The sequence below is a fragment of the Hydrogenophaga sp. genome, assembly GCF_050182545.1.
GTDB lineage: Bacteria > Pseudomonadota > Gammaproteobacteria > Burkholderiales > Burkholderiaceae_C > Hydrogenophaga.
The window spans coordinates 1-55153 of sequence record NZ_JBFXCD010000020.1 but is presented as its reverse complement, the minus strand read 5'-3'; the positions used below and the strand labels follow the sequence as shown (position 1 = coordinate 55153).

The window sequence follows — 55153 nt, the reverse complement described above, 5'->3', positions numbered from 1 at the left end:
CAGCGTGGCTTCCTGGCCGTTGAAAGCAGTGAAGCCGGCGGTGCGCACCACGGGCGTGGCGGGCGTGCTCACGTCGATGACGCTGATGCTGCCTTCGGGGTCGCTCTGGTAGTCGTCGCTGGGCTCGCCTTCGTTGGCCACCAGCACGGTGCGGCCGTCGGGTGTGAAGGTGACCATGTCGGGCAGGGCGCCCACCGTCGCCGAGCCGATCAGGCCCAGGTCGCTCGCGCGGTAGAGCGCCATGCGGCCGGGGTCGGTCTTCACGGGGGCCTGGATCGCCACGGCCACGGTGCCGTCGTGCACCGCCACGCTGTTGATCTCGGCGCCGGCGAGCACGGCGGTGGCGTCGAGCACGCCGATCTTCACCGGGTTGGTGGGGTCGCTCAGGTCCAGCACGTCGACCGCGCCCAGCTGGGCGTTGACCACGAACAGGCGCTTGCTCGCGGCATCAAAGGCCGGAATCTCGGCCGCGCTGACGCCGAACTGGCCGGTGCTGTAGCCGCCGATCTTCTCCAGCGTGAGGCCCGCGGGCGTGGCTTCCACCACCGGGCCGAGCGCGGGCGCGTTGTCGCCGCCGCCGCAGGCGGCGAGCACGGCGCCCATGAGCAGGGACACGGTGAGCAGGCGGGGAGAGGAAGCGGAGGGCAGCGGGAAGCGCATCGGGTGGTCTCTACGTTGTGGTTGAAACCCACGGTTGTAGGAACCGGTCGTGACGCGCGTGTGACCTCTGTGCGTCGATCCCATGACAGGCGGGCGCGTGGCCCGCCCGCGCTCACTGCCCGAAGCGCGGGCCGTCCTGCAGGAAGGCGATTTCCTCGGGCGTGCTGGTGCGCCCGAGCGCGGCATTGCGGTGCGGGAAGCGGCCGAAGCGCGCCACGATGTCGCGGTGCTGTTCGGCGAACTGCAGGTTGCCGCGCAGCTTGTCGTGGAGCTCGGGTGGGCTGGTGTCGAGCAGGCGCTGGAAGCAGCGCACGCACTCGTGCTGCATGGCCAGGTCTTCGGCGTGTTCCAGTGGCATGTAGAGAAACGCCCGCCCCACGGGCGCGAGTTCGAGGTCCTGCCCGCTGTCGATGGCCTGGCGCACGAGTCGCTGCGCGCGTGCGTCGCCCGCGAAGGCGCGGGCCTGGCCCCGGTGCACGTTGCGGGTGAACTGGTCGAGCAGCAGCACCAGCGCCAGGCGGTGGGTGATGGGGTGCTCCCAGTCCTGCAGGCCGCCGTCAATCGCCTGTTCCACGAGCGCACCGAAGCGCTCGCGCACCAGCGCGTCCTGCGCCGCGCCGCCACCGAACCACAGGCTGCGCCGGTCGTCCGAACACCAGCCGAGCTGCAAACCGTCACCGAGCCAGAAGTGGAGGACGTCCTGCGCGGTGGAATCGGTGGGGTGTTTCATGCGGAATTCAATGTAAAGATGGGGCGGTCGTTACGTCTGGCAACGACTTTGACCGTGCGTGTGGAACAAGGGGCGGCGAGGCTCCGTTTAATAGGGACACAGGGTACACAAGAACCCTGCCAAGGAGCCCCCACATGAACACGCAGACCCTCAAAACCCCCTGGCGCCGCAGCTCGGGACTGGCCCGAGGCCTTGCCATTGCCACCCTGGCCGCTGGCGCCTGGGCACTGTCCACGATGGGTTCGCTGGCCCACGCTGGCGGCGGCGTGCACTGGTCCATTGGCGTACATGCGCCCGGCGTGGTCGTGGGCGCGTCGAACGCGCCGCCGGTCTACCACGTGAGCCCGCCGGTGTACTACGCGCCGCGCCCGATCTACTACGCGCCCCGGCCCATCTACTACGCGCCACCGCCGGTGTACTACGCACCTCGCCCGGTGTACCGCTCGCACTGGGGCCACGGCGCGCGCTGGGACGACCGCCGCCACGGCCACAAGCGCGGCCACGGGCATGGCCATCGCGGCGGCCATCGCTGAGCGATCTCACATCGCCCGGAAGCGCTCGGCGTAAAGCCGGCTCACCGCCAGCGCCTCGGGCCGCCCGCGCAGGCGCAGGCTCAGGCGCCCGGCCTCGTTGCGGGTCACGCTGTGGATGGCGTCGGCGCGCACCACGGTGCCGCGGTGGATCTGCCAGAACTGCGACGGGTCCAGCTGTGGCAACAATTCTTTCAGCGGGGTGCGGATCAGCACCTCGCTCTCCGCGGTCAGCACGCGCACGTACTTGTCGGCCGCCTCGAACACCAGCACCTCGGCCACGGGCACCATGCGGATGCCCTGGCCCACGCTGGCGGGGATGACCTGCAGGCGAGGTGGGGGTGCCGTGCCGGTGGGCGCGTCGCCCGCGCTCAGCAGGGCACGCAGGCGGGCCAGCGTGGACTCGTCGAAAACACCGGCCGCCGGCTGGCGCTGTGCCAGCACCTGCTGCACGCGCTGCACGGTGCGGGCGAGCCGCCCGGCCTGCACGGGCTTGAGCACGTAGTCCACCGCCTGGGCCTCGAACGCGGCCACGGCGTAGGCGTCGTAGGCGGTGACGAACACCAGCGCCGGGAAGGGCGGGCCGTCGGGCCACTCCTCGGCCAGTTCGGCGGCCGCTTCCAGGCCGGTCTGGCCGGGCATGCGGATGTCGAGGAACAGCACGTCGGGCCGCAGCGCCAGTGCCTGCGCCACAGCGGCCTGGCCGTCGCCCACGGTGGCCACGATGCGCAGGGCGGGCCAGGCCCGCGCAAGCTCGGCATGCAGCGCCTGTGCCAGCAGGGATTCGTCTTCGGCGATCAGGGCGGTGGCGTTCATGGTGCGGCGGCGGGCGTTTGCAGGGGCAGGGTGAGCAGGGCGCGCGTGCCGCCACCCGGGCCGGCCTGCCAGTCGAGTTCGGCGCGGCCAGGGTAGGCATTGGCCAGGCGCTCGCGCACCTGTGTCAGGCCGAAACCGGGCGTGGGCGAGGGCGCGCAGCCGACGCCGGTGTCGCTGACCTCCAGTTCCAGATCCTGCACGCCGGCGCCTCGCCGCGCCATGACGCGGACTTCACCGCCCTCGCGGCTGGGCTCCAGGCCGTGGCGAATGCAGTTCTCCACCAGCGGCTGCAGCAGCAGTGGCGGCACGGGCTGGCTGGCCAGGGCTTCGGGCAGGTCCAGCCGGTAGCGCAGGCGCGGTCCCATGCGCACGGCCATCAGTTCGAGGTAGTCGCGCAGCCGGTCGAATTCGGCCTGCAGGGTGTGGCGCCCGGCGGTGGCTTCGGTGCGCGAGGCGGTGAGCGTGGCGCGCAGGAAGTCGTTGAGGCGGTCGAGCATGGCGGTGGCGCGCTCGGGGTCGGTGCCGATGAGCGCGCGCAGGTTGGCCAGCGTGTTGAACAGCATGTGCGGCTCCAGCTGCGATTCGAGCAGCCTCAGGCGCGCTTCGCTGGCCTGGCGCAGGGCTTCTTCCCGGGCCAGTCGGGCGCCGGCGAGCATGGCGCGGCTGGTGAAGAAGTAGGCCCCGAAGCCGCCGGCGGCCAGCGACATCAGCAGCAGGCCGAGCGTGGCGCGCGGGAAGTTGCTCAGACCGTTCAGGAGGTCGCGACCCAGCAGCAGGTTGGCCACCGCCATGCCACCCGGGTAGGACGCCAGCACCGCCACCACCACCAGCACCGCCATGGGTGCCGCGCCGGGCCAGCCACTGGGGTGCAGCACGTGGCGCCCGCCGTCGATCAGGGCCCAGATGCTCAGGCCGATGCACTGCGAGTACATCAGGTTGTCCGCAAAATGGTCGCCCATCACGGCGGTGATGGCCAGCGCGATCACGGTGTTGAACACCACGGCGCCGAAAGCGCGGCGCGCGATGACGAAGGGGTTGAGCGGTGGCATGGCCGCAGTATCCCGCATGGCCGGCGCCGCGTTCACAGGCCGCTGCGCTCGCGCTCCAGGCGTTCGCGTTCCTGCGCGACCAGGCGCTGCTGCAGACCGCCGCCACCCAGCGCGACCCACACGGCCAGGCCGTGGATCAGCAGGCCCAGGCCCCAGCCCAGCGCCGGATAAATGGCCCAGTGGCGCCCGTTGGAAAAAGAGATCGTGGCCAGCACGGCGTTGACGGCGAGGAAGACCAGGGCGTGCGCGTACCAGCCCATGCGGGCGCCTGCGCGGCGGCGGGCGAGGCGGTCGAGTTCTGTGGCGGACATCGTGGCATTCGTCGGGTGCATGGGGTTCTCCGGATGAAATGTGGTTGAAGGGGCAATGAGGGAGGTGCTCAGACCAGGGCGAGCCATTCGTGCCAGAGCAGGTTGCCGAGGTAGCGGTTGGGCAGCAGGGTGAAGGCGCCGGCGACCAGGCAGGCGCTCACGTACAGCCACACCATCAGGCGGCGATGGGCATTCAGGTTGCCGCGCAGCAGGTAGCGGAAGGAGAAGAACAGGCTGCCAAACACGATCGGCACCAGCAGGTGAATGGGCGTGTAGCCCGCGATGTTGGGCAGCCGGAAGTCGCGGATGAAGATGGCCGAGATGGCCGTGACCAGCATCAGGGTGACCCAGGCATAGCCGGCCGCGCGGTGCAGGCGCGGGCGCTGGCGCAGTGGGTGGCCAGCGGCATGGCCGCGCCGCGCCCACAGGGCGATGGGGCCGATGGCGATGGCCGCGATGGCGGCCGTCATGTGCACGGCGATGAGGGGTGTGAGTTGCATGGTGGGCTCCGTCCTGGGGAATGAAGCGCACTGTGCCGGGCGCTGTGTCGCGGTGCCACGCGTGTGCGACGGAACGGCCGCGCCATGCCGCGAATCGCCGCCTGGGCGGCGCGAAATGCAGCCGGTTGCGGCCTGCGCCGTCCCGCTGGGCCGGGGGTCAGGTCAGCAGCCGGGTGTTCAGCGAGAAGCTGAAGGTGGCGCCCTGACCGGGTGCGGCCTTGGCCTGGAGTTCGCCGCCGTGGCGCTGCACGATGCGCAGCGAGGTGGCCAGACCGATGCCGATGCCGCTGAACTCGTGCGGCATGTGCAGTCGCTGGAAAGGCTGGAACAGCTTGGCCGCGCGCGCCATGTCGAAGCCCGCGCCGTTGTCGCTGACGACGAAACGCCGCTGGCCCTGCACGTCCTCCGCATGGACGCGGATGAAGGCGTCTTCCTTCTGCGCGGTGTACTTCCAGGCGTTGTGCAGCAGGTTCTGCATCAGGGCCTCCACCAGCGTCGGGTCGGCCATGACGTGCAGCCCGGGTTCGATCTGGCGACGCACCTTGCGCTGCGGGTCCGTGCCCGCGAACTCGTCGAGCAGGCGCGTGGCGATGGCGCTGATGTTGACCGGCTTGCGCTGCAGCTCGCCGCGCGAGAACTGCGAGAGCGTGAGCAGGGCGTCGATGAGTTCGCCCATCTTCTTGCTCGCGGCCATGATGCGCTGCAGGTGCGGCAGGCTCTCGCCAGCCAGGATGGGGTGGTCTTCCTGCAGGGCCTGGGCAAAGCCATTGATGATGCGCAGCGGTGAACGCAGGTCGTGCGCCACGGCATACGAATAGCTTTCGAGCTCGTCGTAGGCGGCCTTCAGCGCCTCCGTGCGCGACTGGATGCGCTGTTCGAGCGAGGCATTGAGCTGCTGGATCTGCATCTCGTTGTGCTTGCGCTCGGTGATGTCGCGCGTCACGCCCAGGGCGCGCACCGCGCGCCCGCTCGCATCGCGTTCGAATTCCGCGCGCACGCTGAACCAGCGTGCCTCGCCGCCGAACAGCAGGCGGTACTCCAACTGGTACACCGCCTTGCCTTGCAGCGCGAGCGTCCACAGGTTCATCGCCCGGTCCTTGTCGTCCGGGTGCGTGAGCGCCAGCAGCTCTTCGCCCGTGAATTCGGCCGATGGCAGGCCGAGGACCCGGTGCGAGCTCGCAAGGGTGACGAAGCGATGGGTCGCGACATCAGCCTGCCAGCTCGCCAGCCCTGCGAGCTCGTGCGCCTGGCTCAGCAGGCGTTCGCTGGTGCGCAAGGCCTGCTCGGTGAGCTTGAGGGCGGTGATGTCCTGCACCACGGCGATCACGTAGTCCGCCTCGCCCGATTCCTTGCGCACCAGCGAGATGGTGAGGAAGGCCCAGACCACATGGCCGCGTTTGTGGATGTAGCGCTTCTCGAAACTGTAGTGGTCGATTTCGTCGTTGAGCGCGCGGTGGAACTGGCTGAGATCGAGGTCCAGGTCGTCCGGGTGGGTGAAGTCCCGGAAATGCATGCCCAGCACTTCGTCCTTGGTGTAGCCGATGATGTCGCAGTAGGTCTGGTTGATGCGGATCCAGCCGCCATTGATGTGGCTGTGGGCCATGCCGGTGGCGCTGTGCTCGAAGGTGTCTTCGAGCTGCTGCTTGCCCCGCCGTATCTGCTCGGTGGCCCGGTGCAGGTCCCAGTTCCGGCGTTGCATCAGCGCGATCGCACCCACCACCACGAGTTGCGTCATCAGGTGCCACAGGTTGAGCCAGAACGCCTCGGCGGGGTTCTCGAACACCAGGCTGAAATAAGGTTTGACCAGGAAGAAGTTGATCACCACCATGCCGACCACGGTGCTGAACATGCCGGCCAGAAAGCCGCCATACAGCGCCGAGAGGGCCGCGGCCAGGGACAGGGTGATGAAGCGCCCGCCCGACTCGGCCGGCGCCAGCGCCACCCGCATCCAGGCGGCCAGCAGCGTCAGCGCCAGAGCCACCAGCAAGCGCGTCCACAGCGGATGCTGCTCGGGTTGCCATGCCGTGACGCGCTGCCACACCCGCTGCAGCGGGGGCACAGTCATGGTGGAAGGCGTCAGGGGATCGGGCACAGTGGGCATGTTGGACGGCAGCGCTGGTTATACCGGAGCCGGCGTGCAGTTTGCGTCGGTATCTCCCCGCGTGCCACTCACAGCGCGTGACCCAACGCACGCAATGCGGATTCGATTGCGGCGGCCGTTTCCAGCGGCCGTTCCATGGGAAAGAGGTGGCTACCCTCGACCATGACCTTGCGCCCGGGGTGGCGCGCGTCCACCAGGCGGTTCGTCATGGCCATGCCGACCTGCTTCATCTCGGCCGAGCGCGTGCCACCGATGAAGCCCACCGGGCATTGCAGCGGGTGGCGGCGCAGCAGGCGGTCCAGGTTGTGGGGCAGGGTGTTGTAGATGGCGGTCTCGACCTCGCGCTCGAAGACGAGCGCGCGGTGCACATGGCCTTGCGCGTCGGGCTCGTCGCGCGTGCCATGGTCGACGTAGTCGCGCAGCACCTGAGGGTCCCACTCTGCGAAGGCCTTCTTGCCGCTGAAGTGGGCGTGGACCGCGTTCGCGTCGGGCCACCGGTGGCGGCGCACGCGGCTCACCTTGCCGGGTGAGATCGAGCCCACCAGCTGCGTGCGCTTGACCAGCTCGAGCGTGCGGGCACGCCAGCCGCCGAGCACCGGGGAGTCGATCAGCAGCACGCCCTTGACCGCGTGACCGCCCAGCACCGGATGGCGCGCCGCGCACATCAGGCTTAGGAAGCCGCCCAACGAATGGCCCACCAGCCAGGCACCGTCGCCATGGGCTTCGATCTCAGGTCCGGCGAAGTCGGCCAGCTGCCGCACCAGGTGCGGCCAGTTGCTGGTGACGGGATAGCGCGGGTCGTGGCCGAACCGCTCCACCGCACGCACCGTGTGGCCGCGCGAGCGCAGGGACTTGAAGAGAATGGCGTAGGTGCTGGCGGGGAAGCTGTTGGCGTGGGAGAAGATGATCAGCGACATGCGGGGGCGGTTCTCAGATCAGCTTTTCGCTCGCATTCGTGATCTTGCGCAGCGGCCGCGCGCGCGGGCTGTCGCACAGCAGCGGGACCTCGGTGTGTCCGCCGTTCCAGGTCGGGTCCTCGATGCTGTCGAACACCTCGCGCAGCTTCTGGCCCCAGGTGTTGTGCAGCATGCGGAAGTAGGGGTTGTTGTCGTCGATGCAGGTGATCTTGTCGGACTGCAGGCGGTTGACCTCGTAGACCGCCAGATCCAGCGGCAGGCCCACCGACAGGTTGGACTTGAGCGTCGAGTCCATCGACACCAGCACGCACTTGGCGGCCTCGTCCAGTGGTGTGGTGGGGGTGATGACGCGGTCGAGCACCGGCTTGCCGTACTTGGATTCACCGACCTGGAAGAACGGCGTCTCCGACGTGGCCTCGATGAAGTTGCCGGCCGAATAGACCTGGAACAGGCGCATGCCCTCGCCCTGGATCTGGCCGCCGAAGATCATCGACACGTTGAACTCCACGCCAGCGCGCTGCAGCGAGTCGCCGTCGCGTTCATAGACGTGGCGCACCGCCGCGCCCAGCACGCGCGCGGCGTCGAACATGCTGCGCGCGTTCCAGATGGTGATGGGCTCGCCGCCTTCGTGGTCGACCACCTGCTCAACCTGCAGGATCTCGCGCACCGACTGCGACACGCTCAGGTTGCCGGCCGAGAGCAGGCACATGAAGCGCTCGCCCGGCTTTTCGTAGACGATCATCTTGCGGAAGGTGCTGATCTGGTCCAGGCCCGCGTTGGTGCGCGAGTCCGAGAGGAAGACCATGCCGGCGTTGAGCTTGACGGCGACGCAGTAAGTCATGGAGGTGGGGCGTTGAGCGTTTGGGGTTGAGCGTGGGGCGGATGTCGCCTCAGGTCGCTATTGGGCCATCTTTTTGAGCCGGTAGAGCTGGTCGAGTGCATCGCGTGGCGCCAGCGCGTCGGGGTCGAGGGCGGCGAGGGCGGCCACGACGGGGTGGGTTTCGGGCGCCTCGGCCACGGGCGGCGGCGCAAACAGGTCGACCTGGGTCTGCTGTTCGGCGCTGTGGGCCTCCAGGGCCGAGAGGGTGTGGCGTGCGTGCTGCACCACGCCGGCGGGCACACCGGCCAGGCGCGCGACCTGGATGCCGTAGCTGCGGCTGGCCGGCCCAGGCTCGATCTGGTGCAGGAAGACGATGCCGCCGCCACCCTTGCCACCGGCCTCCACCGCGCTCACGTGCACGTTGACCGCCGCGTGGTGGCCGGCCGGAAACTCGGTGAGCTCGAAATAGTGGGTGGCAAACAGCGTGAAGGCGCGCGACTTGTCGTGCAGGTGGGTGGCGATGCCACCGGCCAGGGCCAGGCCGTCAAAGGTGGAGGTGCCGCGGCCGATCTCGTCCATCAGCACCAGGCTCTCGGGCGTGGCTGCGTGCAGGATCTGCGCCGCCTCGGTCATCTCGACCATGAAGGTGGACTGCGCGTTGGCCAGGTCGTCGGCCGCGCCGATGCGGGTGTGGATGGCGTCGATCGGCCCCAGGCGGCAGGCATCGGCCGGCACGTGGCTGCCCATGCTGGCCAGCAGCACGATCACCGCGACCTGGCGCATGTAGGTGCTCTTGCCGCCCATGTTCGGGCCGGTGATGACCTGCATGCGCTGCTTCGGGCCGAGCACCGTGTCGTTGGCGATGAAACTGCCGCCGCTGGTTTCATTCAGCCGCGCTTCCACCACCGGGTGACGCCCGCCGCGGATCTCGATGCAGGGCTCGGTGACGAACTGCGGTGCGCACCAGTTCAGCGTGAGCGAACGCTCGGTCAGGGCGCACAGCGCGTCCAGCGCGGCCATGGCGCGCGCGAGTTGCGTGAGCGCCGGCACGAAAGCCTGCAACCGGTCGAGCAGCTGTTCATACAGCCATTTCTCGCGTGCCAGCGCACGGTCCTGGGCGGAGAGCGCCTTGTCCTCGAAGGCCTTGAGCTCGGGCGTGATGAAGCGCTCGGCATTCTTCAGCGTCTGGCGCCGGCGGTAGTCGTCGGGCACCTTGGCCGCCTGGCCTTGCGTCACTTCGATGTAGAAGCCGTGCACCTTGTTGAACTGCACGCGCAGGTTGGCGATGCCGGTGCGCGCGCGCTCGCGCTGTTCGAGCTCGATCAGGAAGGCGTCGCTGTGGGTCTGGATGCCGCGCAGTTCGTCGAGTTCGGCGTCGAAACCGTCGGCGATCACGCCGCCGTCGCGCACCAGCGCGGCCGGCTCGGGCAGCAGGGCGGCACGCAGCAGCCCGGCGCAGCCCTCCGGTGGTGTGAGCCGGTTGGCGATGCCCTGCAGCAGGCTGCCGTCGGCGGGTTGGCCGAGTTGCTGTGCCAGTTGCTGTGCGCGTTCCAAAGTCTGCCCCAGGCCGACCAGTTCGCGCGGCTTGACCTGGCGCAGTGCCATGCGCGCGGTGATGCGCTCGACGTCGCTCGCGCCCTTGAGCGAGCCGCGCAGCGATTGCCACAGGCCGCCGCGCAGCGTGTCAATGGCGGCCAGGCGCGCGCGCGCCTCGCCGCGGTCGCGCCGGGGTTCGAGCAGCCAGCTGCGCAGCGCGCGGCTGCCCATGCCGGTGCAGCACACGTCCAGCAGCGAGAGCAGCGTGGGGCTGGACTCGCCGCGCAGCGTCTGCACCAGCTCGAGGTTGCGCCGCGTGTTGAGCGGCAGGTCGATGCGTTCGCCGCTGCGCGCCACCTGCAGGCTGGCCACATGGGTGAGCGCACGGCCCTGCGTGTGTTCGGCGTAATTCAGCAGCGCCGCGGCCGCGGCATGCGCTTCGGGCATGTCCTGCGCGTCCCAGGCGGCGAGGCTGGCGGCCTGCAGCTGTTCCAGCAGCTTGCGCTGTCCCAGTGCGGCATCAAACGCCCACGCCGGGCGCAACACCGCGACCAGCCGTGCGCCGTTGTTCCCGCTGCCGCTGGCCAGCGCCTGCACGGATTTTTCGAACGCGGGCGTGGCCTCGGCGCTGTAGAGGACTTCACCCGGTGCCACGCGCGCCACCCAGTCCGCCAGCTCGTCGCTGGCGCATTGCGCGAGGAACACGATGCCCTGCGTCACCGACATCCAGGCCAGTCCGCAACCGGTGCGAGCGCCCGGGTGCACCGCCATGAGCACCGCCTCGGTCTTGTCGGAGAGCAGTTCGCTGTCGGTCAGCGTGCCGGGGGTGACGACGCGCACCACCTTGCGCTCCACCGGCCCCTTGGCCGTGGCCACGTCGCCCACCTGCTCGCAGATGGCGACCGATTCGCCCAGCTTGATCAGGCGGGCGAGGTAGGTGTCCACCGAGTGAAAGGGCACGCCGGCCATCACCACCGGCTGGCCGGCCGACTGCCCGCGCTGCGTCAGCGTGATGTCGAGCAGGCGCGCGGCCTTCTCGGCGTCGCCGAAGAACAGCTCGTAGAAATCGCCCATGCGGTAGAACAGCAGCGTGTCGGGGTACCCGGCCTTGAGGCCGAGGTACTGCTGCATCATCGGCGTGTGCGCAGAGAGATCGGCCGCAGCCGCAGACAGGGGAGAGCTTGCTGTGTTCATCGGTGGCGTGCCGGGCCGGCGCCGGCCCCTGATGTCCGGGGTCTGGCATCACCGCCGGCCCGTGCTGGCCAACCCGGCCAATGGCGGGGCCCTATCTTAGGGGATCGCCTCGTCCGTCCTTCATTTCAGACCCGGGGCAGCATGAGCAGGGCCTGCGCCGAAAACGCCAGCAGCAGCGCCAGCGTGCAGGCACACAGCACGCGGCTCGCGGTCAGCAGGCTCCGGTGCTGACGGCGTTCGAGCCTGATGAGGAGCACGACGGTCGCGCCGTGGGTCCACACCAGGAGGCTGGCGACCGTGAGGTGCAGCAGCGGCCATGCGGCGTCCGGCCCCTGCGCGGCGCGCAGTGCCGTGCCCGACACCAGGGTCGCCAGGGCCGCGGGGGTGGCAATGCCGATGAACAGTTGCCACGCGTGCCTGCGGGTGTGCGCCGCGGGCCCGGTTTGCGCGATGGCGCGGCCCACAACGCCCGGCAGGCGCAGGGCCGCGATGCACCAGGTGAGCGCCGCTGCGACATGGATCACCGCCAGCCAGCGCATGGTGTTCACTTCGCCGGGGTGTTGCCCCGGTCGACCTCGGCCTTGAGAGACCGGGCGATCTCCAGGTGTTCGCGCAGTGTGCGCAGGTGTCGGGAGGCGAAGGCCTTCACGTCCGGATGGCGTGCGTCGCGCGCGGCATTCTCGAACAGCTGGATGTAGGACGTGTGCGCTTCGACACCCATCTGGTTCATGTAGCGCCGGTCGAAGGTGTCGTCGCCGAGGCCGCCGATCATCATCTCCTTGCCCTTCTGCAGGGCCGATGGTTCCTGGGGTGGATCGAAACCGTGGTCGGTGGCAAGGGCGCGCAGGTCGGTGTCAATCAGCGTGTGCTCGTCGATCATGCGTTGAGCGAAGGTGCGCACGCGCGGATGGCGTGCCTTGGTCAGCGCCAGACGGCCGGCCGACATTTCGGCGCGGGCGTTGTGCGCGGCCTGCTCCAGAAAGTCCTGGTCCGGGGTTTCAAGTGGCTGTGGCTGGGCCTGCGCCAAGGCGCCGAACAGCAGGGTGGCCGCCAGCAGGAGCCGTTGGAAGAGGGGGCGAGCGTTCATGGGGGGAACTCCTGGAAGGGGGATGGGTCGTGTTGCCATGGGTCCGCAAAACGGGCAAGCGCGGTGCCTGCCCGCGCCGGGTCCGCGGGATCGCCCAGGGCGGGAACGCCATTTGCCCTTTTGGAGTCACACCATGAGCCGCACCATCCGCCTGTCGGCGCCCACGCCGTCGAAGTCCGGCACCCCCCACAGTGACCTGCTGGCGTCGGTGGCGGGCGAGGAAGATCCGGGCGCGGCGCTCGACGCCCCGGTGCCGCCGCCGCGTCCGCCCGCCGGCACGGCCAAGGCCCGCAGCGCACCCGATGCGCCGGTGCCGCCGCCGAGCCCGGCGCCGGCCCGCAAGCGCTGACGGGGAGGCATTCAACCGGCCTGGTTCTGCTCCACCAGTTCGGCGGCTTCCTCAAAGCCCAGGCCGTCGAGCAGTTCCTCGATGCGCTGCGTGGTCTGCGGGCCCAGCCGCTGGCTCAGCGCGCTCTGGTGTGTTGAGAAGAAGGCCAGCGCGTCCAGGTCCTGGTTCAGCAGCATCTGCCGGAATTCGGCGATGCGGCCATCGTCCAGCGCGAGGTCCGCCGGTGCATCGGGCGCGGGTGCCGCCGGGGCGGGCGGCTGCCGCAGCTTCTGCGTGGCGTCGTCGAGGTCGCGCAGGGCCGGCGCCAGGGCCTGCCAGGCTTCGCGCAGCGCGGGATCTTCGCTGCCGTGGCGCAGCAACTGCTCCAGCGCGCCAGCGGCGGCGTGCAGCGCGCGCGCTTCCACCGTGCCGGCGATGCCCTTGAGCTTGTGCATGCGCGAGGCCAGCGCCTGTCGCTCGCCGGGTTCGCTGGCGCCGGGCCAGGGCTGCGCCGTCAATGAGCCGAATTCCTCGAACATGCGGCGCAGCGTGCGCGCCAGCAGGGCCTCGTCGCCGCCCAGGCGGTCCAGCGCGGCCTCGCGGTCGAACACGGGCAGCGCGGCAGACCCGGCGTCGGACGCGGTCGGGAACGGCGAGGACGCCGTGCCGGAGGCCGCCGAAGGACGCAGCGCCTCGCTCAGCGAACGGGCGTCCAGGGGTTTGGTCAGGTAGCCGTTCATGCCGGCGGCGCGGGCAGCGGCCCGCTCTTCGGGTGAGGTGCCGGCGCTGGCGGCGAACACCGGCAGCGTGGCCAGCCCGGGCATGCTGCGCAGGCACCGCGTGGCCTCCAGCCCGTTCATGTCGGGCATCTGCACGTCCATCAGCACCGCGTCGAAGCGGGCCCCGGGTTGGCGCAGCTGTTGCAGCGCTTCGCCAGCCGAGGCGGCGGCGGTCACGCTGGCACCCAGGCGCGCCAGCAGGTGCTGTGCGACGTCGCGCTGGATGTCGCTGTCGTCCACCAGCAGGACCGAAAGACCGGCCAGTGCCGGCGCGTCCGCGTCCACGCCGGGCGCACTCACGGGCTGGCTCTGCAGAAGGGCCAGCAGCTCACGCAGATCGTCGAGCGCGAAGGCCTGCAGGCGCTGCACCGGTTCGCGCACGCTGGCCACATCGCGCGCCACGGCCAGGGCCTGCTCGGCCTGCAGGCAGTGGGCCACCAGAGGCTGGATGCCGAGTGTGGCGGCGAGGCCCTTGAGGGTGTGGGCAATGCGCGCGCTGGTCTTGAAGTCGCGCGCGCCCAGGGCGAGTTCCAGCTCGGTGGACTGGCGCGGGTGCTCGTCAATGAAGCGCGCCAGGAACCGGGTGTACGCGCCGACGCTGCCTCCCAAACGCTGTACAGCGGCGTCGAGGTCGACGCCCAGGCGGGCCGCGTGGGCGCGCACAGCGTCCGGGAAATGTGTGGCGGCGCGCGGGGTGGGGGCGGTGCCTGCGCGCTCGGTCGCGCCGCCGCGCGCGTGTCGTTGCAGGGTCTGCACCAGCGGGATCAGGTCGAACGGCTTGCCGACGTGGTCGTTCATGCCGGCCTGCAGGCAGGCTTCGCGGTCGCTGGCCATGGCGTTGGCGGTCATGGCGATGACCGGCAGCGCCTTGAGGCCAAGTTCGTCGCGGATCGCGCGCGTGGCCGTGAACCCGTCCATCACCGGCATCTGCAGATCCATCAGCACGACGTCGAAGGCCTGTGCGCCGGCTGCGAGCACGTCCAGCGCCACGCGGCCGTTGCCCGCCACCTGCACGATGGCGCCTTCGTCGCTGAGCAGCTCACAGGCCACCTGCTGGTTGTTTTCGTTGTCCTCGACGAGCAGGATGCGCAGGCCCTGCAGCGCGCCGCCCGACAGGGAGCGTTCCGCGGCTTCGGTCCTGGCACCCGCCTTGTCGCTGGTGGCGACCTCGACCGCGTCCACCAGCATCGAGGCGGTGACGGGCTTGATCAGGTAGCCGTCGAGCACGCCGTGTTCCAGCACGTCCTTCTTTTCGGTGAGCTCGCGCCCGTGCGCGGTGACCATGATGAGCAGCACGTTGGGGTCGCTCAGCGCCAGGCTGCGGATGCGGCGCGCCGCTTCCCAGCCGTCCAGCCCGGGCATGTGCCAGTCCATCAGCACCACGTCGAAGCGCTGGCCCGCGCGGGCCGCCTGCTGCAGACACTCGATGGCGGCCTCGCCGCCGGTGGCGGTCTGCACCGCCCAGCCGTTGCTGCGGGCCAGGCTGGAGAGCGTGTCGCGCGCGAGCTCGTTGTCGTCCACGATGAGCACGTTCAGCGGCTGCGCGTCCTGCGCGGGGGCGGGGAGCATCGCGGTGCTGGCTGCCGGGACCGCCCGCAGCGGGATGGTGAAACTGAATCGCGTGCCCTCGCCCAGCGCGCTGTGCAGGGCCAGCTCGCCCCCCATCAGGGCCACCATGCGCTGGCAGATCACCAGGCCCAGCCCGGTGCCGCCGAAACGGCGCGTGGTCGACGACTCCGCCTGGGTGAAGCCCTGGAAGATGCGGTCCTGGTTTTCGGGTGCGATGCCGATGCCGGTGTCGCGCACCACCACCTCCAGGTTGACCGTGTCCTGTCCGGTGGCGTGCGCGCGCAGCGAGATCACCACCTCGCCGCGGTCGGTGAACTTGATCGCGTTGCCACCCAGGTTGACCAGGATCTGGCGCAGGCGCAAGGCGTCGCCAATCAGGGTCCGGGGCACGTCGGGCGCGATGTCGAACAGCACGTCGATGTCTTTGAGCCCCACGCTGGCCGACAGCACCACGGCCAGCTCGCGCAGCAGCTGGTCGACCTCGAAGGGGTGGGGGTCGAGCGTGAGCTTGCCCGCCTCGACCTTGGAGAAGTCGAGGATGTCGTTGAGCAGGCCCAGCAGGGAACGCGCCGCGCCCTCGGTCTTGCCGGTGTAGTCGAGCTGGCGCGGCGTGAGCGGGGTCTTCTTCAGCAGCGTCAGCATGCCGAGGATGGCGTTCATGGGCGTGCGGATCTCGTGGCTCATGTTCGCCAGGAACTGGCTCTTGGCCTGCGACGCGGCCTGTGCGGCCTCGGCCGCATGAACGAACTTGGTGATGTCGAAGCGGAAGCTGACCGCGTGCCCGTCGGACAGGGGGCGTTCCACCACCCGCAGCGTGCGTCCGTCGTTCAGGCGCCGCTCCCAGTCGTTGACGGTGCGGTGGTCGCGCACGCGTTCGGCGATCCAGGCTTCGTGCCGTCCCACGGCCTGCGGCATCTCGTGCCGCTGCAGGGTGGAGCGCATGATGTCCTCGTAGGACTTGCCCACCACGAACAGGTCGGCCATCTGCGGGTCCAGGGCGCGGTAGAGGTCGTTGCAGTAGATCAGCCGGTCCTCTTCGTTGTAGATCGCCAGGCCCGCGCCGGTGACTTCGAGCGCGCTGGCCATCAGATCGGTGGACCGCCGCGCGCGCGCCTCGGCCTCGCGCCGCGCGGAAATGTCGGTGTAGGTGCTGACGAAGCCGCCGTCGGCCAGTGGTCCGCGCCGCACTTCGACCACGCCACCCGAAGGCAGGGCGCGTTCGAAGCGCTCCAGGTGGCGGGTGGACATGGCGTCCATCACCACAAACTGCGTCTGCTCCTGGGGGTCGCCCGGGCCGTAGTCGCCGCGTTCGGCGCTGTAGTACACGATGTCCTCGAACCGGGTCTTGCCGGTCTGGCGCAGGTGTTCGGGCAATTCGAAACGCTGCCCGAACTCGGTGTTGGCCATGACCAGCACGCCGTCGCCATCCACCACGCTGAGCGCGCAGGGCAGGCTCTCGATGACCCCGGAGAGCAGGTCGTTCGTGCGCTGCAGGGCGCCGGAGAGTTCCTTGCTGGCGGTGATGTCCTGCAGTGCCCCGGTCAGGCTGACGGGCACACCGTCGCGCGTGTCCAGCTCACCGGCCGTGCGCACCCAGATGCGCCGCCCGGTGGCGGTAATGAGTTGCAGTTCCAGATCGAACGGCTGGTCTTCCTCAATGGCTCTGATCACCGCGGCCTGCACCACCGGCCGCGCTTCGGGCACGTAGCAGGCGATGGCGCCCGCCAGGCTGGGCGTCTGGCCCGGTTCCATGTCGTGGATGCGGCAGGTCTGGTCGGTCCAGCGCAGGTTCCGCGTGGCCAGGTCGAGCTCCCAGCCGCCGATACCGCCAATGCGCCCGGCGCGGTCCAGGAAGGCGCGGCTCGACCGCAGGGCTTCTTCGCTGCGGCGGCGCTCGCTCACGTCCAGGATCACACCCACGATGCGCGCGGGGCGCCCGTCGCTGCCGTTCATGACCCGTGCCGTGGCCTGCAGGTGCCGGATCTCGCCACCCGGCAGGCGAATCTGAAACTCGATGGAGCAGCGTCCGTCGCCCGCCACGGCCTCGGCGATCGCGGTCTTGATGCGTTCTCGTTCGTCGGCCGGCACGCGCGCGTACCAGATGTCGTAGGGCTTGCCCTCGCCCGGGCGCGCGCCGTAGATCCGGTAGGTCCACTCGTCCCAGACCGCGATGCGGGTCGCCAGGTCGAGCTCCCACACGCCCAGGCTGGCCGCGTCGCTGGCGAGCTGGAAGCGCTCGCTGTAGTTCGCGAGCATCTGTTGCGCCTGCTTGCGCTCGGTGATGTCGTTCTCGATGGCCATGAAACCCAGGGTGTCGCCGCCATCGGTCACCAGGGGCTGGATTTCGATCTCGACCCAGTACTCGCGACCGTCCTTGGCGCGATGGCGCATTTCACCCTTGAAGTGGGCGCCCTCGCGCAGCGACTGTTTCAGGCGTTCGATGTCAGCCGGATCGGACGTGGTGGATTTGAGGACGCTGTCCGGCGTGCGGCCCAGCACCTCTTCGGTGGTGTAGCCGCTCAGGCGCTCGAAGCCGGCGTTGACCCAGGTGATGAGCAGTTTGCGGTCGGTGATGACCACCGCGTTCGAGGTGCGCCGCGCCACCGCGGCCAGCCGCTCCAGGTCGATCGTCATGGAGCGCGCCAACGCCTCGGCGCGCTGCCGCGCCATCACGGACTGGGAGGTCAGGCGCGCCAGCAGGGCGGTCAGCAGCAGGCCGATCAGCAACACCAGCACCGCGGGTTGCCAGGGCACGGCGCGTTCCAGCGCCGGTGTGCTGCTGGTCTGCACGGTGAAGGCCTGTCCATGCACCTGGATGTGCAGTCGCTCGGAGAATTTGCTGACCGGTGCAACGCGCGGTTCGCGCGTCATGGTCACGCCTTCGCCGTGCCCGACCACGTGGTAGCCGGCGACCCAGTTCTCGGCCGTGGGCGTGCCGTGGCCGGTGTGGAGCTCGAAGGTGACGAGGTCGTCGGTCACGCTCAGGATGTCGGCGAACAGCTCCCGCGCCACCAGGGGGGCGTAGAGCACACCGCGCAAGGTCGCTTGGCGCTCGGCTTCGGTGGGTGGGATGGTGGCGCCGGCGTACACCGGCAAGAACATCAGGAAACCCGGTGCGCGAAGGCCGTTGCGGGTGATCGGCAGCGGCGGGCTCAGGGTGGTTTCACCGGTCGAAATGGCGCGCTCGATCACCTCGCGCGATGCGGCGGCGCTGCCCAGGTCGATGCCCATGGAGTCCGGGTTGAGCGCGCGCGGTTCGATGTAGCGCACCACGTACAGCGTGTCGAGGTCCTTGTCCTGGAACTGGCGCAAGCTGAACTCGGGCGCGCCGTCGGCGCGAACGGCCTTCAGAAAGTTCGGCAGATCGGCGCGCGCGACCCGCTCGACAAAGCCAAAGCCGCGGCTGCCCGGAAACTCGTTGGGCAAGTCGCGTGAATTGACGTACGCCTCGAATTCCGGGCGCAGCACCTGCTGGCTGGCGGCGTAGGTGCCGCGCGCGCCCTTGAGGCCGTAGGCGGGCATGGCCAGCCGCTGTGCGATGCTGTCGGCGACGTGGGTGCTCTTGCGCCCGAACTCGATGCGGGCCTGTTCCCGCGCGCGGTCTGCGAGCGAGTACGCGGCCACGGCACTGACCGCCACGCCCAGGCACAGGATCACCACCGTGAGGCTCAGGCGCCCCTGGCCCGGTCCGGGAAGCAGTTTGCGGATGTTCATCGCCGTCAGTGTCCGCCCGGCGCCGGTGGCGCATCGCGCGGATAAGAAAGCCCGCAGGGGGTCAATTCCCGCGTTCGCCCCAGCCGGCCCGCCGGTCCAAGGCGTGGGAATACCGGGAAATCACCGGTTTTTTCGGGGGCTATCGCGCTCGGAATGGCGCGATGATCCTGCCCATGAACGCTGCCACCCCCACGCCTTCTCTTTCGCGTCGCAAGATCCTGATCGTCGACGACGACCCCAGCCTGGTCCACGTGCTGGCGCGCACTTTGCTGGACGCGGCCCAACTGCATTTCGCGGTTCGCGGTGTGGACGCGCTGAGGAAGCTCGACACCCACACGCCCGACGTGATGCTGGTCGACGTCGACATGCCTGACATGAACGGCTACGAGCTCATCGAGCAGATGCAGAGGAACCCGAAGAACCGCCACACGCAGGTGATCATGGTCACCTCCCACACCGAGGATCTGTATCGCAAGCGGGCCATGGCGCTCGGCGCGGTGGACTTCTTCGTCAAGCCGATCAACCGGCAGCAGATCCGCGAGCGGGTCGACCAGATCCTCAACCCGCCGGAGATGGAAACCATCGAGCTGAGCCTGTCGCCGCACGGCGACTTCAGCTTCAAGTCCGATCAGCCGGTCATCGCGGCACCGGTATCGGCGCCCGCCCCAAGGGCGTCAGCGGATCCCGCGGCCCAGCGGACGGACGCCATCACCTCGGAGCTGTTCGAGCGCATGACCGCCATCCTGGAGCAGACCGAATCCATCCGCGCGGCCGCCACCGGCGGCATGGACATGGGCCGCATCGCCCGCATCGAGGAAGAGTGCGCCGAGGTCATCCAGCTGCTGGTCACCCTGAGCGACCCGAACGCGTGAACGCACCCGGGCGGTGGCGTGCGCCCGGGTTTACTTCATCCTGTAGCGGTACACGCCGTCGGCCCCGGTTTCCCGCACGGCCTCGCCCCGGGTCAGCAGGTGGTTGAGGTGGGCCACGCCTTCGCCGGTGGCCATGCCCAGCAGCTCGCCGCTGTTGTCGATTGAACGCGCGAACAGCGCCCCAAAGACGTCGATGGTGCGCCTGGGCGATTCGGCCAGGCTGCGGCGCAGCCGCTGCAGGCCGCGCTCGTGGCCCTGCGCCAGGCGGTTCAGGCGCGCGTGCAGGCCGCGGAACGGCTCACCGTGGGCCGGCAGCACCAGCAGCTCGTCGCTCAGCGTGGCGCGCAGATGTTCGATGCTGGCGATCCAGTCGCCCAGCGGGTCGGCGTCGGGTTCGGTCGGAAACACGCTCACGTTCGACGAAATGCGCGGCAGCACCTGGTCGCCCGAGACCAGCACGCCCAGCGTCTCGCTGACGAAGCAGGCGTGTTCGGGCGAGTGCCCGCGCCCGACCACCACCCGCCAGTCGTGCGCGCCGATGCGCAGCGCCTCGCCGTCGCTCAGGCGCCGGAAACTGTCGGGCAGCGCGTGCATGTACTTGCCGTAGCCGCCGAACCGCGTGCGGTAGATGTCCAGCGCCTCCTCGTTCCAGCCCATCCGGCGGTAGAACTCGATCGCCTCGTCGGGCGCTTCGCGGCCGGTGTCGCCCACCAGGGTGCGACAGGTCAGGTATTCGAGGCGCGTCATCCACAGCCGGCACTGGAACTTGCGCGTGAGCCAGCCGGCCATGCCGACGTGGTCCGGGTGCATGTGGGTGCAGAAGATGCGCGTGATGCGCGCACCCTGGGGCGTGGCGGCGAGCGGACCGTCGGCGGCGATCAGCTGGCGCCAGGCGGCCAGCGCCTCGGGGGTCTTGGTGCCGGTGTCGATGATGGCCCAGCCCGGGCCTTTCTCGTCCTCGTCGGCCACGGCCCAGAGGTTGATGTGGTTGAGCGCGAAGGGCAGGGGCATGCGCAGCCAGAGCACGCCGGGCGCGACTTCGCGCACCTCACCGGGCGCGGGCGGCTCTCCGCAGGGGTACTGCAGCGCATAGGGCGCGTCGGAAGCGGTGGCCGGATCGTCCGGTCGGCCGTCGGAGGTGGGTGCGTCGGGCATGCGGGGATTATTTCAGACCGCACCGGCACGGGGACACGCCCCGCAACAAGCCCCGGTCGGGCCCGCCGCGACCTCGCCGGCGTCAGCGCCGCCGGGTCTTGCGCGGCGCAGGCGGCGTGCGCGCCTCCTGCGAGGGGTGCAGCCCGCCGGCGCCCGGCACATAGCGGGCGCGCTGCTCTGCATCCAGGCCGGGCGGCGCGCGCATGTCGGTATCCACCTGCCCGCTGCGCAGGTCGCGGTGGGCCTGGCGCATGCCCGGGTCCGGTATTGGCGAGGTGCTGCCGGTGGACTCATCCCGCTCATGCGGCAGTTCCAGATGTTCTTCCGCCTCGGTGGTCGGGGTCGAACCGGGGGCACGCGGCGTGCGGTCCACCGGGTTGGACGGGTCGCGGGGCCGGGTTGGTCGGATCATGGGCGTCTCCTTGGCGCGTCGGTCTTGGCAACGAACGGCAAGGCATGTGCCTGCTGGCCACGCCGCTGCAGGGGCGGGCACCTGGATTGCCGGCCCTCGGGCGCGCGCATTGTGGCGCGCGACCAAGGAGAGCACCATGACACCTCTGCACCCCTCCCGGTTGGCGCTGGGCCTGGTGGCGGCAACCGCCTCGCTGGTGTTGCTGTCTGCTTGCGAGCAGCGCCCCAGCGACATGCCCGCGCCCAGCACGGGCGATCTGGAGCGAGAGCGCCAGAACACCAACCCCGCTGTGCCGCCGAGCGCGCCGGCCATGAGCACACCACCCGCCGACGCACAACCCCCGGCATCGCCGCCAGCGGTCGGTTCGCCTGGTGCGCCGGGCGGCACCAGCCAGTGAACCCGCGGCGCGCGCGTGTTGCGGATCAGCCGCTCTTGCGCGCTTTACGCGCCTTGGGCGGCGCGGGCACCCGCGCGCCTTTGTCGCGTGCTTCCGACAAGCCGATGGCCACCGCTTGCTCGCGGTTTCGCACGGGGTGGCCTGAACCGCTCTCGAGCTCGCCTTCCTTGAATTCGCGCATGACCTTCTTCATGGTCTTGTCAACGATGGAACGGGTACGTGATGGGGACTTTGCCATGGGGGGCTCCTGGTGATGAAGGCAAACGCCGACGGGCTTCATGCGGCGAACGGCGTGCCCGACGGGACGCGACGTTCGAAGGCCTCTGGGGGAGGCCCGGAAGGTGTTGCTGCAGTTTTTTCCGAAACCCCGGTTCCGCCGCTCCACTTCGGCGGCGAGGCGCCGCGCTTTCCCTCACAGGCTGTCTGGTGCGCGCTGCCGCAGGCGATCACGCCGCAGCGGGTGGGCGCTTCGCGGTCCAGTCCGCCGCCCGATGGCGACTGGCTGTACGAAATCCGTCTCGACGGCCATCGCATGCTGGCGCGCATCGACGCCGGGGAAGTCCGGCTGATCACGGGCGACGGCGAGGACTGGACGGCCCGGCTACAGCCCCTGCGCCGCACGTTGGCGGCCATGAGGTTGTTGCCCGGCTGGTACGACGGCGAGATCGTGGTGCTGGACGAACGCGGCTTGCCGGATGCGGACGCATTGCGGCAGGCGCTGCAGCGGCATGCGGGCGATGTCGTGCTGTACCTGTTCGATCTGCCCTACCTGGACAACTACGATCTTCGCGCCGCGCCGCTCGCGGCCCGGCGCGCCCTGCTGGCGCACCTGCTGGCAGGGGCCGCGTCCGACCGGGTGCGCCTGAGCGAAGCGTTCCCGGCACCGGCGCAGAGCCTGCTGGCCGCGGTGTGCAGGCTCGGGCTCGAAGGGCTCGTGGCCAAGCGCAAGAACGCTCCCTACCGGGCAGGGCGCCAGGCCGACTGGGTCAGGATTGCCTGTGGCCCGCGCTGAGCGGGCACACCCCTTGCCCTTGCACGGGAACGTTCCACCAACCGACACGCTGTCGGCAAACGGACCCCGACACAGCCGCCCCGAGCGGGGCAAAGGAGTTCCTGATGATCCCTGGCCGTTCTTCGCTGGCCGAATCCACCGCTTGTATGTCCCCCTTGCCCGGCGTGTGGGCCGCGCTCCGCGCGCACATGCCTGACGTTCCCCAGCCTCCACCGCCGATGCCACGGCCCGTGCCGGGAGGCCCGCCCGCGGCGCCACCCGAGACACCGACGAAACTGCCGCCCGACATTGAGGAGCCTGACGTGCCCGACGAGCAGACGCCGCCGGCGGGGGACCCGCCCCGCGACCCCAAGCCCATCGTCACATTGCACTGACCGCGACTGGCAACAACCTGGTGCGAGGACAAGAGACATCGCAAAAGATGGCATCATCTCCGCAGCTGCGCAATGCCCGGTCGGGGAAACCGCCGAGGCCGGCACGCCGCCGTTGCGCGCGCGAGCACGGCCGGGGGATGCCGGTGCCAGCGCGGCTCGGAAAGAGCCAACGATGACCCATGCCCTGATCGTGGATGACGATGTGGACTCTGCGGCAATGCTCAGCGAGCTGATTGCCATGCAGGGTCTCACCGTGGCGTGCGCGCATTCCCTGCGCGACGCGCGCAAGCAACTGGCGCTGCAGGCCCCGGACCTGGTGCTGCTGGACCTGCGCCTGCCCGACGGCAGTGGCATGGACCTGTTCTCCGACCCCGATCTGCTGGCCAATTCGGAGGTGGTGCTGATCACCGGGCATGCGAGCCTGGAAACCTCCATCCTCGCGCTGCGTCTGGGCGCGGTGGACTACCTCATCAAGCCCATCAACATGAAGCACCTGCAGGGCGTGCTCTCACGGGTGATCAAACCCGCGGTGTTCAAGGCCGAGGTGGCTGACCTCACCGCCAACCTGGCCAGCACCGGCCACTTTGGCCAGCTGTGGGGCCGCTCTCCGGCGATGCAGCGCGTGTACGACCAGATCGCGCGCGTGGCCGGCTCGGGCGTCACGGTCTTCATCACCGGCGAGAGCGGCACCGGCAAGGAGGTGGTGGCGCAGACCATCCACGAGCTCAGTCGTCGGCGCAAGATGCCTTTTCTGGGTGTCAACTGTGGTGCCATCTCGCCCAACCTGATCGAGAGCGAGATCTTCGGCCACGAGAAGGGCAGCTTCACCGGCGCGGATCGCCAGCACCAGGGTTTTTTCGAGCGGGCCGCCGGGGGCACGCTGTTTCTCGACGAGATCACCGAGATGCCACCGGACCTGCAGGTCAAACTGCTGCGGGTGCTGGAGACCGGGCGTTTCCTGCGCGTGGGCGCGACGCAAAGCCAGGAAACCGACGTGCGCATCATCGCCGCGACCAACCGTTCGCCGATGCAGGCGGTGGCCGAGGGCCATCTGCGCGTGGACCTGATGTACCGGCTCAACGTGTTCCCGATCGATCTGCCGCCGCTGCGCGACCGGCTCTCGGACGTGCCCCTGCTCGCGGACCGCTTCCTCAAGCTCATCGGCGAGCAGGAGGGGCGCGAGAAAAGCTTCTCGCCCGAGGCCCTGGCGCAACTGAGTGCCTACCGCTGGCCCGGCAATGTGCGCGAACTGCGCAACGCCGTGCACCGTGCCTACGTCATGGCATCGGGCAACACCATTGACACACAGTGGCTGCCGCAGGAAGACCGGTCGCCCGATGTGCCCGCCATGGCGCCCGATAGCGCGCCGGTGCAGGCTGCTGTGGCACCCGCGCGAGACAGCGAGACGCCGGCGGGCCGCGTGAACGGCGAGGCATCCGAAGGGTCGGTGGTGCTGCCGCTGGGCATCTCGCTGGCCGAGGCCGAGCAGGCGCTGATCGAGGCCACCCTGCAACACTATGGCCACCAGAAGGAGCGCACCGCGGCGGCGCTCGGGATCAGCCTGAAGACGCTGTACAACCGCCTCAAGCGCTACGCCGCCGAGGAAGGGTCCGGACCGGGTTGATCGGGGGGCGGCATGCCATTTGCCGCAGGGGCGCAGGCGGATCCCCGGGGCTGCCGCTTGCTGCGCCGGGGTTCATTGCGCTTGACCTTTCCCAGGAGTTCGCCATGGTCCACGCCCGCAGTCCATTGCCCCAAGCACTGTCCGGCGGCGAGAAGAAGGCAGCCGTGCTCGAAGGCGCTGCACCCGACGGATGTGCTCGCCCGTGTGAGGAAGCGTCGGCCGCGCACCCGGGCCCTTGCGCCTTGCTGTGCCCACACGGTGGTGTCCGCAGCGCCGGAGGGCCGCGTACAAGTGATGCCGCCACGCCGCCGTCGGCGCCCCCCGAAGATGAAAGCGCGGATCCCGTCGGCGATGGCCACAGCGATGCGGAATGGGCCGCTCGCCATCCGCAAGCAGGGCGTTGAAGCCCGCGTCGGCATTCGAAAAAAAAGAAGGCCCGCAAGCAGCGGGCCCAAGGGGGATGCGAGCAGCCGCTCAGGTGGCGGTGGCCTTGTGCTGGTCGCGCAGCGTGCGGATCTGGTCGTGGTTGCGCTTCACGCCCTGCAGCTGGGCTTCCACGATGCTGCGGATTTCGATCGGCAGGTCTTCCTTGAGCGCTTCGCGGTAGGCCTTGAGCGCCGTATCCTCGCCGCGCTCGGTTTCCTCGAGCATGGCCAGGTCGCTGTAGCCGGCCAGTGTGCCCTTGACGGCGACCCAGCCCCGGTGCACCGAGCCGCTCGCCGTGCCGCTGTCCTCGGGTTTGCCGCCCCGCTGCACCACGAGCGTCTGCAGCTCCGCAGCCGCACGCCGGCAGTCCTGCGCGCGGGCGTCGAAGAGTTGCTTGATCTGCGGATCCACGGCGTGGTCCGCGCTGGCCTTGAAGCCGTACTCACCGTCCTTGCAGGTCTCGATGAGTTTGTTGAGCGTGTTGATGGTGTGAGTGTCTTTCATGGCGTTCCTTCGAAGGGGTGAACAGAGAGCCGGTGTGGCGGGCCCGGGCCCGTTGCTTCCGACAGGCCATAGGGGCATGTGGCGTGCCCACCCGGTGCTGCGGTCGAAGGGCCGGTGTGGGCACACCCGGCCAGGCGCTTCGGCAACTATTGCTGCAATAGGTATGCCCCGCGGCGTGTTCGCGGCGCCGTGAACCGGCCCGCGTTCGACAGGCCTGGCATCCCGCTTGCCCCGGGGAGTTCGCTGCATTCCGTTTCCGGCGCAGTGTTTCTCCAACCCGAACCAGACAGGAAGCTCACATGAACCGCTCATTCCATTACCTCAGGACGTGGCCGCTGGCCGCCGTGGCCATGGCCGTTGCCTGCTCGGTGTCCGCCCAGACGGAGACACCGCGCAGCGACACCTCTTCCACTTCCGTGGCCCAGTCGAACACCACGGCCACAACCACCACGGCCCCCCAACGGCGCACCCATGCCCCGGGCGAGGATTCCTTTTCGGTCATTCCCTACACCTCGCACGGCTACGTCGGCATCAACGCCGGCCGGCACGACTACGACCTCGACTGCGGACTCGGCGCTTTTTCATGCGCCGACAAGAACACGTCGTACCACCTCTACACCGGGGGCATGTTCAACCGCTATGTGGGAGCCGAGCTCGGCTACGTGAACCTGGGCCGCATGGACCGTGGCGGCGGCAAGTCCGAAGCGCATGGCATCAACCTCAGCCTGGTCGGGCGCCTGCCGCTGGGTGTGGTGCACCTGTTCGGCAAGGTGGGCACGACCTACGGCCGCTCGGAAGTCACGGCAAGCCCCCTCTCGGGCATCCCGACCGGCAAGGCCAGTGGCTGGGAAGGCTCGTACGGTGCGGGCATCGGATTTGACCTCAGTCCGCGTTCGTCCATCGTCGTGGAATGGAACCGCTACGACATCCGCTTCGTCGGCGTGGGCAAGCGCGAGGTCGACACCACCAGCATCGGCTACATGCACCGCTTCTGACGCGGGCAGGCATCCACGCCCTCCCGCCCAGGCTTGCGGCAGGCTTCTCATTCACGCACCTGGGCGCGGGCCATGTCCGTTCTGCAAACCGTCTGGACCACCGTTCAGGCCGAATTCGGCGACGTCGCGGAGGTCGAGCGCATCACGCGCGCCACCTGGCGCATGGGCGAGGCCCTGCTGCTCGGGGCCGTGATCGGCTGGGACCGCGAGCGGCGCGACGCCGAAGCGGGGCTGCGCACGCACATGCTGGTGGCGCTGGGCGCCGCGCTCTTCGTGCTGGTACCGATGGAGTACGGCATGAACGATGAACAGCTCAGCCGCGTGGTGCAGGGGCTGGTCTCGGGCATCGGTTTTCTCGGTGCGGGTGCCGTGCTCAAGGACCAGGAGGAGGGCCGCATCCACGGATTGACCACCGCGGCCAGCATCTGGGCGACGGCGGCGGTCGGTCTGGCCGCGGGCATGGGCCTGACGGGCACGGCCGTGCTGGCCACCGTGTTCATCCTGGTGGTGCTGGCATGGCTGCGCCGCTGGGGGCATTCAATGCGCCGGCGCTGGCGTGATGCTGGCGACCGGTCCTCGCGTCCGACCGAGTCCGCGGTTGCTTCATCGAGAGTGAACGATGTCCATCGCGGGCAATGATCTGAAATTGCTGGCACAACGGCTGAGCGAGCGCCGCGAGAACATCCTCCGCGCCTGGCGCGAGGCCGTGAGCGCGGACGCGGCCCTCACCGACCGGGTGGACGTGGCGCTGCTGCTGCGCGAGCTGTGGGAGACGGTGGACGGGCAGGCGCGGCACAAGGGCCTGGCGTTTTCGCTGAACGGACCGCAGCCCTTCGTGGTGCAGATCGATGCGGTGAAGCTGCGTCGCATCGCGCAGAACCTGGTGTTCAACGCCGTCCGCTACACCCGTGCGGGCGGTCTGGAGCTGGCGTGGGCCCCGTGTGGGGCGCAGGACGCGGGGCGCTGGGAGCTGGCGGTGAAGGACACCGGACCCGGCATCGGGCACCCCCGGTCATCGGAACTGCGGGATGCGCTCGAAGTCGCCAGCAAGTACGAACGGCGGGTGGCCAGAGACACTCTCAGGGACGAGGTCACGCACATCCAGGATCCCCATGCGGGCCTGCCCGCGCCGGGTGCCACCGACGGCGATCGCTCCCACGGCGAGGGCATCGGCCTGTCGATCGTGAAGCGCCTGTGCGAGCTGCTTGATGCGACGGTGCAGGTGGACTCGACCCCATCGGGAACCACCTTCTGCATCGTGTTTCCGCGCGCCTACGGTGGTTGAGCGCGCACCGGGCGCGCCCACTGGATTCAGCGGGGCGCGCCGCTGGTCATCACATCCTTCACGTACTTCATGGGGCTTCTCCTGCTGCTGCGGGTTGAGGGCGTCACCCGCCGGCATGAAGGCTGGGCGCCGCGTCTGGGCGGATGCCGTGCCCGCGCCCATGGGCACGGTGTTTGCTGACGCTGCGCCGGCGGAACGTTCCGCCTGGATTCCAGCCAAGGAGAAGTTTCATGGTCGATCTTGCAATCTGGCTTGTCGGGGGTGGCGTGATCGGCTGGCTGGCCAGCGCGATCATGCATCCCGATGACGAACAGGACGTCGCGCTGAATGTCGCGCTCGGCATCGCGGGCGCCTCGCTGGGCGGCTGGCTCGTCTCACCGCTGCTGGGCATGGGCGCGATCCATCCGGAGATCTTCAACACGGGGGCCCTGCTGGTGTCTCTGGTGGGTGCGATCCTGCTGCTGGCCATCGTCAATGTGTTTCGGCAAGGCTCCGCGCCTTGAATGGTTGGTCGCGCGCGTGCGGCTCGGCTTCGATGTGACGTCGCTGCGGTAAGCCCGTCTCCGGTCGCGTTGAGCCGAGGGTTTTCGGCAATATTTGCAGCAAGAAAGGCATGTCGCAGCGACAAGCTGTGGCGTCGTGTGTCACCGGTGTGCGGATGTTGCGTGGCGCTTGGCGCGGGCACACGGCTGCGTTGAGCGTGCGCGGTTTTTGTTTGAATTTGTGTCGCCAGCGCCCGGCCGGCACGTCCGTTGCGTGAAACGGCAGGAGGTGGCCGCGTGGGGCGGCCCCGTCACCCAACAAAGACCAGGAGGAATCCACATGATCGTGATGGACGTTCGTGCCGAACCGCGCCAGAGCCAGACGCTCTCCCCCCGCTTGCAGCATGCCGTGCGCCTGTTGCAGATGTCGTCACTGGATTTCGGCGCCGTGGTGCGCGACGTGCTGGGGCGCAACCCTTTCCTGGAGGTCGACGAAAGCGCGGACGAGGAAGGCGTGCTCGTGCAGAACACCCCCGAGGCGATCGCGGAGGCGGGGGATGCCCCGGTGGCCTCCGCGGAGACGGCCCGGATCGCCGAAGACGGTGCGCTCGAGCGCGCGGGCGAGAACGATCGCGACCTGTGGCTCGCGGACAGCTTTCAGCCAGGCCGCTCGGCGAACGATGTCGATGTGTCCGCGCTCGACTACGTGGCCGATCAGACTTCGCTCACCATGCACCTGCACAGCCAGCTCAACACGATGACGCTGTCGGAGCGCGATCTCGCGCTGGCGCGCGCGGTGGTCGAATCGCTGGACGACGACGGTTACCTGCGCACGCCCCTGCACGAGTTGCTGGACGTGGGCCTGGTCGAGCCCGTGGCTTCGCTGGACGAAATGCAGATCGCGTTGAAGCTGGTGCAGTCCCTCGATCCCGCCGGCGTGGGCGCGCGCGATGTGGCCGAATGCCTGCTGCTGCAGCTCTCGCAGATCGAGTGCCCGCGTGTGCGCGAACTCGCGCGCCAGGTGGTGGACGATCACCTCGATCAGCTCGCCGCGCGCGACGTGCCGGCGCTGGCGCGCGCGCTCGGGCAGTCACCCGCCGATGTCGAGGCGGTGTGCGACCGCATCCGCCGCCTGGACCCACGCCCGGGCTGGCGCCTGGGCGCCTCGCGCGTGAGCTATATCGTGCCCGACGTGATCGTCTCGAAGGAGCGGGCGGTCTGGAACGTGCGCCTCAATGCCGCCATCGTGCCCCGGGTGCGGGTCAATGAAACCTATGCCCGCTTGTTCCAGCGCCACCGCTGCGCCGAAAACGCCGGGATGAGCGTCCACCTGCAGGAGGCGCGCTGGACGCAGCGCAACGTGGACCAGCGGTTCTCGACCATCCTGGATGTGGCGCAAGCGATCGTGCGGCGCCAGCGGCACTTCTTCGAATACGGCGCGATGGCCATGAAGCCCCTGGGCCTGCGCGAAATCGCCGACGAGGTCGGCGTTCACGAATCGACCGTCTCGCGCGTGACCAACAACAAGTACATGGCCACTCCGAGTGGCGTGTTCGAACTCAAGCACTTCTTCTCGCGCGCCATGCTCAGTGCCAATGGCAAGGCGTGCTCGGGCACCGCGATCCGCGGGTTGATCCAGGACATCCTCGTGGCGGAGTCGCCTGATCAACCCCTGTCGGACGCCGAGATCACGCGCCAGCTTGCGCAGCAGGGCCTCACGGTGGCGCGGCGCACCGTCACAAAGTACCGCCAGATGCTGCGCATCGAGTCGGTGGAGCGCCGCCGCAGGCACGACGGGATGGCAGCAAGGTCTTCGGCCTGAAATCAGAGGAGGTCGCCGGGCCGTGAGATCTGGAACGAGGCCTGGACATCGTCCAGCACCCGCACCAGGTCCTCGGGGCTCGCGGGTTTGAGCAGGTGCTGGTCGAAGCCGGCGTCGTGCGCGGCCTCCCGGTCGGCCGCCTGGCCCCAGCCCGTGATGGCGACCAGGTAGATGTCCTGTGTGCGCGGATCGGCCCGCAGCTGGCGGGCCACCTGGTAACCGTCAAGCCTGGGCATCCCAATGTCGAGCAGGGCGATGTCGGTCAGCTGTTCCCGCGCATGCCGCACGGCCGCATCGCCGTCGTGCACCACGGCGACCCGATGTCCGCTGGTGGAGAGGATCTCCGCGATGCTGTCGGTCAGGTCGACGTTGTCGTCGGCGATCAGGATGCGCAGCGGACGCGCCGCCACGGGAGCGCGCATGGCGGCCGCATCGGTGCGGGGTTCTTCACCCCGCAAGCGCGGCAGGCGCACGGTGAAGCAGGACCCGCGGTTGCGGCCCTCGCTGCGCAACGACAGCGTGCCGTGGTGCAGCTGGATGATCTGGCGCGACAAGGTCAGGCCCACGCCCAGGCCAGCGCTGCCCCGCTGCAATGTCTTGTCGGCCTGTTCGAACAGTTCGAAGATGCGCCCCTGCATGTCGGGCTCCACGCCGATCCCGGTGTCGGCGATGGTCACCGCGACCGATTCGCCTTCGGCCAGCAGCGTGACGTCCACGCGACCGCCTCGCGGCGTGTAGCGACAGGCGTTGCTCAGCAGGTTGGTGAACACCTGCGCGAGGCGGATCGCGTCGCCATGCACGCACAGGGTCTCCTGTGGCAGGTGCAGCGCGAGCCGGAGGTCCTGCTGGGTCGCGAGCGCCTGCGCGCCTTCGAAGGCGGTGCCCAGCAGGTCGCCGAGGTCCACCGTCTCGCGGTCGAGCGACAGCTTACCGGTGGCCATGCGCGAGGTGTCCAGCAGGTCGTTGATGAGCCGGACCATGTGCCGCAGCTGGCGCTCGAGCACCACCAGGGCCTTGTCGCGCGCCTGCGCGCTGGCACCCGGCATCTGCAGCAGGGCGACCGCGCTGGTCATGGGTGAGAGCGGATTGCGCAGTTCGTGGGCGAGCGTGGCGAGGAATTCGTCCTTATGGCGATCGGCCTGGCGCAGCTCGTGTTCCACGCCCTGGCGCGTGACCATCTCGCGTTCGAGCTCGCTGGTGCGCGTCTCGCATTCGGACAGCATGCGGTTGAACGCGTTCACCAGCACGTCCAGGTCCTTGTAGTCCGTGGCGGGAGCCCGCAACGCCCAGTTGTGGCTGTCGATCACGTGGCCTGCCACCTCGGTCATCTTCTCCAGTGGCGCGGTGATGCGGCGTTGCAGGTGCACAAAGAGGTAGTACGCCGCCGCGAGGCTCACCGCGCAGACCGCCAGGACGATCAAGGCGAAGTCCGTGAAACGGTGCCACACGTCGTGCTCGGCCTTCAGGTAGAGCGTGCCGAGCCGTTTGTCGTCGTGCTCGATGGCATGGGTCATCTCCAGCGTCGATCCGCTGAAACGCGGCCCCCAGACGGGATCGTCGAGCCCAATGCGCGCAGGCAATTGGTCGGGTGTGCTGGTGTGGAAGGCCAGCAATGCGCCCTGGGCGTCATAGATGCCGGCGGCGCGTATGCGCGGCTGCTTGCGCAGCAAGTACAGGCTTTCCCACGCGACCTTGGTGTCATCGAATTCCACGGCGGCAGCGGTGGATCGGGCGATCAGGTCCGCCTGGGCCCGCATGTCGGTGACACCGGCGTTGCGGTACGTAGCGAGTTCGTAGGCGAGCAGGGCTCCCGCGCTGAGCACGACCGCCAGGAAGGTCGTGAGCATCGCCGCGCGCGTCAGTTGCTGGCGCAGCGAGGTGGATTTCACTTGTCGCCTCCCACGACGCTTTCCGCCACTTCGAGCAGCCGGGCGCTGAGCTTGACGCCCACCTCCGTCGCGGCAGGCACGGAGGCGGCGAAGCGCGTGCGCTGCTCGCTCTGCACCAGGCCGAGCACCGCGCCCCGGGCGATGCCGTCGGGCGCGTTGGTGGCCAGGACCACCCCTTTTTGCCGGGACGCGAGGGCCCAGTCCTTGAGGTCCTTCCAGGCATCCCGGCCGACGTAGATCAGATGCACGTTCGCCAGCTGGCTGGGTTTGTCCAGGCGGCGCACATCCAGCGGGCGACCCTGCACCCGCTGGCCGACCACGGCCCGCGCCAGCGAGGTCAGGGTCTGGTCCGTTCCCGCGACGCCCACCACGATCGCGGACGAGGGGGAGGCGAAGGCGTGCGCGGGCCATTCGATGTAGCCGACGAAGCGCTGCACATGGGCCGCGGCTTCTTCGTCGGCCAGCGGGGCCGTGGACCAGACCGGCGGGGGAATGGTCGCGGCCATGAGCAGCAGGCCGGTGATCAGCAGGCTGCGCCTGACATCCCTGCCCGGGGCGCGGCTGGCCTGGGGGATCGTGAGTTCTGCAACCGACATGGCAGACATCCTTTCGGGTGAAAACGTTCGGTGTGGAGATGGGGCGCCTGAATGGTCGCGCGGGGCGGCGAGGCCCTCCGTTGCGTTGACCTGGCGGGGTGATGACTTTAGCAAACGGGCAAAGTGTCCGATGTTGAACTGTCCGGCACAATTTGTGTCATCGCCGCCCCTCCCCCCAACCCGCAAGCACGCATGGCCGAACCAGTTCCCGGACCCGAGTCTTCCGTCGACGGTGAAGGGACAACCGCGATGGGAAACGCCGAGGTGAACCTGTCTTTCGATGTCCTGTTCCGGGTCTCGCCGCTGGCGGCCAGTGTCACGCGTCTGCGCGATGGCCGGCTGCTGGCCGTGAACGACGCCTGGCTGGTGCTCACCGGCCAGCGGCGCGAGGACGTGATCGGGCGCACGACGGTCGAACTCGGCCACTGGCCCAGCGCCGACGAGCGCCTGCGCTATGTGGCCCAGGTGCCAGCGACCGATGCGGTGCACTACCTGCGCCTGCGCGACGGGGTGACGCACCGTGTCCGCATGCACACCACGGTGCTGGATGTGGACGGCGAGCCGGCGGCACTGGTCTACCTGACCGAGGCGACCCGGGAGTTCGCGGCCGAGGAGGCCCGCGAGCAGAGCGAGAAGGCTCTGCGCGAAGCCAACCTGCGCCTGCAGCAACAGGTGGAACTGCACGCCGCGCTGGAGAAAATGGCCGGTGTCGGGCACTGGACCAACGCGAGGAATGATCAGGACGTCGTCTGGTCGGCCGGCCTGTACGAAATCGCCGGCCTGGAGCCGAGCGACCTGATTCGCCGCTCGGATGGGCGCGCGGGCATTCACCCCGAGGACAAGCCGGCCTGGCTCGCGGCCCGCGCGGCCATGGACGGGCGAGAGCTCGAGTTCCGCTGGTCGCGACCCGACGGCGCGCAGCGCCGCTTTCGCACCCGCATCGGCCAGACCACCGTGGCGGGCAATCCGCAGACGGATTTCGGGGTGGTGCAGGACATCACCCTCGAACGCGAGGCCAGCGAGCGGCTGGCCGAACAGCTGCGGCTGCTGCAGAACATCGCGGCGCATGTGCCGGGCCTGATGTATCAGGCGCGTCTCAGACCCGATGGCAGCAGCCATTTCGCGTACGTGAGTGATGCGGTGCGCCGCATGCTGGAACTCGAACCGGAAGCCCTGTACGAAAGCTTTCGCCCGTACTTCATGCGCATCCACTCGGAAGACCGCGCGGGGGTGTTGCACGGACTGGCCGAGTCGGCTCGCACGCTCGGCGTCTTCCGCCACACCTACCGAGTGTGCCTGCCGGTGCAGGGTACGCGCTGGTTCAACGTCGAGGCGGTGCCGCAGCGAGAAGACGACGGGTCGGTCGTCTGGCACGGCTTCACGACCGATGTCACCGACGCGCTCATGGCGGCACAGAAGCTGGAGCACCAACATCGCATGCTGGAAGCCGTGCGGCTGGCGCAGGCCGTGTTCATTGAAGCCGACGAGAAACGCAAGGCTTTTGAAGGCCTGCTCGACGCGTTCCTGTCCGTGACGCGCAGCGCCTACGGCTTCGTGGGCGAGGTGCACTACGACGAGCAGGATCGTCCCTACCTGAAGACCCACGCCATCACCGACATTTCCTGGGACGACAGCTCGCGCCGCATGCACGAGCAGCAGTTCGCGGGGGGCATGGAGTTCCGCAACCTGAAGACGCTGTTCGGCGCGGCCATGACCACGGGCGAAGCGGTGATTGCGAACGACCCGCGTCGCGACCCCCGGGGAGGAGGCATGCCCTCGGGTCATCCGGGGCTGGAGGCCTTTCTCGGGGTGCCGCTCGCCGTGGGTGATCGCCTGGTGGCCATGGTGGGGCTGGCCAACCAGCCCGGCGGCTACAACGAGGACGACATCGAGTTCCTGCAGCCTTTGCTGGGCGCGGTGCGCCAGCTGGTGATGGCCTGGCGTGGTCACGCCGATGCGCAGCGCACCCGCGCGGAACTGGAAACCACCAGTGCCCAGCTCGCCGAGAAAAGCAACGCCTTGCAGATTGCGCTCGACAGCATCAGCCAGGGGTTGAGCCGCGTGGACGCCCAGGGGCGGGTCACCGTCTACAACCACCGCATGCTGGAGTTGCTTGACCTGCCCGAGAGCCTGTTCCAGGCGCGTCCGCACATGGACGATGTCATCCGGTACCAGCGCGAGCGCGGAGATTTCGGCCCGGACCTGGCATGGGTGGAGCCGGATCTGCGGGAATTCGTGGGTTATTCACCGGACCAGAAGACACCCGAACACTACTGGCGCCGCACCCGCGACGGGCGCGCACTGGAGATCCGCTCGCGCCGCCTGCCCGATGGGGGCATGGTGCGCACCTACGCCGACGTCACCTCCTACATCGAGGCCCAAGAGGCACTGCGAGGTGAGCGCCAGCGACTGGCCTGGGTGCTCGAGGCCACGCGCCCGGGCATCTGGGAGACCAACCTCATCGAGCACACGCTCACGGTGAATGAGCGCTGGGCGGAGATGCTGGGCTACACGCTGGCCGAGCTGCAACCGGTGCGCTACGAGACCTGGGAGGCCCTGGTGCACCCGGACGACCTCGAGCGCGCCGACGAGATCCGCGACCGGCATCTCGCCGGTGCCTTGCCGTTCTACGAGTGCGACATCCGCATGCGCCACAAGGCCGGCCACTGGATCTGGGTCAACACGCGCGGCCGAGTGCACGAGCGCGACGCCGAAGACCGGGCGGTTTTCATGTCGGGCACACACCTGGACATCACCGAACGCGTGGCCGCGCAGGAACAGGTGCGCGCGCTCAACGCCAGCCTGGAGCAGCGGGTGGCGGCGAGAACCGACCAGCTCGAACGCTCCATGCGCGACATGGAGGCGATTTCCTATTCCATCGCGCACGACCTGCGTGCGCCGCTGCGGTCGGTCAACGGCTTTGCCGCGATCGTGCTCGACGAGGAGGCCGACCGGCTGAGTCCGTCGGGGCGCGAGATGTTCGAGCGCATTGCGCGTTCCTCGCGCAACATGGGACAGATGATCACCGACATGCTGGAGCTGCTGCGGGTGGTGCGCGTCGACCTCGACGCCGTGCCCGTGGATGTCGGCGCGCTGGCGCAGTCGGTCGCGGAAGCCCTGGCGCCGCAGGTGGCGCACGCGCGCATCCGCATCGAGCCTTTGCCACCCGCGCTGGGCGACGCCACCCTGTTGCGCCAGGTGCTCGCCAACCTGATGGACAACGCGCTCAAGTACTCGCGCCACCTCGACCATCCCGAGCTGGTGGTGGGCTACGCGCCCGGCAAGCGCGCCTACTTCGTGCGCGACAACGGCATGGGGTTCGACATGGCGCACGCCGACAAGCTGTTCGGCCTGTTCCAGCGCCTGCACGCGGGCACCGACGTGCCCGGCATGGGCGTGGGGTTGGCGATCGTGGGACGCATCATCGAGCGCCACGGAGGCCGCGTCTGGGCCGAGTCGGCGCCGGGCGAGGGCGCCACCTTCTGGCTGCGCCTGCCACTGGCCTGACGCCGCGGCCCGCTCCCGCGCTCAGCGAGGCGCGTCTTCGCCCGCCGTGGCACCGTCCTGCGCGAGCGGTGTCCGGGCCGCCGCGGTGGAAGCCGTGCGCGCCTGGCGCACGGCGGCCTTGTCGCCCGCGCTGGCGAACTTGCTGTACTTGCTTGTCAGGCCCACGAGCTGGCCGTAGATCTTGGGGTTGGCGGCCAGGCACTCCTTCTGCTCGAGGAAGTCCGACTCGCCGGTGAAATTGCCCACCAGGCCGCCGGCTTCGGTGACGAGCAGGGCCCCCGCGGCCACGTCCCAGGGCGAAAGACCCATCTCGAAGAAGCCGTCGGTGAAGCCCGCAGCGACGTAGGCCAGGTCCAGCGCGGCCGAGCCCGGGCGGCGCACACCGGCCACGCGCGGCATCACGTCGCCAAACATCTGCAGGTAGGTCTGGAAGGCGTCGCCCGGACGGAAAGGGAAGCCGGTGGAGAGCAGGCAGTCGCGCAGCGTGGTGCGCTTGGCCACGCGAATGCGGCGGTCGTTGAGGTAGGCGCCGCGTCCGCGCGTGGCGCAGAACAGGTCGTTGCGCGAGGGGTCGTAGACCACGGCCTGTTCGAGCCGGTTGCCCACCATGAGCGCGATGCTCACGCAGTAGACCGGGAAGCCATGGATGAAGTTGGTGGTGCCGTCCAGTGGGTCGATGATCCAGACATGGTCTGCGCCGCCGTGCTTGCCCGGGCGCTTGCCCGATTCCTCGGCCCAGATGGCGTGGTCCGGATAGGCCGTGAGCAGGGTGTCGATGATGGCGGCCTCGGCGGCCTGGTCGACCTCGGTCACGAAGTCGTTGGTCTGTTTGACCGAGACCCGGACCGACTCCACGTCCAGCGCGGCGCGGTTGATGAGGGTGCCAGCGGTGCGTGCGGCCTTGATGGCCACGTTGAGCATGGGGTGGAGTGTGGACGACATGAATTGTGAACCTTTGCGCGCTCCGGGAAGGAGGGCGCGACAGTGGATGAGCTGCTGCGAAGCCCGGCGATGCGGGCAGCGACAATAGCCGGGATTTTACCGTCCCCGCCCCTTTTGCATGCGCACCCGCTTTGTCCTCATTCAAACCAGCCACGCCGGCAACGTCGGCGGTGTGGCCCGCGCCATGAAGGTCATGGGCTTTGACGACCTGGTGCTGGTGCAGCCTCGCTGGGCCAACGTGCTGCGCCGCGAGGAAACCATCCAGCGCGCCAGCGGTGCCAACGACGTGCTGGCCAAGGCGCGCATCGTCGACACGCTGGACGAGGCGCTCGACGGCATGAGCCACCTGTGCGCCACCGCCATGACGCCGCGCGATTTCGGTCCTCCCACGCGGTCTCCGCGCGAACACTTTGCCGGGCTGCTGGCGCAGGACACACCACCCGACGGCGTGGCTTTCCTGTTCGGATCCGAGCGCTTCGGCATGCGCAACGAGGACGTCTACCGCTGCCACGTCGCCCTGAGCATCCCGACCGCGCCCGGCTTCGGCTCGCTCAACCTGGCCGCGGCGGTGCAACTGATTGCCTACGATTGGCGCCTCGCCCTGGGTGGTTTTGAAGCGCCTGCAGTACCGGCGCAGCGACAGCAGGCCGACGCAAAAGCCCTGGCCGGCATGCTCGACCACCTGGAACAGGCGCTGGTGGCGGTGGACTTTCTCGACCCGGCAGCGCCCAAGAAGCTGATGCCGCGGCTCAATCAGCTTTTCAACCGCGCCGCCCCCAGCGACGAAGAAGTCCACATTCTTCGAGGTGTCGCCAAGTCCATGCTGCAGCTGGCGCACAAGGCGAAGCGATAGACTGCCGTCCATGTTCGACCGCATCCGCTCCGACATCCAGTGCGTGCTGGACCGCGACCCCGCCGCGCGCAGCACCTGGGAGGTCATCACCTGCTACCCGGGCCTGCACGCTGTCTGGCTGCACCGCCCGGCGCACTGGTGCTGGAACCACGGCTTCAAGTGGCTGGGTCGCTTCATCTCGCACGTGGCGCGTTGGTTCACCGGCATCGAGATCCACCCGGGCGCGAAGCTGGGCGAGCGCGTGTTCTTCGACCACGCCATGGGCGTGGTGGTGGGCGAGACGGCCGAGATCGGCGACGGCTGCACCATCTACCAGGGCGTGACGCTGGGCGGCACCTCGCTCTACAAGGGCACCAAGCGCCACCCCACGCTGGGCAAGGATGTGGTGGTGAGCGCGGGTGCCAAGGTGCTCGGCGGCTTCCTGGTGGGCGATGGCGCCAAGATCGGCAGCAACGCGGTGGTGATCAAGCCCGTGCCCGCAGGCGCCACGGCGGTGGGCATTCCGGCGCGCATCATTCCGAGCAAGACCGGCGAGAGCGCCGACGTGACCGAACAGGGCCAGAAATTCCAGGCCTACGGGATCACGCAGGAGGACGACCCGCTGTCCCAGGCCATGCGAAGCCTGATCGACAGCACCGCCGGCCAGGAGCACCAGATCGCGCTGCTGTGGCAGGCGATCGAGAAGCTGGCCGAAGCGCGCGATGGCGACTGCGTGCCGCAGGACGCGGCGCGCAAGGAATGCTTTGAGGCCGAGAAGCTCAACCAGCTGGTGGGGAAGTAGCCGGTCAGTGGTGATGCCCGTGCGCGCCATGCGCGTGGCCGTGGGCGATTTCCTCCGCGCTGGCCGGCTGCACGTCGATGACCTTCAGCGAGAACGTCAGCGTCTGGCCCGCCAGTGGGTGGTTGCCATCCAGGTGCACCGTGTCGCCCTTGATCTTGGTCACAGTGAAGACCTGGTGTCGCCCCTGGTCGTCGTGGCCTTCGAGCTGACCACCCACCTTCACGCCGGGCGGGAAGTCCTTCTTGGCAATGGTGGTCACCAGGCTTTCGTCGCGTTCGCCAAAGGCGTCGGCGGGTGGCAGCACCAGGGTGGCCGCGTGGCCTTTTTCCTGGCCTTCCAGGGCTTTCTCGATGCCCGGCAGGGTGTTGCCGTGGCCGCCGTGCAGGTAGGCGCGCGGCTCCTTGCCGTCTTCGAGCACCTTGCCCCTGGCATCGGTGGCGCGGAAGGTGAGGGTGACGATGGTGTCCTTGGCGATCTTCATGAGCGAGTGTTTCGTTGGGTGGGGTCAGCGCGCAGGGCGCACGGCGGATTTGGGCCGGAAGGCCTTGCAGACAGCGTCGTTCGTTTCGAGGTAGGGGCCACCGATGAGGTCGACGCAGTAGGGCACGGCGGCAAAGATGCCGTTGACCCGCTGCGTGCCGTCAGCGTTCTTGAGGCCTTCGAGCGTCTCGGCAATGGCCTTGGGCTGGCCCGGCAGGTTGATGATGAGGCTCTTGTCCCTGACCACAGCGACCTGGCGCGAGAGGATGGCCGTGGGCACGAAGACCAGGCCGATCTGGCGCATCTGTTCACCGAAACCGGGCATCTCCTTGTGCGCCACGGCCAGCGTGGCCTCGGGTGTCACATCGCGCGGCGCCGGACCCGTGCCGCCGGTCGTGAGCACCAGTGAGCAGCCGGCGTCCACCAGTTCGATCAGGGTGGCGCTGATGCGCGCCGCCTCGTCGGGGATCAGGCGCGCTTCGAAGGTGATGGGGTTTTTCAGCGCGCGCGTGAGCCAGTCCTGCAGCGCGGGCAGGCCCTTGTCTTCGTACACGCCGCTGCTGGCGCGGTCGCTGATGGACACGATGCCGATGCGCACCGGGTCGGTTGGGAGGGATGGGGTGTCTCTCATGCCGGGTTTTCGTCGTCGGTCGGGGAGTCACTGGCGCCACCGTTCAGGACGGCCTTGACGGTCTGGAAGATCTCGCGGTAGGCCTTGCCGTGGCGCACCGCCTCGCCGGGCCGCTCCTGCGCCTGCGTGGCTTGCGCGTCCTTGCGGGCCTGCCTGATCAGGGCGCGCAGGTGCTGCACGTCGCTTTGCGGGTCCAGTTGCATCCAGTGCGTGAGCGCCTCGTCGTCGGCGATCAGGCGGTCGCGCCACTGTTCGGCCTGGTGCAGCGAGAGCGTGCCCTTGGCCGAGCCCTTGTTCTGCTCGTCAAGGGCGGCTTCCACGGCAGCGATGGTGTCATCGTCCAGCGTGCGCATGAGCTTGCCGATGAACTGCATCTGGCGGCGCTTGCCTTCAAAGTTGGTGATGCGTTTCGCCTCGGCCACCGCGTCGAGCAGCTTTTCGGACAGCTCGAGCCGCTGCATCAGGTCCGCGCGCAGCGTGAGCAGGTTCTCACCCAGTGCCTGCAGCCGGTCGCTGTGCTTTTTCAGGTCGGTCTTGCTCATCTCGGCCGAACCCTTGAGCTCGCGCTTGAGCTCCTGGTCCAGTTCGCTGCCCAGGGCGACGAACTGGCCACGGACGAAATAGCCTTTGGTGGGTTTGCGGGACATGTGGGGGGTACAGGGTGGACACGCCCTCAATGGACTTCTGCGCGTCGGCAGCGGCCTCAAGGGGCGGCAAGTATCATAGCCGTCGACATGAAAAACCCCTCCCAAGCCCCTGTGGCAGACCCCCGCACCCCCCTTCCCGGTTTCCAGTACGCCCGCAGCCAGTTCGAGGAACTGGTGGACCTGGCGCTCTCGCATGCGAAGCAGCTCGGGGCGGCCGATGCGGCGGCCGAGGTGTCCGAGGGCGCGGGGCTCAGCGTGTCGGTGCGCAAGGGCGAACTCGAGAACGTGGAGCGCAACCGCGACAAGTCGCTCGGCGTCACGGTCTACCTCGGGCAGAAGCGCGGCAATGCGTCCACGTCCGATTTCTCGCCCGCCGCCATCCGCCAGACGGTGCAGGCCGCCTACGACATCGCCCGCTTCACCGCCGAAGACCCGGTGGCCGGCCTGCCCGATGCAGACGATGTGGCCGACAGCTACCCCGATCTCGATCTGTTCCACCCCTGGTCCATCGATTCCGAAGAAGCCGCGCGCATGGCGCTGGCTTGCGAAGCCGCAGCCTTCGCCACCAGCCGCAAGATCAACAACAGCGAAGGCGCGGGCGTGTCCGCGCAGCAGTCGCACTTCTTCACCGCCCACCTGCGCGGCGGCGAGCGTGGCAGGCCCGGCATCTTCAGCGGCGGCTACGCCAGTTCGCGCCACAGCCTGTCGGTAGCGCCCATCGCCGGCAAGGGCGCCAACATGCAGCGCGACTACTGGTACAGCTCCATGCGCGCGCCGGGTGAACTGGCCACGCCCGAGGCCGTGGGCCGCTACGCCGCCGAGCGCACGCTGGCGCGCCTGAACAGCCGCAAGATCGCCACCACCGAATGCCCGGTGCTGTTCGAGTCGCCGCTGGCCGCCGGCCTGCTGGGCAGCTACGTGCAGGCCACCAGCGGTGGTGCGCTGTACCGCAACACCACTTTCCTGCACGACAGCCTGGGCAAGCAGGTGATGGCGAAGCACCTCGACATCTTGGAAGACCCGCACGTGCGCAATGGCAAGGGCAGTTCGCCGTTCGACGACGAAGGCGTGCGCACGGTGAAACGCAAGGTCCTGTCGGCCGGCAAGGTGCAGGGCTATTTCCTCTCCACCTACTCGGCGCGCAAGCTCGGCATGCGCACCACCGGCAATGCCGGCGGGTCGCACAACCTCACGCTCAGCAGCCGGCTCACGCAGCCGGGCGACGACCTGCGCGCCATGTTCAGGAAGCTCGGCCGCGGTCTGTTCGTCACCGAGCTGATGGGGCAGGGCGTGAACTACGTGACGGGCGACTACTCGCGCGGCGCATCGGGCTTCTGGGTCGAGAACGGCGAGATCGCCTACCCGGTGCACGAGATCACCATCGCAGGCAATTTGCGCGACATGCTGCTGGGCATCGAGGCCGTGGGTGCCGACACCTACAACTACGGTGCGAAGACCACGGGCTCGATCCTGGTCAACCGCATGAAGGTTGCTGGAAGTTGAGTGCCCCCACGCTCCGCCGCTGCGCGGGTCGCTGCCCCCCGGGGGGGCTGGGCCGCCTTGGGAGCGGCCCGGCATCGGCCCGATTGTTCCCGGCATAGACTTCGATGCGTCCAGAGGCCCTGGCCTTGCTCGCCGCCGCGTGCTGGGCCGTGGCGGCGCTGTTCTCTGCCCCTGCGTCCCAAAGGCTGGGTGCCTTTGCCTTCAGCCGCTGGCGCATGCTGTTCGCCAGCCTCATTCTCTGGAGCATCGCGCTGGCCACCGGTGGCTGGCGCAGCCTGGATGCCTCGGCGTTCGGCCTGCTCGCGCTCTCGGGCGTGATCGGCATCTTCATTGGCGACACCGCGCTCTTCGCGTGCATGAACCGCCTGGGGCCGCGCCGCTCCGGCGTGCTGTTCGCCGCCCATGCAATGTTTTCGGCGGTGCTGGCCTGGCTGTTTCTGGGCGAAACCCTGTGGGGCTGGGCCCTCGTGGGCAGCAGCCTGCTGGTGGGTGGGGTGATGCTGGCCATCGTCTGGGGCCGTCGTGGCGACGAGCTGCACGGCTGGGAGCAGACGCGTGGCCGTCTGGCGGTGGGGGTGGCTCTGGGTCTGCTGGCGGCCTTGTGTCAGTCGGTTGCCACGCTCATGCTCAAGCCGCTCATGACGACCGGCATCGATGCCGTGGCCGGTTCGGCCTTGCGCATGAGCATGGCGCTGCTCGCGCACGCGCTGCTGTGGACCACCGGCTGGGCGGGTGCGCGCCCCCTGGCGCCGTTGCGCGCGCGGGATGCCGCGCTGATCTTCGGCAGCGCGGCTGTGGCCATGGCGCTGGGCATGACGCTGATCCTGCAGGCCATGAAGCACGGGCAGGCAGGGCTGGTCGCCGTGCTCTCCTCGGTCACACCGATCCTGATCCTGCCGGTGCTCTGGCTGGTCTATCGGCGCCGGCCCGCGGCCGGCGCCTGGCTGGGGGCGGCGCTGGCCGTGGCCGGCACCGCGATGATTCTGGGCTGAGCTTCAGCCCGCCAATGCCGCTTTCACCGCGGCCGAGACGGCGCCCATGTCGGCCTTGCCGGCCAGGCGGGCCTTGACCGCACCCATCACCTTGCCCATGTCGCCCGGGCCTTTCGCGCCCAGTTCGGCGACGATGGCCTTCACCGCCGTGGCCACCTCGTCGGCCGACAGGCGCGCGGGCAGGTAGGCCTGCAGCACCGCCATCTCGGCCTGCTCCTTGTCCACCAGGTCCTGGCGCGCGGCCTTGGTAAAGGCCTCGATGCTGTCCTTGCGCTGCTTGACCAGCTTGTCCACGATGGCGATGACCATGGTGTCGTCCAGCTCCACGCGCTCGTCCACTTCCTTCTGCTTCATCGCGGCGGTGAGCAGGCGGATGGTGCCCAGGCGCTCGCTGTCCTTGGCACGCATGGCGGCTTTCATGTCTTCGGTGATCTGGTCTTTCAGGCTCATGAGAGGCTCCCGGGAGGGGGTTGGAGAACAACAACAAAAAAGCCCGCCTGAGCGTCCTCCAGCGGGCTTTCGGGGCGACCGGGCATCAGGCCCGGTGGCTCGGCTCAGTACAGCTTCTTGGGCAGCTGCATGGAGCGCACGCGCTTGTAGTGGCGCTTGACGGCAGCGGCCTTCTTGCGCTTGCGCTCGGCGGTGGGCTTTTCGTAGAACTCGCGGGCGCGCAGGTCGGTCAGCAGGCCCAGCTTCTCGATGGTGCGCTTGAAACGGCGCAGGGCGACGTCAAAGGGTTCGTTGTCTTTTACACGGATGGTCGTCATTGGCGAAAGATGTCCAGAATGCGCGGAAAGAGGATGGCCGGGAAGATCGGGCCCGGTCATCGTTTCCGCAAAATGTCCCGTCATTAACTAGTATTGGCCGACGGGGATTTGCCAGCAAAGCCTTGGATTATAGCCATTTCCGCTGGGTTGGCTACCGTCGCGGCCGTTGCGCCGCCGCGTCGCCGGTGCGGTGCCGGGTCTCCCGCACCCGGCGATCAGGCGGCGTCCGTGGTGGACAGGGACAGGGCCGGGCGCGAGAGGGTGCCGGCCACCACCTCGGTGAAGGTGCGCTCCTCGCGCAGGATGAAGCGCAGCCGGCGCGCCATCTCGAAGTTCGCGCGCCCCTCCGGGTCGGTGCGCAGGCGCGCGCGGTAGGCCTCGTAGGCCGCCAGGCTCTCAAAGCCGATCAGCCCCCAGGCCACGTCGTTGGTGCCTTCGCTGGGCAGAAAGTAGCCCACCAGGTGGCCGCCGCAGCGCGGGATGATGCGGCCCCAGTTCTCGGCATAGGCGCGAAAGGCGTCGAGCTGGAAGGGGTCGAGCTGGTAGCGGATGAAGCAGGTGACGGACAGGGGCAGTGACATGGGCGGCTTTCGGTGGTTTCGGATGCCGCATGTTGTGGGCTTGCCGGCCTGGATTGCTTTGCTGCGGAGCGAACCGTGCCCGTGCCCGTTGGCCTCACACTGGAGCCCATGAACACCAACCGCATCGCCCATGTGGCAGCCCTTGTGGGCGAACCGGCGCGCACGGCCATGCTGCTGTCGCTGATGGACGGGCGCGCGCTCACCGCACGGGAGCTGGCCGATGTGGCCCGCGTGACCCCGGCCACCGCCAGCCGCCACCTGGGCCTGATGGTGGAAGCCTCGCTGCTGAAGGTTGAGCGACAAGGCCGGCACCGCTACCACCGGCTGGCGTCGACCGAGGTGGCGCGCTTGCTCGAAGGCGTGATGCAGCTCGCGGCCAGCGCGCCGCCGCCGGTCCAGCGGCGCATGGTGGTGGGCCCGCGCGACCTGGCGCTGCGCACCGCGCGCACCTGCTACGACCACCTGGCCGGCCGGCTGGGGGTGGCCATCGCCGGGCATCTGCAGGACGTGGGCGCGGTGGTGTTCGATGAAGGCGAAGCGGCTGCGGGCCACGTGACCGACGCCGCGGCCCCGGCCCTGCAGCGCCTGGGCCTGCCACCCGAGGCCGCGCGGGACGACGACCGCAGCCGGCGGCTGCACTGCCGTCCCTGCATGGACTGGAGCGAGCGGCGCATGCACATCGCGGGCCGGCTCGGCGCCCTGATCTGCCAGCACTGCCTGGAGAGCGGCTGGCTGCTGCGGGGCCAGGGCACGCGGGCGCTGGCGTTCTCGCCGCGCGGTGAAATGGTGTTGCGCGACTGGATGGGTGCGGCGCGCTGGCAGGAAGTGTCTGCCGCCGACTGAGCTCAGCGCCCCGGCAGTGCCTGGGCACAGGCGTGGGCCGACGCCCAAGCCCACTGGAAGTTGTAGCCACCCAGCCAGCCGGTCACGTCCACCACCTCGCCGATGAAATACAGCCCCGGCTGCTTCGACTCCATCGTCTGCGACGACAGGTCGCGTGTGTCCACGCCGCCCAGCGTCACCTCGGCCTTGCGGTAGCCCTCGGTGCTGGTGGGGGTGATCTCCCAGCGCGCAAGCCGCTCGGCCAGCCGCGCCAGAGCCTTGTCGGAGGCCTCGGCCACCGGGCGCTGCCAGTCGGCGTCCTGCTGGACCCAGGCGTCGGCGAGGCGCGACGGCACGAGGGAGGCCAGTTCATTGGCCAACAGCTTGCGCGACGTGGCCTTGGCGCGGGCCAGCGCGGCGTGCAGTTCGACTTCAGGTGCGAGGTTCAGACGGATGGGCGAGCCTTCGCGCCAGTAGCTGGAGATCTGCAGCACCGCCGGGCCCGAGAGGCCCCGGTGGGTGAACAGCAGGTCCTCCAGAAAGGCCATGCGGGCTTTTTTCTCTCCGGTTTCGATGCGCACCGGCAGCGCCAGCCCGGCCAGTGCGGCGTACGGCGTCCAGCCCTCGCCGTCGAAGGTCAGCGGCACCAGACCGGGGCGGGGCTCCACCAGCCGCAGGCCGAACTGGGCGGCGATGCGGTAGCCGAAATCGGTGGCGCCGATCTTCGGGATGGACAGGCCGCCGGTGGCGATCACCACGGCGCGGCTGCGCTCGGTGCCGCGCTCGGTATCGATCTCGTACACGCCGTCGCCGCCCTGGCGCAGGGCCTTCACGGCACAGGGTTGCCAGCGCTGCACGCCGCCGGCCTCGCACTCGCGCAGCAGCATCTGGATCAGGTCGTCGGCCGAGCGGTCGCAGAACAACTGGCCCTTGTGCTTCTCGTGGAAGGCGATGCCGTGGCGCTGCACCAGCGCGATGAAATCGGCCGGCGTGTAGCGCGAGAGCGCCGAGCGGCAGAAATGCGGGTTGGCGCCCAGGAAGTGCTTGTGCGGCGCCTGCGGGTCCAGGTCGCGGTTGGTGAAATTGGCGCGGCCGCCGCCCGAGATGCGGATCTTCTCGGCCACCTTGTCGCTGTGGTCGAGCACCAGCACGCGCAGGCCGCGCTGGCCGGCGACGCCGGCGCAGAACAGGCCCGCGGCGCCCGCGCCGACGACGACGGCGTCCCAGGTGTCGCTCACCCGTTCAGCCTTTCCAGGTGAACGGGAAGGCCAGTTGCTTCAGAAAACCCCTGGGCACGTAGTCGCCCAGCACGCCGTAGCGCTCGGGCCAGACCTTCGGGCTGTTGACGGCGGTGCCGAACAGGTGGTCCAGGAAGGCGTAGTGCGCGGCGTAGTTGCGGTCCAGCGCTTCCTGATCCTGGCTGTGGTGCCAGTGGTGGAAGTTGGGCGTGACGATGAGGTAGCGCAGTGGACCCAGGCGCACGCTCACATTGGCGTGGTTGAAGACCGCCTGGAAGCCGACCACGATGATGTAGGCGTCGATCACTTCCTTGGAAAAACCCAGCAGGTAGATCGGCCCGAGCACCAGGGTGCGCGTGATGACGGTCTCCAGGATGTGCTGGCGCGAACCGGCCATCCAGTCCATGTGTTTCGTGCTGTGGTGCACCGCGTGCAGGCGCCAGAGCAGCGGCACCTCGTGGTAGGCGCGGTGCGTCCAGTACTGCGCGAGGTCGGCCACCAGGATGATCAGCGGCAGCGCGGCCCAGAAGGGCAGCGCCGCGATCCAGCCGCGCACGCCGTCCACCGGCACCCAGCCGAAGAGGTTGTGCACCAGGAGGTTGGTGGCCAGCAGCATGAAGCCGATCACCATGTGGTTGACGATGAAGTGGTGGAAGTCGGTCTGCCACTCGGGGCGGAACACCGGTTGGTCCTTGCGCAGGGCGAACAGCTTCTCGATGAAGATGAAGATCAGCGCCGAGCCCAGCAGGTCGAGGATGAACCAGTCCATGCCGATGTAGGGCGTGTGGTCGGGGAAGTTCGGGTCCACCTCGACCTGGTGTCCGCCCAGCAGCGCACTGAGTGTGACCAGCGCGAAAGCGAAGGCCGAGAGCCAGCGCGCGCGGTTGAACAGCACGTTCACCAGGCTCAGGCCGCCGGCCAGCACGAGCGCGCCGAACAGCAGGTGGCGCATCAGCGCCACGTCGTACTGCTTGCGCAGCTCGGGCGTGGTGAGGTACTGGGGAAAGTGGAAGGCCAGCACGCCCAGAAAACACAGGATGGCCAGTGTGAGCGCGATCACGCCGGTGACCAGGCCGCGGCCGGGGCGCAGCGCGCCGTGGCTTTCGGTAAAGCGGTTGAGTTTTTCGAGCATGGGGACACCTCCGTCGGCGCACCTCTGCGGGCGCGGGTGTCGCAGTGTAGCGGCGCGCCTGGGCCGCGACGGTCTCAGGCAGTGCGGACGAAGGCTTCGTCGGCCTGCACGGCGGCAATGCCGCGGACCACGTCACCCACAACGATCACGGCCGGGCTGCCCAGGCCTTCGCGCTCGATGGTGGCGCGCAGTTGCCCCAGCGTGGTGAGCGCGTGGCGCTGCTGCGGCAGCGTGGCGTGCTGGATCACTGCCAGCGGCGTGTGCGGCGGCAGGCCGGTGAGCAGGTCCCGCTCGATCTGCGCGGCGCTGGACACGCCCATGTAGATCACCAGCGTGAGCTTGGCGTCGCGCGCGGTGGCGGCCAGGGCCTGCCAGTCGGTGCCGCTGTCGCCGGGTTTGGCGTGGCCGGTGACGAACACCACGCCGTGCGCGTGTTCGCGGTGCGTGAGCGGCACGCCCAGCGAGGTGAGGCCGGCCAGGCCGGCGGTGATGCCGTTGACCACCTGCACCTCGATGCCGGCGGCGCGCAGGTGCTCCACCTCTTCTCCGCCGCGCCCGAAGATGAACGGGTCGCCGCCCTTGAGCCGCACCACCACCTCGCCCTCGCGCGCGGCCATCACCATGAGTTTTTCGATGAAGGCCTGCGGCGTGCTCTTGCAGCCGCCGCGCTTGCCCACGTGCACGATGCGCGCGCCAGGGCGGGCATGGGCGAGCACGCCCTCGCTCACGAGGTCGTCGACCAGCAGCACCGTGGCGGCGCTGATGGCCTTGACGGCCTTGAGCGTGAGCAGTTCGGGGTCGCCGGGGCCGGCGCCCACCAGGGCCACGGTGCCGGGCAGGAACTCAGAGGGCGAGGGCATGGGTTGCGGGTTCATGGTGGGCCGTTTCTCGCAAGATGTGTTCCACCTGCAAGGCGATCGGCGTGGGAATAGGTAACGAACCGTTCAGCACGGCGCGGATGTAGGTGGCCGTGGACGTGGCATCCACCTCGGGCAGCGCGGGCAGTTTCGCCAGCGGGCCGTCCTGCTGCGCCTGGACTTCCACGCGCTCGCCGTCGCGGAACACCTCCATGCGCGGCGTGCGGCGTGCGTCGGCCACCGGTTCGCCCTCGGTGCCGCGCAGCAGCAGCGCGTGCGCGCCGGTCAGCGCCCAGGTGGCGGCCATGGACTGCGCGTACTCCGGGTGGGTGTAGCTGCCGACGATGAAGGCCTGGCCAGCGCACGGGTTCATGAGCTTGACGAGACTGTGCGCCGGATTGCGCAGGCCGACCGCGCGGCGCACGTCGAGCAGGCGCTTGAGCGCGGGGCAGAGCACCTCGGTCGGCACATGCGCCACGGCGCCCGCGCGCAAGGTGGCGGGCACCTCGCGCGCGGCGGCCACCCCCAGTTCGGCGAACACGCTGGCGGCGAACACGCGCCGGTCTTCGGTGGCGGTGCCGTGCACCAGCACCGCTGCGCCGCGCTGCGCCAGCAGCAGCGCCAGCAGCGGCGTGAGCACCGGCAGCTTGCGCGCGCCGTTGTAGCTGGGCAGCACCACGGTGGTCACGCCGTTGTCGGGCAGCTTGTGCAGGCGCGCGTGCGCCGCGTCGAGGAAACCCGCCATCTCTTCCGGCGTTTCGCCCTTGATGCGCATGGCCAGGCAGAAGCCGCCCACTTCGAGGTCGGTGACCTGGCCGTCCAGCACCTGGCCCAGCAGGTCGGTGGCCTGCGCGCGCGTGAGCGAGCGGGCGCCGTCCTTGCCGCGACCGATTTCCTTGATGTACTGGCTGATGCCCATGGCGCGCGATTGTGGGGCAGGTTTGATGACTTGACGTTATATGCCCGTTGCCGCCGTGTCAGGCGGCCTGGGCCGAGGGGGTGGTCTCGCGCACCAGCCGCTTGAGCTCGGGCAGGCAGGAGCCGCAGTTCGTGCCGCATCGCAGATCGGCCTGTAGTGTGGCCAGGCGCTCGGGGTCGTTGCCCTCGCAGGCCTGCAGGCGGGAACGGATCGTGTCTTCGTCGACATTGAAACAGGTGCAGACCTGCCGCCCCCGCGCCACGATCGCCACCGGAGCGCGGGCGCCGGGCATGAGGAGCAGGCGACCATAGGCAGCCGCCGGCAGTTCGTCCTGCAGCAGCGGCTTGATCCAGATTTCGGCGCGGGTGTCGCCCGCGAGCACGAAGCCTTCGAGCCGGGTGGATTCGCCCTCGCGCACCAGGCGCGCGCTGCGGCGCTGGCCCAGGCGGCGGTCGGCGTAGCGCAGCACGTCGGTGCCGTCCAGGCCCAGCAAGGCCTCGATGCGTTCGACCACGCCCGGCTCGGGCACTTCGTGAGCGGCGGCGCGAAACAGCACGCCGCTGCGCCCGCGCGCCGGGGCCTCGTCCAGCGGCACGCCATTGGCGAAGGGCACGCAGGAGGCAAACGGAAGTTCCGCCATCAGGGCACGCAGGCCACGGCGCGCCTCCAGCGCCCGGGCATCGGGCAGCCAGGCGACGGCCAGCAGGTTCCACGGCAGTTCGGCCTTGAGCACCTTCACCGCCGCGTGCTTGAGTTCGGGCTGCTTCGAGGTCGGGCAGAAGGCGGAGGTGGTGAGCGCGTTCACGCCCGCCAGCGGCTGGCCGGTGCTGCTGCGCCCGCCGAGGTATTCGGCGCCCCAGTGCATGGCGATGAAGGCCTGCGACAGGCCGATGTCGGCGCTGGCCTGCGCGGGCACCAGGATGGAGCCGCGCTTGCTGGTCACGTGCACCAGGTCGCCGTCCTGCAGGCCGCGGCGCGCCATGTCCTGCGGGTTGAGCTGCACCGAGGGCTCGGCCACGTGGCCGAACAGGCGCCCGAGCGTGCCGGTGCGCGTCATGCCGTGCCACTGGTCGCGCAGGCGCCCGGTGGTGAGCGAGAACGGGTAGCGCGATTCGCGCGGCTCGGCCAGCGGCACGAAGGGCAGGGCGGCGAAGCGGGCCTTGCCATCGGGCGTGGGAAAGATGCCGTCTGCGTACAGGCGTTCCTTCCCCTGCGTCTGGCCGGCCTTGAGGGGCCATTGCTGCGGGCCTGCTTGTTCCAGCATGGCGTAGCTCAGGCCCGTGATGTCGAGGTCGCGCCCGCGCGTGGATTCGCGGTGTTCGAGCCAGAGGCTCTCGGCATCGGGGTAGGGGAACAGCGTGGGCTGGCCGGGGCGCAGGCGCGCTTCGAGGCGCTGCGCAAAGTCCACCACGATGCGCCAGTCGTGCCGCGCTTCGCCCGGTGCGGGCACGGCGGGTCGCATGCGGCTGATGCGGCGCTCGCTGTTGGTGACGGTGCCGTCCTTTTCGCCCCAGGTGGTGGCGGGCAGCAGCAGGTCGGCGTGATCGCAGGTGGCGGCGGTGGCAAAGGCCTCCTGCACCACGACGAACTCGGCACGCTGCAAGGCCCGGCGCACGGTGGCCTGGTCGGGCATGGACTGCGCCGGGTTGGTGCAGGCGATCCACAACGCCTTCACCTGGCCATCGGCCGCGGCCTCGAACATCTCCACGGCGGTCAGGCCCGGTTTCCCGGGCACGTCTGGAACCCCCCAGAGCGCGGCGACTTCGGCGCGGTGCTGCGGGTTGGCCAGGTCGCGGTGGGCGCTGAGCAGGTTGGCCAGGCCACCGACCTCACGCCCGCCCATGGCGTTGGGCTGGCCGGTGAGAGAGAACGGGCCGGCACCGGGCTTGCCGATCTGGCCCGTGGCCAGGTGCAGGTTGATCAGCGTGGCGTTCTTCGCGGTGCCGCTGCTGCTCTGGTTCAGGCCCTGGCAGTAGAGGCTGAGCGTGGTCTTGCGATCCGCGAACCCCTGGCCGTCAAGGCCAGCGAACCATCTGGCCGCGGTGAACAGGTCCTCCTTCGGTACGCCGCAGGCCTGCGCCACGCGCTCGGGCGTGTACTCGCGCACCAGCGCCTTGAGCGCATCGAAGCCGGTGGTGTGCGCGGCGATGTATGCGCTGTCGGTCCAGCCCTCCCACAGCATGATGTGCAGCAGACCGTGGAACAGCATCACGTCGCTGCCCGGCTGCAGCGGCAGGAACAGGTTGGCCAGGCCGGCGGTGTCGGTGCGGCGCGGGTCGGCCACGATCACCTTCATGGCCGGGTTGTTCTGTTTCGCTTCCTCGATGCGGCGGAACAGCACCGGGTGCGCGAAGGCCGCGTTGCTGCCGACGATGAACAGGCAGGCGGCGTGGTTGACGTCGTCGTAGCAGGCCGGTGGCGCGTCGGCGCCCAGGGTGAGCTTGTAGCCGGCCACCGCGCTGCTCATGCACAGGCGCGAATTGGTGTCGACGTTGTTGGTGCCGACCAGGCCCTTGGCCAGCTTGTTGAAGGCGTAGTAGTCCTCCGTGAGCAACTGGCCGCTGATGTAGAAGCCGACCGCGTCGGGGCCGTGGGTCCGGATCGTGTCGGCAAAGCGGTCGACCGCGAGGTCGAGCGCGCTGTTCCAGTCGGTGCGCAGCGGCGCCGCGCCGCGCGTTGTGCGCACCATGGGGTGCAGCAGGCGCGCCTGCTGCGCGATCGCGGGCGAGGCCGTGAGGTGCAGCGTCTGGCCCTTGGTGCACAGCTTGCCGAAGTTGGCCGGGTGATGCGGATCGCCGCGCACGGCGGTGATCTGGCTGCCCACACTGTCGATCAGCACCCCGCAGCCCACGCCGCAGTAGGGGCAGGTGGAGCGGGTGGTGGTCGGGTTCATGCGGGTGCGGTGCGCCGGGCGGGCCCGGCCACGGGGCGTGTCAGCCCGGTCGCCTGCGTGGCCAGTTCCTGCGCATCCAGGTGCACCACGCCGTCCTCCACCTTCACCGCGAAGCGGGGGGTGCAGCCTTCGTCGGGCTCCTTGGCGCAGCCGCTGTCCAGACCGATGGTCCAGTTGTGCAGCGGGCAGGCCACGTGGGTGCCGAAGACGATGCCCTGGCTCAGCGGGCCGCCCTTGTGCGGGCAGCGGTCGAGCAGGGCGAAGACCTCGTCGCGGTCGTTGCGGAACACGGCCACGTCCAGGCCGTGCTCGCGCTGCACGCAGCGCGAACCGAGCACGGGGATGTCGTCGACGCGGGCAATGGGAATCCAGCGCTCGCTCATGCCACGCTCCCTTCCAGGGCAACGGCCTTGATGGGAATGAACTGGCGCGTGTCCACGGCGGCCTTCTGGTGTTCAAACCAGGGATCGGGTTCGCCATCGAGCGCGAACTGCAACTGCTCCCACAGGGCCTTGCGGCCCTCGGCGTCTTCCAGGATGCGCTTCTTCACGTAGTCGAGCCCGACGCGGTTGACGTAGTGCACCGTGCGTTCGAGGTACCAGCCTTCGAGGCGGTAGAGCTGCATGAAGGCGCCGGTGTACTCCATCACCTCCTCGGCCGTCTTGAGCTTGGTGAAGAAGTGCGCCACCTCGGTCTTGATGCCGCCGTTGCCGGCCACGTACATCTCCCAGCCCGAGTCCACGCCGATGATGCCGACGTCCTTGATGCCGGCCTCGGCGCAGTTGCGCGGGCAGCCGCTGACAGCGAACTTGACCTTGTGCGGTGCGTACATGCGCCACATGGCGCGCTCCAGGTCCTTGCCCATCTGCGTGCTGTCCTGCGTGCCCATGCGGCACCATTCGCTGCCCACGCAGGTCTTCACCGTGCGCAAGGCCTTGGCGTAGGCGTGGCCGCTGGGCATGCCGATGTCCTTCCAGACGTTCTGCAGGTCTTCCTTCTTCACGCCCAGCAGGTCGATGCGCTGGCCGCCAGTGACCTTGACGGTGGGGATCTTGTACTTGTCCACCGCGTCAGCGATGCGGCGCAGCTCGTCGGCGGTGGTTTCGCCGCCCCACATGCGCGGGATCACGCTGTAGGTGCCGTCCTTCTGGATGTTGGCGTGCATGCGCTCGTTGATGAAGCGGCTCTGCGGATCGTCCCTGGCCTCTTTCGGCCAGGTGCTGATGAGGTAGTAGTTGACGGCGGGGCGGCAGGTGGCGCAGCCATTGGGCGTGCGCCAGCCCATGCCGGCGAAGACCTCGGCAGTGGTGAGGTACCTGCTGTCGCGGATCGCGTCGCGCACCGCCTGGTGGCCATGGTCGGTGCAGCCGCACATGGCCTTGAGCTTGGGCGTGGCGGAGTAGTCGCCGCCGGCCGTGAACATCAGGATCTGTTCCACCAGACCGGTGCACGAGCCGCAGGAGGCGCTGGCCTTGGTGTGCTTGCGCACCTCTTCGAGCGTGAACAAGCCTTTGTCCTTGATGGCCTTGCAGATCGCGCCCTTGTTCACCCCGTTGCAGCCGCAGACTTCCGCGTCGTCGGGCATGCTGGCGGCCTTGCTGTGGCCCTCGTGGCCGGTGTCGCCGATGTTGGACTCGCCGAACATCAGCTTGTCGCGGATGTCGGCGACGCTTCGGCCTTCGCGCAGCAGCTTGAAGTACCAGCTGCCGTCCACCGTGTCGCCGTACAGGCAGGCGCCGACGAGCTTGTCGTCCCTGATGACGAGCTTCTTGTACACGCCGCCCGAGGGGTCGCTCATCACGATCTCCTCGGTGTTGTCGCCACCCATGAAGTCGCCGGCGCTGAAGAGGTCGATGCCCGTGACCTTGAGCTTGGTCGATGTGAGCGAACCGCTGTAGCGGCCGATGCCGAACTCGGCCAGGTGCGTGGCCAGCACCTTGCCTTGCTCGAACAGCGGCGCCACCAGGCCGTAGGCAATGCCGCGGTGTGCCGCGCATTCGCCCACGGCGTAGATGCGCGGATCGGTCACGGTCTGCAGCGTGTCGCTGACCACGATGCCGCGGTTGACGTGCAGCTTCATGGACTCGGCCAGCGCGGTGTTGGGGCGGATGCCCACGGCCATGACGACCAGGTCGGCCGGCAGTTCGGTGCCGTCCTTGAAGCGGATCGCCTTCACCCTTCCGTCTTCACCGCCCACCAGCTCCTGCGTCTGCGCGCCGATCAGGAATTGCATGCCGCGCTGCTCCAGCGACTGCTGCAGCAGTTTGCCGGCCACGTCGTCGAGCTGGCGCTCCATCAGCCAGGGCGCAACATGCACCACGCTGACCCGCATGCCGCGCTTCATCAGGCCGTTGGCCGCTTCCAGCCCGAGCAGGCCGCCGCCGATGACCACCGCGTGCGGGTATTTCGCCGCCGCGTCGATCATGGCCTGCGTGTCGGCGATGTCGCGGTAGGCCAGCACGCCTTGCAGGTCCTTGCCCGGGATCGGCAGCATGAAGGGGTTCGAGCCGGTGGCCATGATGAGGCGGTCGTACGGCGCTTCGATCACGCCGCCCTGGCCGTCGTCGGCGCGCACGATGCGCTTGACGCGGTCCACCGCGGTCACGGTCTTGCCCGCGTGCAGCGTGATGCCGTTGTCGCTGTACCAGGCCCAGTCGTTGAGCACGATTTCGTCCAGCGTCTGTTCGCCCGCCAGCACCGGCGAGAGCAGGATGCGGTTGTAGTTGGGGTGCGGCTCGGCGCCGAAGACGGTGATGTCGTAGAGGTCCGGGGCGATCTTGAGCAGCTCCTCGAGCGTGCGCACGCCGGCCATGCCATTGCCGATCATGACGAGCTTTATCTTTTTCATGTAAGCGTCCTGGTGGGGATGGGGTCCGAGGGCGGCGCCGTTCAGTGCTGGCGGCCGCAGTCTTCGAGGAAGCCGATCAGTTCCTCGCGCAGTTCGTAGTAGCGCGGGTGGCTCAGCAGCGCCTCGCGGGTGCGTGGGCGGGGCAGGGGCACGTCCATGATCTTGCCGATCTTCGCGCGCGGGCCGTTGGTCATCATCACCACGCGGTCGGCCAGCAGGATGGCCTCGTCCACGTCGTGCGTGACCATCATGGCCGTGACCTGGCTGCGGGCCC

Annotated in this window: 51 protein-coding genes and 1 pseudogene (1 of these 52 cut by a window edge); 18 read left to right on the top strand and 34 right to left on the bottom strand. The window is 69.1% G+C overall.

Annotated features, from left to right (window positions below):
• Window positions 1-660 carry the 5' end (the start) of a choice-of-anchor I family protein gene (locus AB7P10_RS17320; RefSeq protein WP_428295103.1) on the bottom strand. It extends 1212 nt beyond the left edge of the window, so only the first 660 of its 1872 coding nucleotides appear in the window; it begins with the start codon at window positions 658-660; the stop codon falls past the left edge of the window.
• 112 nt (window positions 661-772) lie between these two features.
• Window positions 773-1390 (bottom strand): DUF924 family protein, encoded by a 618-nt coding sequence (locus tag AB7P10_RS17315; protein ID WP_428295102.1) that lies wholly within the window; start codon window positions 1388-1390, stop codon window positions 773-775.
• A gap of 134 nt (window positions 1391-1524) precedes the next feature.
• Between AB7P10_RS17315 and AB7P10_RS17310 the strand changes: the two genes are divergently transcribed.
• Window positions 1525-1923 (top strand): hypothetical protein, encoded by a 399-nt coding sequence (locus AB7P10_RS17310; protein ID WP_428295101.1) that lies wholly within the window; start codon window positions 1525-1527, stop codon window positions 1921-1923.
• Between the two features lie 6 nt (window positions 1924-1929).
• On the opposite strand, the gene AB7P10_RS17305 is transcribed toward AB7P10_RS17310, so the two are convergent.
• From AB7P10_RS17305 to AB7P10_RS17260, 10 genes are all read right to left on the bottom strand, one after another.
• A complete protein-coding gene (locus tag AB7P10_RS17305; protein WP_428295100.1) occupies window positions 1930-2736 on the bottom strand; it encodes a LytR/AlgR family response regulator transcription factor in 807 nt (268 codons plus the stop codon).
• Window positions 2733-3785: a sensor histidine kinase gene (locus AB7P10_RS17300; RefSeq protein ID WP_428295099.1), complete on the bottom strand. Its 1053-nt coding sequence runs from the start codon at window positions 3783-3785 to the stop codon at window positions 2733-2735. The genes AB7P10_RS17305 and AB7P10_RS17300 overlap by 4 nt, the downstream gene beginning before the upstream one ends.
• Window positions 3786-3817: 32 nt before the next feature.
• Window positions 3818-4117 carry a 2TM domain-containing protein gene (locus AB7P10_RS17295; RefSeq protein ID WP_428295098.1) on the bottom strand — a complete coding sequence of 100 codons (300 nt, stop codon included), beginning with the start codon at window positions 4115-4117 and terminating at the stop codon, window positions 3818-3820.
• A gap of 47 nt (window positions 4118-4164) precedes the next feature.
• Window positions 4165-4596: a DUF2306 domain-containing protein gene (locus AB7P10_RS17290; RefSeq protein ID WP_428295097.1), complete on the bottom strand. Its 432-nt coding sequence runs from the start codon at window positions 4594-4596 to the stop codon at window positions 4165-4167.
• Between the two features lie 157 nt (window positions 4597-4753).
• Window positions 4754-6661, bottom strand: a complete 1908-nt coding sequence (locus AB7P10_RS17285) for a PAS domain S-box protein (protein ID WP_428295096.1) — start codon at window positions 6659-6661, stop codon at window positions 4754-4756.
• Window positions 6662-6765: 104 nt separating this feature from the next.
• Window positions 6766-7614, bottom strand: coding sequence for an alpha/beta fold hydrolase (locus tag AB7P10_RS17280; RefSeq protein WP_428295095.1), 849 nt, complete (start codon window positions 7612-7614; stop codon window positions 6766-6768).
• Window positions 7615-7627: 13 nt separating this feature from the next.
• Window positions 7628-8455, bottom strand: coding sequence for a peptidase (locus AB7P10_RS17275; RefSeq protein WP_428295094.1), 828 nt, complete (start codon window positions 8453-8455; stop codon window positions 7628-7630).
• 57 nt (window positions 8456-8512) lie between these two features.
• Window positions 8513-11164 carry a DNA mismatch repair protein MutS gene (mutS, locus tag AB7P10_RS17270; RefSeq protein WP_428295093.1) on the bottom strand — a complete coding sequence of 884 codons (2652 nt, stop codon included), beginning with the start codon at window positions 11162-11164 and terminating at the stop codon, window positions 8513-8515.
• Between the two features lie 125 nt (window positions 11165-11289).
• Window positions 11290-11712 (bottom strand): hypothetical protein, encoded by a 423-nt coding sequence (locus tag AB7P10_RS17265; RefSeq protein WP_428295092.1) that lies wholly within the window; start codon window positions 11710-11712, stop codon window positions 11290-11292.
• The gene (locus AB7P10_RS17260; RefSeq protein ID WP_428295091.1) at window positions 11709-12251 is read right to left on the bottom strand and encodes a DUF4142 domain-containing protein; all 543 of its coding nucleotides are present in this window, start codon (window positions 12249-12251) and stop codon (window positions 11709-11711) included. The genes AB7P10_RS17265 and AB7P10_RS17260 overlap by 4 nt, the downstream gene beginning before the upstream one ends.
• A 133-nt stretch (window positions 12252-12384) precedes the next feature.
• Here AB7P10_RS17260 and AB7P10_RS17255 point away from each other — a divergent pair, with 133 nt between their 5' ends.
• Window positions 12385-12600: a hypothetical protein gene (locus AB7P10_RS17255; protein ID WP_428295090.1), complete on the top strand. Its 216-nt coding sequence runs from the start codon at window positions 12385-12387 to the stop codon at window positions 12598-12600.
• Between the two features lie 11 nt (window positions 12601-12611).
• On the opposite strand, the gene AB7P10_RS17250 is transcribed toward AB7P10_RS17255, so the two are convergent.
• Window positions 12612-18641 (bottom strand): response regulator, encoded by a 6030-nt coding sequence (locus AB7P10_RS17250; protein WP_428295089.1) that lies wholly within the window; start codon window positions 18639-18641, stop codon window positions 12612-12614.
• Window positions 18642-18814: 173 nt separating this feature from the next.
• On the opposite strand from AB7P10_RS17250, the gene AB7P10_RS17245 reads away from it, so the two are divergent.
• Window positions 18815-19513 (top strand): response regulator, encoded by a 699-nt coding sequence (locus AB7P10_RS17245; RefSeq protein ID WP_428295088.1) that lies wholly within the window; start codon window positions 18815-18817, stop codon window positions 19511-19513.
• Between the two features lie 30 nt (window positions 19514-19543).
• Here the strand turns inward: AB7P10_RS17245 and AB7P10_RS17240 are convergent, their stop codons facing one another.
• Both AB7P10_RS17240 and AB7P10_RS17235 read right to left on the bottom strand, forming a co-directional pair.
• Window positions 19544-20668, bottom strand: a complete 1125-nt coding sequence (locus tag AB7P10_RS17240; protein ID WP_428295087.1) for an MBL fold metallo-hydrolase — start codon at window positions 20666-20668, stop codon at window positions 19544-19546.
• An 82-nt stretch (window positions 20669-20750) separates the two neighbouring features.
• A complete protein-coding gene (locus AB7P10_RS17235; RefSeq protein ID WP_428295086.1) occupies window positions 20751-21080 on the bottom strand; it encodes a hypothetical protein in 330 nt (109 codons plus the stop codon).
• Window positions 21081-21216: 136 nt separating this feature from the next.
• Between AB7P10_RS17235 and AB7P10_RS17230 the strand changes: the two genes are divergently transcribed.
• Window positions 21217-21477: a hypothetical protein gene (locus tag AB7P10_RS17230; RefSeq protein ID WP_428295085.1), complete on the top strand. Its 261-nt coding sequence runs from the start codon at window positions 21217-21219 to the stop codon at window positions 21475-21477.
• A gap of 25 nt (window positions 21478-21502) precedes the next feature.
• Here the strand turns inward: AB7P10_RS17230 and AB7P10_RS17225 are convergent, their stop codons facing one another.
• Window positions 21503-21670, bottom strand: a complete 168-nt coding sequence (locus tag AB7P10_RS17225) for a DUF6496 domain-containing protein (protein WP_428295084.1) — start codon at window positions 21668-21670, stop codon at window positions 21503-21505.
• A gap of 60 nt (window positions 21671-21730) precedes the next feature.
• Between AB7P10_RS17225 and AB7P10_RS17220 the strand changes: the two genes are divergently transcribed.
• The 3 genes from AB7P10_RS17220 to AB7P10_RS17210 all read left to right on the top strand — a co-directional run bounded on the left by AB7P10_RS17220 (window position 21731) and on the right by AB7P10_RS17210 (window position 24487).
• Window positions 21731-22489, top strand: coding sequence for a hypothetical protein (locus AB7P10_RS17220; RefSeq protein WP_428295083.1), 759 nt, complete (start codon window positions 21731-21733; stop codon window positions 22487-22489).
• A gap of 188 nt (window positions 22490-22677) precedes the next feature.
• Window positions 22678-22863, top strand: coding sequence for a hypothetical protein (locus tag AB7P10_RS17215; protein WP_428295082.1), 186 nt, complete (start codon window positions 22678-22680; stop codon window positions 22861-22863).
• Between the two features lie 172 nt (window positions 22864-23035).
• Entirely contained in the window at window positions 23036-24487 is a 1452-nt protein-coding gene (locus AB7P10_RS17210; RefSeq protein ID WP_428295081.1) for a sigma-54-dependent transcriptional regulator, read from the top strand.
• A 474-nt stretch (window positions 24488-24961) separates the two neighbouring features.
• Here AB7P10_RS17210 and AB7P10_RS17205 read toward each other — a convergent pair whose 3' ends face one another.
• Complete coding sequence (locus tag AB7P10_RS17205) at window positions 24962-25417, bottom strand: PA2169 family four-helix-bundle protein (RefSeq protein ID WP_428295080.1); 456 nt, start codon at window positions 25415-25417, stop codon at window positions 24962-24964.
• A gap of 299 nt (window positions 25418-25716) precedes the next feature.
• On the opposite strand from AB7P10_RS17205, the gene AB7P10_RS17200 reads away from it, so the two are divergent.
• The 5 genes from AB7P10_RS17200 (at window position 25717) to rpoN (ending at window position 30001) form a co-directional block, all read left to right on the top strand.
• Window positions 25717-26412, top strand: coding sequence for an outer membrane beta-barrel protein (locus AB7P10_RS17200; RefSeq protein ID WP_428295079.1), 696 nt, complete (start codon window positions 25717-25719; stop codon window positions 26410-26412).
• Window positions 26413-26484: 72 nt separating this feature from the next.
• Window positions 26485-27051: an MgtC/SapB family protein gene (locus tag AB7P10_RS17195; protein WP_428295078.1), complete on the top strand. Its 567-nt coding sequence runs from the start codon at window positions 26485-26487 to the stop codon at window positions 27049-27051.
• Window positions 27032-27697 (top strand): sensor histidine kinase, encoded by a 666-nt coding sequence (locus AB7P10_RS17190; protein ID WP_428295077.1) that lies wholly within the window; start codon window positions 27032-27034, stop codon window positions 27695-27697. Before AB7P10_RS17195 ends, AB7P10_RS17190 begins: the two co-directional genes overlap by 20 nt.
• A 230-nt stretch (window positions 27698-27927) precedes the next feature.
• Window positions 27928-28200 (top strand): GlsB/YeaQ/YmgE family stress response membrane protein, encoded by a 273-nt coding sequence (locus AB7P10_RS17185; protein ID WP_428295076.1) that lies wholly within the window; start codon window positions 27928-27930, stop codon window positions 28198-28200.
• Window positions 28201-28519: 319 nt separating this feature from the next.
• Window positions 28520-30001: an RNA polymerase factor sigma-54 gene (rpoN, locus tag AB7P10_RS17180; protein ID WP_428295075.1), complete on the top strand. Its 1482-nt coding sequence runs from the start codon at window positions 28520-28522 to the stop codon at window positions 29999-30001.
• A gap of 2 nt (window positions 30002-30003) precedes the next feature.
• On the opposite strand, the gene AB7P10_RS17175 is transcribed toward rpoN, so the two are convergent.
• Window positions 30004-31890 (bottom strand): ATP-binding protein, encoded by a 1887-nt coding sequence (locus AB7P10_RS17175; protein WP_428295074.1) that lies wholly within the window; start codon window positions 31888-31890, stop codon window positions 30004-30006.
• Window positions 31887-32486 carry a YfiR family protein gene (locus AB7P10_RS17170; protein WP_428295073.1) on the bottom strand — a complete coding sequence of 200 codons (600 nt, stop codon included), beginning with the start codon at window positions 32484-32486 and terminating at the stop codon, window positions 31887-31889. Before AB7P10_RS17170 ends, AB7P10_RS17175 begins: the two co-directional genes overlap by 4 nt.
• Window positions 32487-32750: 264 nt before the next feature.
• On the opposite strand from AB7P10_RS17170, the gene AB7P10_RS17165 reads away from it, so the two are divergent.
• The gene (locus tag AB7P10_RS17165; protein WP_428295072.1) at window positions 32751-35993 is read left to right on the top strand and encodes a PAS domain-containing protein; all 3243 of its coding nucleotides are present in this window, start codon (window positions 32751-32753) and stop codon (window positions 35991-35993) included.
• 21 nt (window positions 35994-36014) lie between these two features.
• Here the strand turns inward: AB7P10_RS17165 and AB7P10_RS17160 are convergent, their stop codons facing one another.
• Complete coding sequence (locus AB7P10_RS17160; protein ID WP_428295071.1) at window positions 36015-36935, bottom strand: inositol monophosphatase family protein; 921 nt, start codon at window positions 36933-36935, stop codon at window positions 36015-36017.
• Between the two features lie 118 nt (window positions 36936-37053).
• Here AB7P10_RS17160 and AB7P10_RS17155 point away from each other — a divergent pair, with 118 nt between their 5' ends.
• Together AB7P10_RS17155 and cysE are read left to right on the top strand one after the other, a co-directional pair.
• A complete protein-coding gene (locus tag AB7P10_RS17155) occupies window positions 37054-37788 on the top strand; it encodes an RNA methyltransferase (protein WP_428295070.1) in 735 nt (244 codons plus the stop codon).
• 10 nt (window positions 37789-37798) lie between these two features.
• Window positions 37799-38569: a serine O-acetyltransferase gene (gene cysE / locus AB7P10_RS17150; RefSeq protein WP_428295069.1), complete on the top strand. Its 771-nt coding sequence runs from the start codon at window positions 37799-37801 to the stop codon at window positions 38567-38569.
• Window positions 38570-38573: 4 nt separating this feature from the next.
• Here cysE and AB7P10_RS17145 read toward each other — a convergent pair whose 3' ends face one another.
• The 3 genes from AB7P10_RS17145 to yjgA are packed head-to-tail and all read right to left on the bottom strand — an operon-like array spanning window position 38574 to window position 40327.
• Window positions 38574-39050: an FKBP-type peptidyl-prolyl cis-trans isomerase gene (locus AB7P10_RS17145; protein WP_428295068.1), complete on the bottom strand. Its 477-nt coding sequence runs from the start codon at window positions 39048-39050 to the stop codon at window positions 38574-38576.
• 24 nt (window positions 39051-39074) lie between these two features.
• Window positions 39075-39680: a molybdopterin adenylyltransferase gene (gene mog, locus AB7P10_RS17140; RefSeq protein ID WP_428295067.1), complete on the bottom strand. Its 606-nt coding sequence runs from the start codon at window positions 39678-39680 to the stop codon at window positions 39075-39077.
• Window positions 39677-40327 (bottom strand): ribosome biogenesis factor YjgA, encoded by a 651-nt coding sequence (gene yjgA / locus AB7P10_RS17135; RefSeq protein ID WP_428295066.1) that lies wholly within the window; start codon window positions 40325-40327, stop codon window positions 39677-39679. The genes mog and yjgA overlap by 4 nt, the downstream gene beginning before the upstream one ends.
• Before the next feature lie 87 nt (window positions 40328-40414).
• Here yjgA and pmbA point away from each other — a divergent pair, with 87 nt between their 5' ends.
• Complete coding sequence (pmbA, locus tag AB7P10_RS17130; protein WP_428295065.1) at window positions 40415-41830, top strand: metalloprotease PmbA; 1416 nt, start codon at window positions 40415-40417, stop codon at window positions 41828-41830.
• A gap of 104 nt (window positions 41831-41934) precedes the next feature.
• Entirely contained in the window at window positions 41935-42822 is an 888-nt protein-coding gene (locus AB7P10_RS17125) for a DMT family transporter (protein ID WP_428295064.1), read from the top strand.
• Window positions 42823-42825: 3 nt separating this feature from the next.
• Here the strand turns inward: AB7P10_RS17125 and AB7P10_RS17120 are convergent, their stop codons facing one another.
• The 3 genes from AB7P10_RS17120 to AB7P10_RS17110 all read right to left on the bottom strand — a co-directional run bounded on the left by AB7P10_RS17120 (window position 42826) and on the right by AB7P10_RS17110 (window position 44158).
• The gene (locus AB7P10_RS17120) at window positions 42826-43272 is read right to left on the bottom strand and encodes a GatB/YqeY domain-containing protein (protein WP_428295063.1); all 447 of its coding nucleotides are present in this window, start codon (window positions 43270-43272) and stop codon (window positions 42826-42828) included.
• A gap of 104 nt (window positions 43273-43376) precedes the next feature.
• Window positions 43377-43589, bottom strand: coding sequence for a 30S ribosomal protein S21 (gene rpsU / locus AB7P10_RS17115; protein WP_056273869.1), 213 nt, complete (start codon window positions 43587-43589; stop codon window positions 43377-43379).
• Between the two features lie 215 nt (window positions 43590-43804).
• Complete coding sequence (locus tag AB7P10_RS17110; protein WP_428295115.1) at window positions 43805-44158, bottom strand: NIPSNAP family protein; 354 nt, start codon at window positions 44156-44158, stop codon at window positions 43805-43807.
• 120 nt (window positions 44159-44278) lie between these two features.
• Between AB7P10_RS17110 and AB7P10_RS17105 the strand changes: the two genes are divergently transcribed.
• Window positions 44279-45013 carry an ArsR/SmtB family transcription factor gene (locus AB7P10_RS17105; RefSeq protein WP_428295062.1) on the top strand — a complete coding sequence of 245 codons (735 nt, stop codon included), beginning with the start codon at window positions 44279-44281 and terminating at the stop codon, window positions 45011-45013.
• Window positions 45014-45015: 2 nt separating this feature from the next.
• Here the strand turns inward: AB7P10_RS17105 and AB7P10_RS17100 are convergent, their stop codons facing one another.
• The 8 genes and pseudogenes from AB7P10_RS17100 to AB7P10_RS17065 all read right to left on the bottom strand — a co-directional run.
• Window positions 45016-46230 carry an NAD(P)/FAD-dependent oxidoreductase gene (locus AB7P10_RS17100; protein ID WP_428295061.1) on the bottom strand — a complete coding sequence of 405 codons (1215 nt, stop codon included), beginning with the start codon at window positions 46228-46230 and terminating at the stop codon, window positions 45016-45018.
• A 4-nt stretch (window positions 46231-46234) separates the two neighbouring features.
• A complete protein-coding gene (locus AB7P10_RS17095; protein WP_428295060.1) occupies window positions 46235-47362 on the bottom strand; it encodes a sterol desaturase family protein in 1128 nt (375 codons plus the stop codon).
• A 74-nt stretch (window positions 47363-47436) separates the two neighbouring features.
• Window positions 47437-48237: a uroporphyrinogen-III C-methyltransferase gene (cobA, locus tag AB7P10_RS17090; RefSeq protein ID WP_428295059.1), complete on the bottom strand. Its 801-nt coding sequence runs from the start codon at window positions 48235-48237 to the stop codon at window positions 47437-47439.
• Window positions 48206-49138: a DNA-binding protein YbiB gene (ybiB, locus tag AB7P10_RS17085; RefSeq protein ID WP_428295058.1), complete on the bottom strand. Its 933-nt coding sequence runs from the start codon at window positions 49136-49138 to the stop codon at window positions 48206-48208. Before ybiB ends, cobA begins: the two co-directional genes overlap by 32 nt.
• Before the next feature lie 58 nt (window positions 49139-49196).
• On the bottom strand, window positions 49197-52031 hold the full coding sequence (locus AB7P10_RS17080; protein ID WP_428295057.1) for a molybdopterin-dependent oxidoreductase: 2835 nt from the start codon (window positions 52029-52031) through the stop codon (window positions 49197-49199).
• A complete protein-coding gene (gene nirD, locus AB7P10_RS17075; RefSeq protein WP_428295056.1) occupies window positions 52028-52414 on the bottom strand; it encodes a nitrite reductase small subunit NirD in 387 nt (128 codons plus the stop codon). Before nirD ends, AB7P10_RS17080 begins: the two co-directional genes overlap by 4 nt.
• The gene (gene nirB, locus AB7P10_RS17070; protein WP_428295055.1) at window positions 52411-54879 is read right to left on the bottom strand and encodes a nitrite reductase large subunit NirB; all 2469 of its coding nucleotides are present in this window, start codon (window positions 54877-54879) and stop codon (window positions 52411-52413) included. Before nirB ends, nirD begins: the two co-directional genes overlap by 4 nt.
• 41 nt (window positions 54880-54920) lie before the next feature.
• Window positions 54921-55153: pseudogene (locus tag AB7P10_RS17065) on the bottom strand (ABC transporter ATP-binding protein); the annotation flags it as partial.

What these genes read in the sequence shown, in the direction of transcription:
- AB7P10_RS17280 (WP_428295095.1), bottom strand. Translation starts at nt 7,614, where the DNA reads ATGTCGCTGATCATCTTCTCCCACGCCAACAGCTTCCCCGCCAGCACC.
- AB7P10_RS17170 (WP_428295073.1), bottom strand. Translation starts at nt 32,486, where the DNA reads ATGTCGGTTGCAGAACTCACGATCCCCCAGGCCAGCCGCGCCCCGGGC.
- AB7P10_RS17095 (WP_428295060.1), bottom strand. Translation starts at nt 47,362, where the DNA reads ATGCTCGAAAAACTCAACCGCTTTACCGAAAGCCACGGCGCGCTGCGC.
- AB7P10_RS17305 (WP_428295100.1), bottom strand. Translation starts at nt 2,736, where the DNA reads ATGAACGCCACCGCCCTGATCGCCGAAGACGAATCCCTGCTGGCACAG.
- AB7P10_RS17285 (WP_428295096.1), bottom strand. Translation starts at nt 6,661, where the DNA reads ATGACTGTGCCCCCGCTGCAGCGGGTGTGGCAGCGCGTCACGGCATGG.
- cysE (WP_428295069.1), top strand. Translation starts at nt 37,799, where the DNA reads ATGTTCGACCGCATCCGCTCCGACATCCAGTGCGTGCTGGACCGCGAC.
- AB7P10_RS17260 (WP_428295091.1), bottom strand. Translation starts at nt 12,251, where the DNA reads ATGAACGCTCGCCCCCTCTTCCAACGGCTCCTGCTGGCGGCCACCCTG.
- AB7P10_RS17145 (WP_428295068.1), bottom strand. Translation starts at nt 39,050, where the DNA reads ATGAAGATCGCCAAGGACACCATCGTCACCCTCACCTTCCGCGCCACC.
- mutS (WP_428295093.1), bottom strand. Translation starts at nt 11,164, where the DNA reads ATGAACACAGCAAGCTCTCCCCTGTCTGCGGCTGCGGCCGATCTCTCT.
- AB7P10_RS17125 (WP_428295064.1), top strand. Translation starts at nt 41,935, where the DNA reads ATGCGTCCAGAGGCCCTGGCCTTGCTCGCCGCCGCGTGCTGGGCCGTG.
- AB7P10_RS17310 (WP_428295101.1), top strand. Translation starts at nt 1,525, where the DNA reads ATGAACACGCAGACCCTCAAAACCCCCTGGCGCCGCAGCTCGGGACTG.
- AB7P10_RS17200 (WP_428295079.1), top strand. Translation starts at nt 25,717, where the DNA reads ATGAACCGCTCATTCCATTACCTCAGGACGTGGCCGCTGGCCGCCGTG.
- AB7P10_RS17190 (WP_428295077.1), top strand. Translation starts at nt 27,032, where the DNA reads ATGTCCATCGCGGGCAATGATCTGAAATTGCTGGCACAACGGCTGAGC.
- AB7P10_RS17240 (WP_428295087.1), bottom strand. Translation starts at nt 20,668, where the DNA reads ATGCCCGACGCACCCACCTCCGACGGCCGACCGGACGATCCGGCCACC.
- AB7P10_RS17235 (WP_428295086.1), bottom strand. Translation starts at nt 21,080, where the DNA reads ATGATCCGACCAACCCGGCCCCGCGACCCGTCCAACCCGGTGGACCGC.
- AB7P10_RS17225 (WP_428295084.1), bottom strand. Translation starts at nt 21,670, where the DNA reads ATGAAGAAGGTCATGCGCGAATTCAAGGAAGGCGAGCTCGAGAGCGGT.
- AB7P10_RS17275 (WP_428295094.1), bottom strand. Translation starts at nt 8,455, where the DNA reads ATGACTTACTGCGTCGCCGTCAAGCTCAACGCCGGCATGGTCTTCCTC.
- AB7P10_RS17080 (WP_428295057.1), bottom strand. Translation starts at nt 52,031, where the DNA reads ATGAACCCGACCACCACCCGCTCCACCTGCCCCTACTGCGGCGTGGGC.
- AB7P10_RS17245 (WP_428295088.1), top strand. Translation starts at nt 18,815, where the DNA reads ATGAACGCTGCCACCCCCACGCCTTCTCTTTCGCGTCGCAAGATCCTG.
- AB7P10_RS17195 (WP_428295078.1), top strand. Translation starts at nt 26,485, where the DNA reads ATGTCCGTTCTGCAAACCGTCTGGACCACCGTTCAGGCCGAATTCGGC.
- AB7P10_RS17205 (WP_428295080.1), bottom strand. Translation starts at nt 25,417, where the DNA reads ATGAAAGACACTCACACCATCAACACGCTCAACAAACTCATCGAGACC.
- AB7P10_RS17120 (WP_428295063.1), bottom strand. Translation starts at nt 43,272, where the DNA reads ATGAGCCTGAAAGACCAGATCACCGAAGACATGAAAGCCGCCATGCGT.
- rpsU (WP_056273869.1), bottom strand. Translation starts at nt 43,589, where the DNA reads ATGACGACCATCCGTGTAAAAGACAACGAACCCTTTGACGTCGCCCTG.
- rpoN (WP_428295075.1), top strand. Translation starts at nt 28,520, where the DNA reads ATGATCGTGATGGACGTTCGTGCCGAACCGCGCCAGAGCCAGACGCTC.
- AB7P10_RS17250 (WP_428295089.1), bottom strand. Translation starts at nt 18,641, where the DNA reads ATGAACATCCGCAAACTGCTTCCCGGACCGGGCCAGGGGCGCCTGAGC.
- cobA (WP_428295059.1), bottom strand. Translation starts at nt 48,237, where the DNA reads ATGAACCCGCAACCCATGCCCTCGCCCTCTGAGTTCCTGCCCGGCACC.
- yjgA (WP_428295066.1), bottom strand. Translation starts at nt 40,327, where the DNA reads ATGTCCCGCAAACCCACCAAAGGCTATTTCGTCCGTGGCCAGTTCGTC.
- AB7P10_RS17300 (WP_428295099.1), bottom strand. Translation starts at nt 3,785, where the DNA reads ATGCCACCGCTCAACCCCTTCGTCATCGCGCGCCGCGCTTTCGGCGCC.
- pmbA (WP_428295065.1), top strand. Translation starts at nt 40,415, where the DNA reads ATGAAAAACCCCTCCCAAGCCCCTGTGGCAGACCCCCGCACCCCCCTT.
- AB7P10_RS17215 (WP_428295082.1), top strand. Translation starts at nt 22,678, where the DNA reads ATGCCTGACGTTCCCCAGCCTCCACCGCCGATGCCACGGCCCGTGCCG.
- mog (WP_428295067.1), bottom strand. Translation starts at nt 39,680, where the DNA reads ATGAGAGACACCCCATCCCTCCCAACCGACCCGGTGCGCATCGGCATC.
- AB7P10_RS17295 (WP_428295098.1), bottom strand. Translation starts at nt 4,117, where the DNA reads ATGCACCCGACGAATGCCACGATGTCCGCCACAGAACTCGACCGCCTC.
- AB7P10_RS17105 (WP_428295062.1), top strand. Translation starts at nt 44,279, where the DNA reads ATGAACACCAACCGCATCGCCCATGTGGCAGCCCTTGTGGGCGAACCG.
- AB7P10_RS17290 (WP_428295097.1), bottom strand. Translation starts at nt 4,596, where the DNA reads ATGCAACTCACACCCCTCATCGCCGTGCACATGACGGCCGCCATCGCG.
- AB7P10_RS17160 (WP_428295071.1), bottom strand. Translation starts at nt 36,935, where the DNA reads ATGTCGTCCACACTCCACCCCATGCTCAACGTGGCCATCAAGGCCGCA.
- ybiB (WP_428295058.1), bottom strand. Translation starts at nt 49,138, where the DNA reads ATGGGCATCAGCCAGTACATCAAGGAAATCGGTCGCGGCAAGGACGGC.
- AB7P10_RS17255 (WP_428295090.1), top strand. Translation starts at nt 12,385, where the DNA reads ATGAGCCGCACCATCCGCCTGTCGGCGCCCACGCCGTCGAAGTCCGGC.
- AB7P10_RS17315 (WP_428295102.1), bottom strand. Translation starts at nt 1,390, where the DNA reads ATGAAACACCCCACCGATTCCACCGCGCAGGACGTCCTCCACTTCTGG.
- AB7P10_RS17220 (WP_428295083.1), top strand. Translation starts at nt 21,731, where the DNA reads ATGAAGGCAAACGCCGACGGGCTTCATGCGGCGAACGGCGTGCCCGAC.
- AB7P10_RS17155 (WP_428295070.1), top strand. Translation starts at nt 37,054, where the DNA reads ATGCGCACCCGCTTTGTCCTCATTCAAACCAGCCACGCCGGCAACGTC.
- nirB (WP_428295055.1), bottom strand. Translation starts at nt 54,879, where the DNA reads ATGAAAAAGATAAAGCTCGTCATGATCGGCAATGGCATGGCCGGCGTG.
- AB7P10_RS17210 (WP_428295081.1), top strand. Translation starts at nt 23,036, where the DNA reads ATGACCCATGCCCTGATCGTGGATGACGATGTGGACTCTGCGGCAATG.
- AB7P10_RS17230 (WP_428295085.1), top strand. Translation starts at nt 21,217, where the DNA reads ATGACACCTCTGCACCCCTCCCGGTTGGCGCTGGGCCTGGTGGCGGCA.
- AB7P10_RS17185 (WP_428295076.1), top strand. Translation starts at nt 27,928, where the DNA reads ATGGTCGATCTTGCAATCTGGCTTGTCGGGGGTGGCGTGATCGGCTGG.
- nirD (WP_428295056.1), bottom strand. Translation starts at nt 52,414, where the DNA reads ATGAGCGAGCGCTGGATTCCCATTGCCCGCGTCGACGACATCCCCGTG.